Origin of the sequence: Pelomonas caseinilytica, from assembly GCF_021353235.1 — a bacterium.
Classification (GTDB): domain Bacteria; phylum Pseudomonadota; class Gammaproteobacteria; order Burkholderiales; family Burkholderiaceae_C; genus Pelomonas; species Pelomonas caseinilytica.
The window spans coordinates 1-55,343 of the sequence record NZ_JAJTWT010000010.1; the positions used below are offsets into that span (position 1 = coordinate 1).

General features: G+C 69.1%; 56 protein-coding genes (1 of these 56 running past the window's edge). 36 read left to right on the top strand and 20 right to left on the bottom strand.

Annotation, left to right across the window (positions count from 1 at the left end; all coding sequences use genetic code 11):
* The first annotated feature begins 629 nt into the window (after positions 1-629).
* Positions 630-785, top strand: coding sequence for a hypothetical protein (locus LXT12_RS20520; RefSeq protein WP_233394163.1), 156 nt, complete (start codon positions 630-632; stop codon positions 783-785).
* A gap of 195 nt (positions 786-980) precedes the next feature.
* Positions 981-1,274 (top strand): helix-turn-helix domain-containing protein, encoded by a 294-nt coding sequence (locus tag LXT12_RS20525; RefSeq protein ID WP_233394164.1) that lies wholly within the window; start codon positions 981-983, stop codon positions 1,272-1,274.
* Between the two features lie 16 nt (positions 1,275-1,290).
* Here LXT12_RS20525 and LXT12_RS20530 read toward each other — a convergent pair whose 3' ends face one another.
* The gene (locus LXT12_RS20530; protein WP_233394165.1) at positions 1,291-1,695 is read right to left on the bottom strand and encodes a helix-turn-helix domain-containing protein; all 405 of its coding nucleotides are present in this window, start codon (positions 1,693-1,695) and stop codon (positions 1,291-1,293) included.
* Between the two features lie 86 nt (positions 1,696-1,781).
* The gene (locus LXT12_RS20535; RefSeq protein WP_233394166.1) at positions 1,782-2,531 is read right to left on the bottom strand and encodes a hypothetical protein; all 750 of its coding nucleotides are present in this window, start codon (positions 2,529-2,531) and stop codon (positions 1,782-1,784) included.
* 359 nt (positions 2,532-2,890) lie between these two features.
* Between LXT12_RS20535 and LXT12_RS20540 the strand changes: the two genes are divergently transcribed.
* Positions 2,891-3,979: a hypothetical protein gene (locus LXT12_RS20540; RefSeq protein ID WP_233394167.1), complete on the top strand. Its 1,089-nt coding sequence runs from the start codon at positions 2,891-2,893 to the stop codon at positions 3,977-3,979.
* Here LXT12_RS20540 and LXT12_RS20545 read toward each other — a convergent pair.
* Complete coding sequence (locus LXT12_RS20545) at positions 3,976-4,230, bottom strand: translation initiation factor 1 (RefSeq protein ID WP_233394168.1); 255 nt, start codon at positions 4,228-4,230, stop codon at positions 3,976-3,978. The genes LXT12_RS20540 and LXT12_RS20545 overlap by 4 nt on opposite strands.
* Before the next feature lie 188 nt (positions 4,231-4,418).
* On the opposite strand from LXT12_RS20545, the gene LXT12_RS20550 reads away from it, so the two are divergent.
* From LXT12_RS20550 to LXT12_RS20585, 8 genes are all read left to right on the top strand, one after another.
* Positions 4,419-5,132, top strand: a complete 714-nt coding sequence (locus LXT12_RS20550; protein ID WP_233394169.1) for a hypothetical protein — start codon at positions 4,419-4,421, stop codon at positions 5,130-5,132.
* A 5-nt stretch (positions 5,133-5,137) separates the two neighbouring features.
* A complete protein-coding gene (locus LXT12_RS20555; RefSeq protein ID WP_233394170.1) occupies positions 5,138-6,154 on the top strand; it encodes a hypothetical protein in 1,017 nt (338 codons plus the stop codon).
* A 299-nt stretch (positions 6,155-6,453) separates the two neighbouring features.
* Positions 6,454-6,627 (top strand): hypothetical protein, encoded by a 174-nt coding sequence (locus tag LXT12_RS20560; RefSeq protein WP_233394171.1) that lies wholly within the window; start codon positions 6,454-6,456, stop codon positions 6,625-6,627.
* Between the two features lie 481 nt (positions 6,628-7,108).
* Positions 7,109-7,912, top strand: a complete 804-nt coding sequence (locus LXT12_RS20565; RefSeq protein ID WP_233394172.1) for a hypothetical protein — start codon at positions 7,109-7,111, stop codon at positions 7,910-7,912.
* The gene (locus LXT12_RS20570) at positions 7,909-9,867 is read left to right on the top strand and encodes a Mu transposase C-terminal domain-containing protein (protein WP_233394173.1); all 1,959 of its coding nucleotides are present in this window, start codon (positions 7,909-7,911) and stop codon (positions 9,865-9,867) included. The genes LXT12_RS20565 and LXT12_RS20570 overlap by 4 nt, the downstream gene beginning before the upstream one ends.
* A gap of 78 nt (positions 9,868-9,945) precedes the next feature.
* Positions 9,946-10,980, top strand: a complete 1,035-nt coding sequence (locus tag LXT12_RS20575; protein WP_233394174.1) for an AAA family ATPase — start codon at positions 9,946-9,948, stop codon at positions 10,978-10,980.
* A 95-nt stretch (positions 10,981-11,075) separates the two neighbouring features.
* Positions 11,076-12,395: a hypothetical protein gene (locus LXT12_RS20580; protein WP_233394175.1), complete on the top strand. Its 1,320-nt coding sequence runs from the start codon at positions 11,076-11,078 to the stop codon at positions 12,393-12,395.
* A 1-nt stretch (position 12,396) separates the two neighbouring features.
* Positions 12,397-13,647 carry a hypothetical protein gene (locus LXT12_RS20585; RefSeq protein ID WP_233394176.1) on the top strand — a complete coding sequence of 417 codons (1,251 nt, stop codon included), beginning with the start codon at positions 12,397-12,399 and terminating at the stop codon, positions 13,645-13,647.
* Positions 13,648-14,227: 580 nt separating this feature from the next.
* On the opposite strand, the gene LXT12_RS20590 is transcribed toward LXT12_RS20585, so the two are convergent.
* From LXT12_RS20590 to LXT12_RS20625, 8 genes are all read right to left on the bottom strand, one after another.
* Positions 14,228-14,905 (bottom strand): lectin, encoded by a 678-nt coding sequence (locus LXT12_RS20590; RefSeq protein ID WP_233394177.1) that lies wholly within the window; start codon positions 14,903-14,905, stop codon positions 14,228-14,230.
* A gap of 8 nt (positions 14,906-14,913) precedes the next feature.
* The gene (locus LXT12_RS20595) at positions 14,914-15,369 is read right to left on the bottom strand and encodes a c-type cytochrome (RefSeq protein ID WP_233394178.1); all 456 of its coding nucleotides are present in this window, start codon (positions 15,367-15,369) and stop codon (positions 14,914-14,916) included.
* Positions 15,370-15,394: 25 nt separating this feature from the next.
* The gene (locus LXT12_RS20600; RefSeq protein WP_233394179.1) at positions 15,395-16,840 is read right to left on the bottom strand and encodes an SMP-30/gluconolactonase/LRE family protein; all 1,446 of its coding nucleotides are present in this window, start codon (positions 16,838-16,840) and stop codon (positions 15,395-15,397) included.
* Positions 16,841-16,848: 8 nt separating this feature from the next.
* Positions 16,849-17,229 (bottom strand): hypothetical protein, encoded by a 381-nt coding sequence (locus LXT12_RS20605; protein ID WP_233394180.1) that lies wholly within the window; start codon positions 17,227-17,229, stop codon positions 16,849-16,851.
* Positions 17,226-17,576, bottom strand: coding sequence for a cytochrome c (locus tag LXT12_RS20610; RefSeq protein ID WP_233394181.1), 351 nt, complete (start codon positions 17,574-17,576; stop codon positions 17,226-17,228). The genes LXT12_RS20605 and LXT12_RS20610 overlap by 4 nt, the downstream gene beginning before the upstream one ends.
* Before the next feature lie 23 nt (positions 17,577-17,599).
* On the bottom strand, positions 17,600-19,036 hold the full coding sequence (locus LXT12_RS20615) for a DUF1501 domain-containing protein (protein WP_233394182.1): 1,437 nt from the start codon (positions 19,034-19,036) through the stop codon (positions 17,600-17,602).
* Positions 19,037-19,047: 11 nt separating this feature from the next.
* The gene (locus LXT12_RS20620) at positions 19,048-21,519 is read right to left on the bottom strand and encodes a DUF1553 domain-containing protein (RefSeq protein WP_233394183.1); all 2,472 of its coding nucleotides are present in this window, start codon (positions 21,517-21,519) and stop codon (positions 19,048-19,050) included.
* Positions 21,520-21,661: 142 nt separating this feature from the next.
* Positions 21,662-24,253 (bottom strand): TonB-dependent receptor, encoded by a 2,592-nt coding sequence (locus LXT12_RS20625; protein WP_233394184.1) that lies wholly within the window; start codon positions 24,251-24,253, stop codon positions 21,662-21,664.
* Between the two features lie 312 nt (positions 24,254-24,565).
* Between LXT12_RS20625 and LXT12_RS20630 the strand changes: the two genes are divergently transcribed.
* The 16 genes from LXT12_RS20630 to LXT12_RS20705 all read left to right on the top strand — a co-directional run bounded on the left by LXT12_RS20630 (position 24,566) and on the right by LXT12_RS20705 (position 38,967).
* Positions 24,566-25,051: a rhodanese-like domain-containing protein gene (locus tag LXT12_RS20630; protein ID WP_233394185.1), complete on the top strand. Its 486-nt coding sequence runs from the start codon at positions 24,566-24,568 to the stop codon at positions 25,049-25,051.
* Entirely contained in the window at positions 25,029-25,703 is a 675-nt protein-coding gene (locus LXT12_RS20635; protein WP_233394186.1) for a cytochrome b/b6 domain-containing protein, read from the top strand. The genes LXT12_RS20630 and LXT12_RS20635 overlap by 23 nt, the downstream gene beginning before the upstream one ends.
* Positions 25,704-25,793: 90 nt before the next feature.
* On the top strand, positions 25,794-26,267 hold the full coding sequence (locus LXT12_RS20640) for a rhodanese-like domain-containing protein (RefSeq protein ID WP_233394187.1): 474 nt from the start codon (positions 25,794-25,796) through the stop codon (positions 26,265-26,267).
* On the top strand, positions 26,267-27,202 hold the full coding sequence (gene epsC / locus LXT12_RS20645; RefSeq protein WP_233394188.1) for a serine O-acetyltransferase EpsC: 936 nt from the start codon (positions 26,267-26,269) through the stop codon (positions 27,200-27,202). The genes LXT12_RS20640 and epsC overlap by 1 nt, the downstream gene beginning before the upstream one ends.
* Positions 27,203-27,243: 41 nt before the next feature.
* On the top strand, positions 27,244-28,167 hold the full coding sequence (locus LXT12_RS20650) for a family 2A encapsulin nanocompartment shell protein (RefSeq protein WP_233394189.1): 924 nt from the start codon (positions 27,244-27,246) through the stop codon (positions 28,165-28,167).
* A complete protein-coding gene (locus tag LXT12_RS20655) occupies positions 28,142-29,944 on the top strand; it encodes a family 2A encapsulin nanocompartment cargo protein cysteine desulfurase (protein WP_233394190.1) in 1,803 nt (600 codons plus the stop codon). Before LXT12_RS20650 ends, LXT12_RS20655 begins: the two co-directional genes overlap by 26 nt.
* Before the next feature lie 25 nt (positions 29,945-29,969).
* Complete coding sequence (locus LXT12_RS20660) at positions 29,970-30,941, top strand: AraC family transcriptional regulator (RefSeq protein WP_233394191.1); 972 nt, start codon at positions 29,970-29,972, stop codon at positions 30,939-30,941.
* Between the two features lie 69 nt (positions 30,942-31,010).
* Positions 31,011-31,580, top strand: coding sequence for a carboxymuconolactone decarboxylase family protein (locus LXT12_RS20665; protein WP_233394192.1), 570 nt, complete (start codon positions 31,011-31,013; stop codon positions 31,578-31,580).
* Complete coding sequence (locus tag LXT12_RS20670) at positions 31,577-32,626, top strand: acyl-CoA dehydrogenase family protein (RefSeq protein WP_233394193.1); 1,050 nt, start codon at positions 31,577-31,579, stop codon at positions 32,624-32,626. The genes LXT12_RS20665 and LXT12_RS20670 overlap by 4 nt, the downstream gene beginning before the upstream one ends.
* Positions 32,623-33,396 carry an ABC transporter ATP-binding protein gene (locus LXT12_RS20675; RefSeq protein ID WP_233394194.1) on the top strand — a complete coding sequence of 258 codons (774 nt, stop codon included), beginning with the start codon at positions 32,623-32,625 and terminating at the stop codon, positions 33,394-33,396. The genes LXT12_RS20670 and LXT12_RS20675 overlap by 4 nt, the downstream gene beginning before the upstream one ends.
* On the top strand, positions 33,393-34,637 hold the full coding sequence (locus LXT12_RS20680) for an ABC transporter substrate-binding protein (RefSeq protein ID WP_233394195.1): 1,245 nt from the start codon (positions 33,393-33,395) through the stop codon (positions 34,635-34,637). The genes LXT12_RS20675 and LXT12_RS20680 overlap by 4 nt, the downstream gene beginning before the upstream one ends.
* Positions 34,634-35,389 (top strand): ABC transporter permease, encoded by a 756-nt coding sequence (locus LXT12_RS20685; RefSeq protein ID WP_419964786.1) that lies wholly within the window; start codon positions 34,634-34,636, stop codon positions 35,387-35,389. The genes LXT12_RS20680 and LXT12_RS20685 overlap by 4 nt, the downstream gene beginning before the upstream one ends.
* A gap of 143 nt (positions 35,390-35,532) precedes the next feature.
* A complete protein-coding gene (locus LXT12_RS20690) occupies positions 35,533-36,849 on the top strand; it encodes an O-acetylhomoserine aminocarboxypropyltransferase/cysteine synthase family protein (RefSeq protein WP_233394196.1) in 1,317 nt (438 codons plus the stop codon).
* Positions 36,846-38,117 carry an OmpP1/FadL family transporter gene (locus LXT12_RS20695; RefSeq protein ID WP_233394197.1) on the top strand — a complete coding sequence of 424 codons (1,272 nt, stop codon included), beginning with the start codon at positions 36,846-36,848 and terminating at the stop codon, positions 38,115-38,117. The genes LXT12_RS20690 and LXT12_RS20695 overlap by 4 nt, the downstream gene beginning before the upstream one ends.
* Entirely contained in the window at positions 38,105-38,542 is a 438-nt protein-coding gene (locus LXT12_RS20700; protein ID WP_233394198.1) for a YeeE/YedE family protein, read from the top strand. Before LXT12_RS20695 ends, LXT12_RS20700 begins: the two co-directional genes overlap by 13 nt.
* A complete protein-coding gene (locus LXT12_RS20705; protein ID WP_233394199.1) occupies positions 38,539-38,967 on the top strand; it encodes a DUF6691 family protein in 429 nt (142 codons plus the stop codon). Before LXT12_RS20700 ends, LXT12_RS20705 begins: the two co-directional genes overlap by 4 nt.
* Positions 38,968-38,970: 3 nt before the next feature.
* Here LXT12_RS20705 and LXT12_RS20710 read toward each other — a convergent pair whose 3' ends face one another.
* The 3 genes from LXT12_RS20710 to LXT12_RS20720 form a co-directional block, all read right to left on the bottom strand.
* Positions 38,971-39,642, bottom strand: coding sequence for an amino acid ABC transporter permease (locus tag LXT12_RS20710; protein ID WP_233394200.1), 672 nt, complete (start codon positions 39,640-39,642; stop codon positions 38,971-38,973).
* A 145-nt stretch (positions 39,643-39,787) separates the two neighbouring features.
* Positions 39,788-40,489, bottom strand: a complete 702-nt coding sequence (locus tag LXT12_RS20715; RefSeq protein ID WP_233394201.1) for an amino acid ABC transporter permease — start codon at positions 40,487-40,489, stop codon at positions 39,788-39,790.
* Positions 40,490-40,572: 83 nt separating this feature from the next.
* Positions 40,573-41,415 (bottom strand): ABC transporter substrate-binding protein, encoded by an 843-nt coding sequence (locus tag LXT12_RS20720; RefSeq protein ID WP_233394202.1) that lies wholly within the window; start codon positions 41,413-41,415, stop codon positions 40,573-40,575.
* A 145-nt stretch (positions 41,416-41,560) separates the two neighbouring features.
* Between LXT12_RS20720 and LXT12_RS27155 the strand changes: the two genes are divergently transcribed.
* Positions 41,561-41,749 carry a PLP-dependent transferase gene (locus LXT12_RS27155; RefSeq protein ID WP_419964787.1) on the top strand — a complete coding sequence of 63 codons (189 nt, stop codon included), beginning with the start codon at positions 41,561-41,563 and terminating at the stop codon, positions 41,747-41,749.
* Positions 41,750-41,812: 63 nt separating this feature from the next.
* Here the strand turns inward: LXT12_RS27155 and LXT12_RS20730 are convergent, their stop codons facing one another.
* The gene (locus LXT12_RS20730) at positions 41,813-42,457 is read right to left on the bottom strand and encodes a peroxiredoxin (RefSeq protein ID WP_233394203.1); all 645 of its coding nucleotides are present in this window, start codon (positions 42,455-42,457) and stop codon (positions 41,813-41,815) included.
* A 70-nt stretch (positions 42,458-42,527) separates the two neighbouring features.
* On the bottom strand, positions 42,528-43,520 hold the full coding sequence (locus LXT12_RS20735) for a sulfate ABC transporter substrate-binding protein (protein WP_233394204.1): 993 nt from the start codon (positions 43,518-43,520) through the stop codon (positions 42,528-42,530).
* Positions 43,521-43,710: 190 nt separating this feature from the next.
* Here LXT12_RS20735 and LXT12_RS20740 point away from each other — a divergent pair, with 190 nt between their 5' ends.
* The 8 genes from LXT12_RS20740 (at position 43,711) to LXT12_RS20780 (ending at position 52,169) form a co-directional block, all read left to right on the top strand.
* Positions 43,711-44,841: a sigma-54 interaction domain-containing protein gene (locus LXT12_RS20740; protein ID WP_304622778.1), complete on the top strand. Its 1,131-nt coding sequence runs from the start codon at positions 43,711-43,713 to the stop codon at positions 44,839-44,841.
* 71 nt (positions 44,842-44,912) lie between these two features.
* The gene (locus tag LXT12_RS20745) at positions 44,913-45,710 is read left to right on the top strand and encodes a MotA/TolQ/ExbB proton channel family protein (RefSeq protein WP_233394205.1); all 798 of its coding nucleotides are present in this window, start codon (positions 44,913-44,915) and stop codon (positions 45,708-45,710) included.
* 10 nt (positions 45,711-45,720) lie between these two features.
* On the top strand, positions 45,721-46,143 hold the full coding sequence (locus tag LXT12_RS20750) for an ExbD/TolR family protein (RefSeq protein ID WP_233394206.1): 423 nt from the start codon (positions 45,721-45,723) through the stop codon (positions 46,141-46,143).
* A complete protein-coding gene (locus tag LXT12_RS20755) occupies positions 46,140-46,598 on the top strand; it encodes an ExbD/TolR family protein (protein WP_233394207.1) in 459 nt (152 codons plus the stop codon). The genes LXT12_RS20750 and LXT12_RS20755 overlap by 4 nt, the downstream gene beginning before the upstream one ends.
* Positions 46,599-46,611: 13 nt before the next feature.
* Positions 46,612-47,367, top strand: a complete 756-nt coding sequence (locus LXT12_RS20760; RefSeq protein ID WP_233394208.1) for an energy transducer TonB — start codon at positions 46,612-46,614, stop codon at positions 47,365-47,367.
* On the top strand, positions 47,367-48,749 hold the full coding sequence (locus tag LXT12_RS20765) for a sulfatase family protein (RefSeq protein WP_233394209.1): 1,383 nt from the start codon (positions 47,367-47,369) through the stop codon (positions 48,747-48,749). The genes LXT12_RS20760 and LXT12_RS20765 overlap by 1 nt, the downstream gene beginning before the upstream one ends.
* 259 nt (positions 48,750-49,008) lie before the next feature.
* The gene (locus tag LXT12_RS26960) at positions 49,009-50,559 is read left to right on the top strand and encodes a methyl-accepting chemotaxis protein (RefSeq protein ID WP_304622779.1); all 1,551 of its coding nucleotides are present in this window, start codon (positions 49,009-49,011) and stop codon (positions 50,557-50,559) included.
* A 179-nt stretch (positions 50,560-50,738) separates the two neighbouring features.
* The gene (locus tag LXT12_RS20780) at positions 50,739-52,169 is read left to right on the top strand and encodes a hypothetical protein (protein ID WP_233394210.1); all 1,431 of its coding nucleotides are present in this window, start codon (positions 50,739-50,741) and stop codon (positions 52,167-52,169) included.
* Positions 52,170-52,445: 276 nt separating this feature from the next.
* Here the strand turns inward: LXT12_RS20780 and LXT12_RS20785 are convergent, their stop codons facing one another.
* The 4 genes from LXT12_RS20785 to LXT12_RS20800 all read right to left on the bottom strand — a co-directional run.
* Positions 52,446-53,804, bottom strand: coding sequence for a TAXI family TRAP transporter solute-binding subunit (locus LXT12_RS20785; protein ID WP_233394211.1), 1,359 nt, complete (start codon positions 53,802-53,804; stop codon positions 52,446-52,448).
* Positions 53,805-54,035: 231 nt separating this feature from the next.
* Positions 54,036-54,677 (bottom strand): tetratricopeptide repeat protein, encoded by a 642-nt coding sequence (locus LXT12_RS20790; protein WP_233394212.1) that lies wholly within the window; start codon positions 54,675-54,677, stop codon positions 54,036-54,038.
* Complete coding sequence (locus LXT12_RS20795) at positions 54,674-55,051, bottom strand: cytochrome c-type biogenesis protein (protein WP_233394213.1); 378 nt, start codon at positions 55,049-55,051, stop codon at positions 54,674-54,676. The genes LXT12_RS20790 and LXT12_RS20795 overlap by 4 nt, the downstream gene beginning before the upstream one ends.
* A protein-coding gene (locus LXT12_RS20800; protein ID WP_233394214.1) for a DsbE family thiol:disulfide interchange protein crosses the window boundary here: on the bottom strand, positions 55,044-55,343 show its 3' portion. 222 nt of this gene lie beyond the right edge of the window; only the last 300 of its 522 coding nucleotides appear in the window; its start codon lies beyond the right edge, outside the window — the gene reads right to left on this strand; it ends in the stop codon at positions 55,044-55,046. The genes LXT12_RS20795 and LXT12_RS20800 overlap by 8 nt, the downstream gene beginning before the upstream one ends.

Genomic DNA, 55,343 nt, shown 5'->3' on the forward strand with positions numbered 1-55,343 from the left:
GCCAGCCCTCCAGAACTCCCAGAAATCAATTGCCATTGAATTTGATTCTGGGAGTTCTGACCATCGGCATTCACCCCGCATCACCAGTGTTCATGCGGGTTGCGGGCGTTTTGCAGGGCCGACGAACTAGAAGAGCAAGTTTTACGCACACACAAATAGCGCAACTCGTAATCAACATCCAAAGCATGCGCATCAAACCACTTCGCAGACATACGAGGATGCAAACAAGATGTTGAACATCAATGCATAGATAACAGCAGCGCTAATATTAAAGAACTCGTTAAATCGAGCTGAATCAATGACTTAGCGAAAACAAGCGCCAACGATGCCAGCCGAGCCCGATACTCCCTTGACGCGGACCCGGCGACCGCCATACCATACTCGAACTTCACCGGTATTGCGAATTGCATCGCTTGGTGACGGCCCCTCGGCGATCCGGGGGGTGGCAGGGCGCCGCACCCCGAGAAAGGAGCGTTCGGACGGGCCCTAAACGAACAAAGCCGCCAGCTTTTCAGTGGCGGCTTGGTTCAGGTGGGTGGGGCATGCGCCTCCAACGACACCTCTCTTGGCGGAGAACCACAGTCTATGGGCTGTGGGGGTGTTGGACAAGGCGTGCCCCGTGTTTCAACGTGAACCTGGGAGATGCCATGCGCCACTGCATGTATCCGCAGGCTGTCCACGTGCGCGAGTACGTTCGCTTCCGCCTCGGGCGGATCGAGAACGTCTGCGAGCACTGCCGCAGCCACCCCGGTCAGATGGACCTGTTCCATCCGGCCAATCGCTAACCAACCCGCCCCGGCCTCGCGCCGGGGCTTCTTTTTGCCCAGCCAGGGCGACAGCTGGTGCCGCAGGCGGGTCGATGGGCCGCTGGTCGCCGCACTCCCAGCCATCAGCCAGGGCCTGCGTCTGGGAAATATGGCGTTTTCCCATAATTTGCCATCGCTCTGATCCTGCGCGGTTGCACATGCGATCGCCGCAGGATGAAGAGTTCGATTCACACCGAGAAGTACGCGCTGTTTCTGGAGGAGCTGAAGGATCTGCGGGCCCAGGCCGGTCTGAGCCAGACCGAGCTGGCAACACGGCTCGACGTCGGCCAGGACCTGATCAGCCGCAGCGAGGCCGGCAGTCGGCGGGTGGACGTGTTCGAACTCGCGCTGTGGGCCCATGCGTGCGGCACCACGCTGGAGGCCTTCGTCCAACGGCTGGACGAGCGCATCCGCAGCAACCAGTTGCCCGGCCTGCTGGGCGAGGCAGGGCAGGGCGCGGGGCACTGAAGGCGCCCACCGGCGGTCACGCGTCGGCGACCGCAGGATTCGATTTCGCTGGCTTCGGTTTCGCCTGCTCCATCAGTTCGCCGACAGCGGCAATGACCCGCAGCGCATCCTGCCGACTGGATCGGTGAGGGCGGCGTTTGGGCTTGGCCTTCGCGATGTCCAGCGGCGTGGCGGCCTGCTCGCGCAGCTCTTCATCGAGCTGGCGGACGAACCGCAAGAAGTCCACCCCCAACGCCTGCAGCCACCGGTGCAGTTCCATGACGTCCAGACGGCGCTCTCCCCGCTCCACGTTGCTGACCATCGCCTGGCTGTGGCCCAGCCGATCGGCCAGGTCTTGCTGGCGCAGGCCCCGTGCCTCGCGCAGCTCCCGCAGGCGGGAGGGCAACAGGTCGCTGTGGGGGCTGTGCAGGGTCTTGGGCATGAAGGCGCTTTCAACCTCTCACCGTACCTCAGCCGGCTGGATATACAAAAACCGAATTCGGCCGGTGCTGGCAGGCCCGCGGCCCTTCAAGGCCAGGCCGTCTTCAGCTCCAGCAATGTGCCGTTGAGGTTGCGCAGCACGAGCACGCGCGCAAACCGTGTCTTGAAGACGGCCGCGCGGACCTGGTCGGGGTCGTCGAACCAGGTGGACATCCGGTGGCCGTCGATCGCGATGACCAGCCAGGCCTCGTCGCAGCTGCGGCGGTAGGCGTCGAAGTTGCCTTCCTTTGCGTCCAGCGCGCGCTGGACGTCGCTGAGGGCCAGTGGCTGCAGCCAGGTGTGGCCGGCGCCGCCAAAGAAGCTCTCGGTCAGGCCGTCGTAGCGGGCGACGCGCACGTAGTCGACCTCGGCGGGGAAGCCCGCGACCGTGCGCCAGGTCGGCTCGACGAAGCGGACCAGCTCGCCGTCCGTCGGGATATTGGCCGCCACGATCTCCGCGATGGCGGCCGCCAGCGGCTGGACACGGTCGCGATGCATCGTCACGTCCTTGAGGTGCACCTGGCAGTCGACCGGCGGGTGGCCCGCGCGGTCATGCAGCGCCTTGGCCGCGTCGATGACGTCGTCGCGCCGCGCCTCGCGGGCCTGCAGCGGCAGGAGCTGGCCGTCTGGATCGCGGTGCAACTCGGTGATCTCGATGCCGAGCACCCGGCCGCCCAGGTCGACCAGGAAGTCGGGCTCTTCATGGGGCAGGAGGGTGCCGCCGGGGAAGCCCGGCAGCATGGCTTTGACCCGGTCCAGGTAGTGGCGTTCGAGGTCCTTCTTGGCGGTGCGGGTCATGGGGCGGGGGAGGGCGGCGATTTCGTGGCGATTTTGAGGGTCGGGACGACGTAAACAGCTAAATACAAGGTCTGGCCAAAACGGACAGACGAAAGGAGGAGATGAACATGATCATTGTTTTGCGTCATTACGGCTTGCCGTTTCTGAACAGCACTGACGCCGTGCTTGTGGCAACGGGTTCGTTGCATCACATCGTGCTGCTCAAGGTGTAAACGGCAGGGCAGTGCCATTGGCACTGCCAGCGCCGGCGGCCCAGCCGCCCGGCGCTCCATCGCCGGCTCGGCGTGCAGGCGGCGCGCGTTGGTCTGGCGCAATTGAGCCGCAGTGCTTGATGGCCGTCGTGACGGTAGCCTGACGGCATGAGATTCTTTCGCTACGCCGAAACCGCACCGGACGGGAACCCGACCGGCCGAGAAGTCGTCGTCCAGGGACGCGAGCTGGCGCCCATGGGGTTCGCCGCGCTGGCTGAGCGGACGTTGGGCCGGGCTTCGCCGCTGACGCTGACACTGCTGGGCGCCGAGGTTGTCGAAAGCTCGATGGGCGATGTGCCCAAGGGCGGCACTGGCACGTGGGATACGACGGTCAACACGGACCTCACGGTGCGGCACATTGGCTTGGTCAGGGGAGGCTGGCTGCCCGCCGGGCTGGCATTGGAGGCAGGCAGCGTCATCATGATCGACCGTTGCACGCTGACGGACTTGAAGGGCCGGTTCAAGCAGGGCGGCTGCGGCCAGACTGGCCGGGATTTCGTGGACTGGCTCAATGATCCAGATGCGCGGCTGAACCCGGTCTTGCTGGCGCTGGAAGGCAACCAGCGCGAGTTCCCGTCGAGGGCCGACATCCACGCGCAGATGGAGGAACACATCGCCCACCTGCGCCAGCTCTTGCCCAAGGCCACGGTTATCGGCGACGCCCCCGACGTGATGGAAGCCATCACCACGTTCGCGCAGGAGCAGCAGGCGCCCTCGGAGCGCACCATCCAGTTCCTGCTCGCCTCGGCGCCGCTGTTGCGTCATCAGGTCGGCCGGGACCGCTTGCCGTGGGTGCTCAGGGAGATCGCCTGCACGGCGCTGCGCTGCGGGCTGTCTCTCACCGACATGGTGGTGGTCTGCGCGATCAGCGCCGCGGCGGTGAACAAGGGGCGCAATTCAGCCAAGCATGCCTTGAAGTTCACCCAGCCCAACTACACCCGCCAGGATGCATTCAATGCCATGGCCGACCTGCGCGGGCTGAAGTCCTTTGCGAGCTTGTTGGGGCTTGTGCCCAACGAGCGCCCCATGCTTTGCACGAGCGACAAGGACCTAGCCCTGGTGTGGGTCGGGCTGAACCTGTCGCAGTTCGAGTTCGGCAGCGGTCCACCCGCTGTCAAGGCGCAGCCTGTCGAAGCGTTCCTTCCGCGCGCAGCGGGTCTCGTCTTTCAACAGCTCGTGGCCGAAATGGCACGCTAGAGGCGCTGCGGGCACGGGCCGAACTTGGCGGTCAAGGCCTGGATGGCGGCCTTGTCGGTCGAGCGCCAGATCTCGTCAAGGCCGCGCTCGGGCTTGGCGTACGTGCTTGAGAGGTGCTCGCGCCACCGGCAGGTGCAGACCGCGTCCGCCGGGCGCTCACGCAACTTGTCCCCGAAATCGGTGCTCTCGGTGCCCTTCACCCAACCCGCTGGGGTCAGGTGCCAATCGGTCCATTCATTGCTCGCAGACATGGTGCCTCCTCGGTTGAGCGGGAAGGGTAGCCAACGTCGGGTCCACCTACCTAATTGCGCCGCGGTGCAATCGCGCGGGCGCTTCCGGTGGTAGCGCCCGCGCCCCCCGGGTGGCCACTGCAGTGCGTCAGTCGAGGGGGTGCCGCGGCCCTGGCTACAGTGGCCATTCCCACACTCAACCCCTGCGCATGACCCAAGCACTGCGACCCGTTTTGCCCGTCGACATCCCGCTGGAGGAGGGCAGGCCGGCGCCCGACGGCACGGTCTTCATCACGCTCCCAACGTTGGACGCGCTGGAGCAGTTCTGGCAGCAGCACCGGGATCGGCTCCCTTTCGCGTGCGAGGGCACGCCGAACAGGGAGCCGACGTTCCTGAGGCCCTACCAGTGGATCTTCGGCCCGTCCAAGGCGGCGGTCGCCGCCGCGGCCATGCGCTGGGGCAGCTCGGGCATCGGCTGCGAGTTCTACGAGTGGGCTGCGCTCGAACCCGACGACCATGAGGCCTGGTTCGCGGGGCTTGAAGACCACCGCACCACGGCGACGGCCGCGGGCGCCTGGACCGAGGACGACGAGGCGGACTTCCAGCGCCGCACGCGACAGACCTACCGGGGCTGGTGGCGGTTTTGCAATCTGCCGAACGGGCAGGACCCGGGCGAGTGGTTTTCCCCGGGGTCAGACCATGTCGAGCTGATCGATCCGCACCTGCCGCGCGCGGCCGTCGAGGCACAGCTGCTGTGGGAGACCTTCGACAGCTGGGTCGACGCCTACCCGTCCGACATCCAAGCCCACGACGCCGCCGGCGTGGACCAGACCATCGCGTACTGGCGCGCTGAACAGGCGGCCGGGCGGGGCTACTACGGCGACGAGAACGAGCAGGCGCCGGCGCTGGACGCGAGGCACTGAGCGACATGGGCAAGGTGATCTATGCGGACTTTTCGGCGGTCCCGACGCTTGAAGGCCTGACGGTGTTGCGCGACCAGACGATCCGACGCCTCCAAAGCCTCGTCAAAGGCCTGGCGTTCACCGATCCGGCGGGCCGGCGGGTCGCGATCGAGGTCAAGGTCGACATCGCCAATCCCCAGCGTCCCGACGTGTTCTACAACGCCAGCGCCAAGCGACAGCCTTGGGGCGGCTACGAGGTCAACCTGGGCGGTGGGATGCTGCATCGCCTGGACATGATGGCGCAGACGCTGGCCGCGGACCCCACCGTGTTGCGCGGGAACCGCCGGTCCAGGCTACTGGACAGCCAGGCCAGGGCGGGGGGCCGCAGGCAGGTGATGGCCAGCTTTGCCTATTCCTTCCTGGTGGACTTCGTGTTCTGGCACGAGGTCGCGCACATCACCCGCGGCCACACGGACTGGATCTCCCGGCGCGGGCGCGGCGAAGGCCTGGCGGAGTTGCACATGACCCCGAGGGACGAGGCCGAGGCCGCGGACCTGCGCGCGCTTGAAGGCGATGCGGACCGCCAGGCCGTGGGATGGGCGGCGGCGAGCTTCGACGTGTCGATCCAGCACAACCCATACCTTCGCTACCAGTCGGCGGTCGATGCTTTCCACGACTTCGGGTATCTGACCGTGGCCTTGTTCATGCTCTTCGACGCGTTCCAGAACCATGCGTCAGAGGCGCTGCGCACCCACCCGGACAATCACCACCGCCTGGCGTTGATGGTCTCGCACGTCGACCAATACCTCAGCAAGCACCGAGGGGATGCCAGTCGCGCGCTGCACGAAGCCGCGGCAGAGGGCGGACGGCGTGCGCTGAATCAACTGCTGCATGGCAACCGACGCGAGATTGACGCGTGGGCGCTGCTGCGTTTCCTGGGCGAACTTGAGCCCACCATCCAGCGGCTGGGAGTCAGGGAGCTGCGGCTCAGCCCCGACGTCGTTCCCGGCGTCACCTCGTTCGAGCTGCCCTGGGTGGCCTGAAGCCAAGCACCTGCGCCAGGCACCTGCCGCGAGTGCCTGCTGCGGATTCCTACTTCGCGAATGCGCGGTTCAGGATGTAGGCGATGCGGGCCCCGGCCTTTGCCAGCTGCACCGGCACGGTCTCAATCGCCTTGTTCACGTAGACCGAGTTCAGGGTGAACTTCTCGGTGCCGAAGTCGTCGTTGTTGCACTGCCAGTTGGGTAGGCCGCCATCCGCAATTCAGGCGTATTCGAATTTTGTATACGGCGGCACGGGCGCTACCGTCAGGGCGTCGTTGAACCGAGGGGCAGCCTCAGCCATGACGGACTCGCAGGTGTTGGCCGCCGTGCCCTGGGTTTCGGCCCTGGGCAGTTGGCTGCTGGTGGGCTCGCTTTATACCTCTGGCCCTGTCGCGCAGGCGCTCACAGCATTGAGCCTGGTCTTGCTGCTGGCCTGCCTCGGCGCGCTGCTGACGCGCTTTCCGAGGCGATGAGTTCGAAAGAATCGGGCGCACTGCAAGCAGGTGGGGCCATCTTATTTCGCCAACCGTTCAGCGCAGTTCGTCGCCAGCAAAGGGTTTACGCCGCGGCCGAAAGGCGCAAAGTCGCTAACTAAACGGTTGACGGTAAACCGTTGCGGCCGTGCGCCTGCAGCGGGAGCGTTCGGTGGACACGAAGGAGAGTTGCTGACTGCTTGGAAAAAGCGGCCGTGCTCATCTAAATCGAAGGGTCCATCAACTCGTGAGAGGAGCGCTATGAAAAAGGCGAAGCCGAGGTCCGTCACCACACGTTCCTCGGCTTCTATTCGTACTGACTCGTCGACCGATCCGTAGCGGGATTTTTCGACTGCCTGAACAGTAGGCCGTGCGCGGTGCACTGTCAAGGCAGCGGGGCGGCTCACGCCCAAAATTTCGGTCCGACGAGTTCCTCCTGCCGATGGCAGGCATGCCTCTGACAACTCCCAAGGAGATGTCCATGAAGAACCGTCAAGCCACCGCGGCCGCAACTCCGGCCGCCCCCCAAGTCCCCACCCGGTCCGCAACGCGGACTCCACCTGCCAAGCCGAAAAAGCGGCATCCCCGCCCCGGCGTCCTCATGCGCGGCGCGCTGACCGAGGCTTATGACCTCAGAGGCAATTCGCGCGGCAAGCTCTGGCTCCAGTACAGCGCCCATGCCCGAAAGGACATGGCCTTCACCACGGAGCTGGCCTACACGCACTTCCTCTACACCGAGTCCTCATTCGACGTCACGCAGGTGAACTACGCGCCGGCCGATGAGGTCACACGCGCCGTCGGCGCTGCCTTCGTCGACTACGTCGACGTCAAGCTCGTGCTCGCCAACGGAGAGACAGTCTGGCGCCACATTGGCGCCGACGAACCCTCTCAGTCAGACCAGGACAGGCTTCGCGAACTCATGCTGGTGTTGCACACGGTCAAGATGCCCGACGGGGCGCTCACGCCGCGGCTTCAAACGATCACCCCGCGGCAGATCGTCGAGTCGGAGCATCGCATCCGCAACTGGCACCGCATCGCCAGTTGGCTGGCCGCGGCGCGCTACTGGAACCTGCATGACCACGAACTCGCGGTCGCGGCATTGCTGCGCAGGCGAGGGCGGGTCGAGTTCCAGGACGTTCTTGCTCTTGGCGAAGGCGGCGAGCACAGCGGCCTGTATGGCGCGGCGCTGTTCAAGCAGCTGCAGCGCGGGGCCTACCGCAGCAACCTGTTCGACGCGACGTTCACGCTGCGCTCGACGTTCTCCGAACTGCAGGAGGCGTCATGAGCCGCAAACGCCTCACCTTCAAAGTCATCCCAGCCGAGCATCGCGACACGTCCCGTTGGCCGAAGATCGACACCTCCGCGCTCTCGCAAGAGGACCAGCAGCGCGTGGAGCGGCTGATGCCCGCGGTGCAGAGCTATCTCGACACGGGCAGGCTGACGGCGGCGGCGGCTTCGGCCGGCATCTGCAACAGCGCCTTGCTGGAACAGGTCGGCCGCTGCCTGACGCCCTTGGCGGATGGCAGCGTGCTGGGCTGGGCCGGCCTGGTGGCCCAACTGCGCGTCAGTCCCTACCTGCGCTCCGCTGACCTGCCCGCCGGCGCCAAGGCGAGCCAGGAGGGCGCCGCAGGGGCATTCAAGCGGTTCCTGGCCGAGCATCCCAAGATCAAGGACGCGTTGGACAACGCCATCCGCAAAGGCCTGGGCAAGGGCAACGCGCGTGCGGCGCACACCCCGGCCAAGGCCGTCTGGCGCCTGTTCAAGCGCAAGGTCGAGGAGGTGATCACCGACGAGACCGAGTACCCGCGCAACCAGATCAACTGTGGTCGCCGTTCGGTCGAGCGCTACGTCAAGGACATGATCGCCAGCGACGCGCGGGCACGCCGCACGGCGGTCGGCGCGGCGACCGCCCAGGCTTTGGGCAGCGTCGGGTCGGGCGAGCATTCCTTCGACCTGGTCGGCATGGATCAGGACCTGATGGGCATCGACGCCCACCACATGGACTTCTTCGGCAGCATCGAGATCGAAGGGCCGGCAGGTCCCCAATCGATCGCCGTTGAACGCATCTGGGTCTATGTGGTGATCTGCATGAAGACCCGGGCCGTTCATGGCTACTCCGTCTCCATCCGCACCGAGCCGGTGGCCGAGCAGATCGAGCTGGCGCTGGACATGGCCAGCCGGCCGTGGGCGCCGCGCGAGATCAAGATGCGCGGGGTCAGCTACTGCGAGGGCGCAGGGTTCCCGATGGGCTGCGTCGACGGCTTGACGGTGTTCGCACCGGCGGCGCTACGCATGGACTCCGCCATGCAGAGCTTCGCCAACAACGTGCTGCAGCGTTCACGCCGGCGTCTGGGCTGCGCGGTGAGTTACAGCGCGATCGGCGCCTGGTATCACAACGACACGGTGGAGCGGCTGTTTGGCACGCTGGAGCGCCGCTGGTTCCACCAGCTGCCGACCTCGGTGGGCACCGGGCCCAAGGACCCCAAGAAAACGGACGGCGCCGCCGAAGCCGTGCGGCTGCGGGTGAGCTGGGACGAGCTGCTGGACGTCGTCGAGATCGCGATCGCCAACTACAACGCTACATCCCAGCCCGGCCTGGGCTACCGATCGCCCCTGGAGGTGCTGCGTGCCAACTACGAGGTCGAGCGACAGCGCTTTGTGCCCCGCCCCGTGATGCCGGCGACCATGCTGACGCCCCGTCTGGGCGTCGCCATCGAGCGGGCGGTGGTGCGCGGCTCCTGTCGGCCGGGACGCATGCGCCGGCCCTACATCCAGGTCGACAAGGCGACCTATGCCAATCCGCAACTCGCCGCCGCGTTCGACAAGATCGGCGAGGGCGTCATCGTGCATGTCCACATCGAGGACATGCGCACGGTGGAGGTCTACCTGGAGAACGGCACCTACCTCGGCTGGATGACCGTGCAGCACAAGGGCTGGCGCCAGACCAAACACTCGCGTGACGTGCGCAAGCAGATCAACCGCCTGCGCGATGCCCGGGAGATGGCCGACACGTCGGACGACTTCGTCGCCGATTTCCTCAACTACCTGGCGGACAAGGCGGCCGTCGAGGCGCGCGAACGACCCCAGCGGGTGTCGGAAACCGCCACGCGCCTGGCCGACACCCTGCGCAGCTCCGGCGCGCAGCTGTCAGACCTGCGCCAGCGCAAGCCGACCGAGGTTCATGTGCCGCTGCGCCCGGTGCCGGCGCTGTCGCACCTGCCCGCTCCCAACTGGGACTGAACAACGCCATTGACTGCTTTTTCATTCACCGACGGGCGACCGGCGCAGGGCGCCGGCGCCCGTCTCAAGGAGATTTTCATGACCACGACTGCCCCCACTTTCATGCCCACACCCGATGACGAATCGGGCCGCCGCCACAACCTGCGTTGCGCCGCGTTGAGCGACCCGGCCGTCCGCCAGGAGCTGTATCACCGCCACCCCGTCGTCTGCAACTCGCTGATGGTGATCACCGATCCCGTGCGCCAGGTCTATGAGGCCATCGCGCAATCGGTCGTGCATCGCACGCCCGGGTCGCCTTTCATCGGGGACTTCCGCATGGGCAAGACGCGAACCATTGGCGCCGTGCGCCGCCAGTTGCAGAAGACCTTCCCCAACGTGCCCGTGGCGCTGCTGATCGCCAAGCAGCACGACAACCCGTCTGAGCGCGCCTTCTTCGGCGACGTGCTCAACGACTTCCGCCACAGCGCGGCGTTGTCGGGGTCGGCCGCGGAGCGGCGGCTGCGCCTGCTGACCATCATCACCAGCGCGGCGATGTCGATGGGCAGCGATCGCTACGTCATCTTCATCGACGAGGGCCAGAACTGGGACCTGCAGGAGTACGTCTGGCTGCGCGACCTGACCAACGACCTGGTCGAGCGGGGCGTGGTCTGCATCGTCATCGTGTTTGGGCATTCCGAGCTGAACGCGCTGCGTGACCGAGTGATCAGCTCGGGCCGCACCGACCTGCTGGGCCGCTTTTTCCTGACGCCCCGGCCCTTCCGGGGCTTGTCCAACGTGGCTGAGCTGCGCAAGACCCTGGAAGCGTTCGACCGCCGCGAGCGTCACGAGTTCCCCGAGGGCAGTGGCGTGTGCATGGCGGAGTTCTTCATGCCGGTGGCTTTTGAGGACGGCTGGCGCATGGCGGCGGAGGCCGACGACCTGTGGGCGGCGTTCCAGCGCGTGGCCTCCCGCCGCGGCCGCACGGCCGGCAACATCGGCATGCAGTGGGTGATGTCCACCATCCGCTCGATGCTGTTCAGCGGCATGGATGCGGACGCGCCGGGCTTCAAGTTCGGCGTCGAAACGCTCGTGCAGTGCGTGGAGTCCAGCGAATACGAAAGCTCGCTGCAGTGATGGCGGCCGCCCCCAGCGGCCTGGGGGCCCTTCGGCTGGTCGATGGATGGGCTGTCGCTGACAGTTGGTTCGCACCTCAGGAGGGCCCCTTCACCATGGTCGCCAAGTTGCTGCTGGCCAACCAGACTGCGCCGCGGGCGATGCTGCGGCAGTTCGGATTGGCAGGCCAGCAGCATCCCACGGTCGGCTCGCGCAGCCTGCTGGATCCTGCGTGGCTGCAGCGCTGCACCATGGCGCCGGATCTTGCCGCGCTGATTGGGGCGCGGTCGTTTTCGGCGCTCAGCCCGCAATGGTGCCGGTCGCTGGCCGACGACCAGACGTTCCGGTACTGCCCGACTTGTCTGGGCCAGGGCTACCAGTCGGTGCTGTGCCAGATGAGCGGCCTGCAGCGTTGCCCCATCCACGACGAGCCGCTCATCGCGCACTGCCAGGCCTGCGGCGCGGCCACGCCGCCCTATGCCGTCACGGTGGAAGCCTTCGAGCAGCCGATGGTCTGCTGCGAGTGCAACGAGCACTTTGCGCCCATCTGGCGCGTCGAGCCCGGCGCCGGCTTCACCTGGAGCGCGGTGCAGGAGGAGGGCGCCTATGCCCGCCTCGCCGGGTGGGTCCAGGGCGTCGACGGCCTGCAGGTGAAATGGCCCGACCATCTCAACTGGCTCGGAGATCCGCGCGGCGGCAGGGCGCTGGTGCAGGAGCACCGTCGCAGCGCGACCGCGGCCGCCTTTGCGCATGCGGTTCGCGCGCCTCGACGGCTGGGCGACGTCGCCGTCAGGGTCTTGGACTTCATCAACCCACCGACCATTGCACCGATGAACCCGCCGACCGGCCAGCAGGAGAGGGCAGTCGAGCCTGCGCAAGGAGGGCGCCTCGCCAGGACGTCGATCTACAAGTCGATCCGGCGGCATGTCCGCCGGATCGCACGCATGCCCGGGGAGCTTCAGATTCCACGAGACCATGGCGAGCTGGTGTGGAGCAGCGACTTTGCGCTGCTGATGCCGCGCAACGCGCGCGTGAACCCGGTGCTGCACGGGTTGCAGACCTGGCGGCTTCGCTTCGAGGAACACCTGAACCTGGAGGCGCCGCTGCGCTCATTGGCGCTGCGCCCGGCGCTGCTGGACTGGCCCGTTGAATGGCAGGCCAGCGATACCGCCTGGGGGCACTTCGTGTACGAGTGCCTGCGGCTGGACATCGGCATGGCGCGAGCGCTGCACCGGGCGATCGGACCGCTGGACTATGGCCGGCCCGGCGACCGCGCCGCGTGGCTGGAGCTGATGGGCCTTTGGTATCACCGCTTCAATCCGGCCGCCCGGCTGACGCCCGACGGCTTGACCGCGTTCAGGCGCCCTGCCGGCTCTGGCGCGGACATCACCCATCTGGTCGCGGCCGAGTCGGCCGTGTGCGCTCATGACACTTGATGTGCTCGAGCCCGTGGTTTGCCAAGCCGAGCACTTCGTGGCGCCGGCGGGGCTGGACGGCGCGCGGGGGGCGCGCCGCATGGATCCACAGCAAAAGCGCACCGGTGCCAACACGGATGCCGAGGCGATCCTCGAATGGCTGTGGATCAATCCGAACAAGCGCCATTCAACGATGCAGCAGCAGCGACGGGCCGCCGAGCGGTTGTTGAACTGGGCCTGCCTCGTGCGGCGCAAGGCGCTGTCGTCGCTCGACGAAGACGATCTTGCGGCCTGCCGGCTCTTCGCGGCAAATCCGACGCCGCCGGCCGACTGGATCTGCCGCCCGGGGACCCGACGGCTGTCCCCAAAATGGCGGCCGTTCAACAGTCCGCTGGCCAGGGTCACGATAGACGGCGAACTGCTGGTGCTGCGGTCGCTGTTCGCCTGGATGGAGGCCGTGGGCTACGCGCGCATGCCGACGGTCAGCGTCGCCTACAAGTCCAGCCCCGGGCAGCTGAGTGCCGTGGCGACGTTCGTGACAGAAATGCCGGTCATGCCGTTGAGCAAGCCCGGGTGGGACTGGGTGGCCCAGGGCCTGGCGACCTTGAGCCTGCAGAGCCGGATGGCCGTGGAGTTGATGTACTTCACCAACCTCGGGAGAAGCGATGTCATGCGCCTGGGCATCGGCGATTGCATGGAGCCAGTGGAGGCTGGTCCGTGGCGGCTCGTCGTCACGGGCTGCACGGGTCAAAGACGCACCGTTGAAGTTCCAGCGCCGTTGGGTTGCACGCTGCGGGCCTTCTGTGACCAGCTCGGCGTAGCCCCTGGCCAGCTCGCCAACCACGCGCGGGAGTTCCCGGGCATCGTCCTGGCGCCGCCGTGGGTCATGCGCCTAGTCTCAGTGAGTGCCTTCCGCCTGGCTGCCGGCCTGGCCCGGCGAGCCAAGGACTTCGATGTCGCCATGGAGCTGGCCTCGGCGGGCTGCAGGAATCTGAAGGATGCATTTGCGCTGCACAGCAAAGGCACCGTGCTCCGCGACAAGTTCAAGCCCAAGCGCAAGCGCAAGCGCAAGCGTCGAACCCCAGAACAAATGCAGGAAGCTCGGCTGGCAAAACCTCAAGTGCATGCCGCGCCTAAATTGCCGGCTGCCAAAGTCGTTGAAAAGCGTGTGAGTTTGAGCGATTTGAGGCAGCAGTATTCGCCCGCGCTGGACGGTCAGCTGAGCCTGCCGTTCACGTCCAACCAGGGCCGGCGAAGCCGCCGGCTTGCATAGCTGGCGAGACCTTCTATGCTTGGTCGTCAACTCTCGCCAGCAGCCGATTGCAGCGGCGATTTGCGACACAAAACACCGACTCGGCGGTGCCACATTCCAGTCGGTATTTGTTGTCGCAGAACCCCGCCAAATCACATCGCAGTAGGTACTTGTCGTCGCAAACGACTGCGACACAAAACACCGACTGGGATGCGAATCAAGGCCAGTCGGTGTTTGTTGTCGCTAGAAGGGCTGTTCGTTAGGGCACTTGTTGTCGGACAGCTTTTTTGAGTGCCGTCGGCAGCGTGTTGCCGCATCTGTGTGATTTAACATAATGCACATTGTCGTCAAATTGACTGCCGTCCGAGCAGCCGCCTTTCCCGCGCCCCTCGCGGCCCTCATGGCTGCTGCAAGCGTCGATGGCCCAGACCACAGTCGGGCTGAGATGCGCACGCCTCTCAACGACCACCATCGATCGCTTCGCCGCATCGCGATAGCACGGCTCTGGCGCTCTAAGGCTAAGGCGGCAAACAGCCGTGACTTTGCGCTTGCGGAGTGAGGGCATCGCAGGCAATCACACGCCTCCGGTTGTCGCGTCGGCTCAATTCGCCGCGAAGCAGTACAACAAGCCCGCCCCGCCCGTGCTGACCAGCTTGGGCTGGCTGCAGCCGCGGCTGCCGTGGGCGGCGTTCCAGCTGGCATTGCCGCCGCCCGTGCGGTCGAAGTGGCCGAGTTGCACCGAACCGTCCTCGGCGCCGCTGGTGTAGTTGCGGCAGGTCTTGTCCGCGCCGTCCGGGAAGGCACGGCCGTCGGGCGTGGAGCCGGTGATGATGTCGTGCTCGTTGGGCGTGTCGCCGGCCGCCTTCGGGCGCTCGCCCTTCTCGGTCAGCGCGGTGTTGCGCGTGAGGTTGCTGCCGAGCTGGGCCTGCTCCAGTGTGTCGCCGTGCAGATGAGCCACGTCGCGGGCGATGACCTGGCCGCGCACGTTCGTCCACGGGCCCTTGCCGATTCGGTCGCGGGCATTGACGGCGTTGGGGCCTTGCGTGCTCAGGTAGGCGCGCCAGGACTTGTAGGGCGTACCGATGCTGTCGGCCAGCTTCTGGCAATGGGCGTCGGCGCCCGCGAGTCCGCCGTAGTTGGCGCCCTGCCCTGCGCCAACGCTGGTCACGAAGAAAGTGGCCGGCGGTGGCGGCGGCGCGCTGGCCGCAGCAGCCGGCGGAGTCTGGGCCTGAGCGGCCCCGGCCGCCAGCAGGGCCGCCGCGATGCATGCGTTCTTCATGGGCAGGCTCAGTTGTTCCGGTAGTCGTCGTGGCAGGCCTTGCAGGTCTTCTGCAGGGCGGCGAGTTGCGCTTTCACGGCGGCCACGTCGCCGCCCTGGGTCACGCGGGCCAGCTCGTTGGCTTCCTTGCTGAAGGCGGCCGCAGCGGCGCCCACGCCGGCGCCGTCGGTGAACAGACTGGCCTTGACCGTGGTGTCGCGCCAGCCCTTGCCGGTCTCGGTGCCGGCCGGGAAGAGCACGCCCAGGTTGCTGTTGGCCAGCGCAGCAATGACACCCGCGGCGCGGGCGGCGTCGTCCTTGTTGTAGCTGCCATCCACATTGGCCTTCACGCGGGCCGTGCTCCACGCGATGGTCTGGTAGGCGGACTGGCGCCACTTGATGAGCTGCTCGGGCTTGGGCGCCTGCTGGGCTTGGGCGGTGGCGGCCAGCGTGAGCGCGGCCAGGGCGATGAGCTTGGTTTTCATGGTCTTGGGTGGTTGACGAAAGGGACTACTTGGCACGCCCGGTGAAGCCCTGGGCCAGGGTATCGATGCGCCAGGCCGCGCCGCGGCCGACGACAAAGAGCTGATGCTTGTCCGGCCCGGCGAAGGCCAGGTTCTGTGGCTGCTTCGGCAGCGAAATGACGCCCAGGGCCTGCCCCTTGGCATCGAAGACCTCGATGCCCGCGCTGCTCGCGACGTAGAGGCGGCCTTGCGCGTCGACGGCCAATCCGTCAGCGCCGCTGCTCGGGCCGTTGGGTGCGTCGATGCGCCAGCCGGCCAGCCGGGCGAAATCGCGGCGGGGGCCCAGGCTGCCGTCGGCGCGGATCTCATAGGCCAGCACGTGCTCGCCCGCGGTGTTCGCCACGTAGAGCGTCTTCTCGTCGGGGCTCAGCTGGATGCCGTTGGGGCGGGTGATGTCGGCCGCCAGGCGCTCCAGCAGCCCCGGCTTGACCCGGTACACCGCCGGTGGTGCCACCTCGCCCACTGGCGCGGGCTGGTTGGCGTTGCGGCCCGAGTCGGTGAAGTACACGCTGCCGTCGCGCGCGACGACCAGGTCGTTCGGCCGCCCGAAGGCCTTGCCGCCCCAGCCGCTGGCCAGCGTCGCCGCCTTCGCGCCCAGTGTGCCGACGCGGGTGTCGTTGACCTGCACCGCGACGATCTCGCCCGCCGCGTTCAGCCCCAGGCCGTTGGCACCGTTGGTGTCGCGCAGGTGGGTGCTGAGCTGGCCATCGGGCGCGATGCGGGTGATGCGGGCGTCCTGCGTCTCCGTGAAGACGAGGCTGCCGTCAGGCAGCGCCAGCGGGCCCTCGGTGCCCTTGAAGCCGTCGCCCAGCACGACGATGGGCGTGCCGGCCGCCACCACGCCCGGGATGGCGCTCGTGCGCGTCGGTGCCGGCGCCAGGGCCTGAACGGCCTTCAGCGCCGCGTCCACATTGGCTTCGGGCGCCAGGCCGCCGACGGTCGCCACGACGCGGCCGTCGCGGCCGACGACGAAGCTGGTGCGCTCGGCGCGCGCATGGGTGATGTCCTGGCCCTTGGTGGTCTTGCGGCCGGCGGGTGTCTCGCTGAGCTGGATGTCGAAGCCCTTGGCGATGCGCCCGTCGGCATCGGACGCCACGGTCAGGCGGCCGGCGCAGGTCTCGGGGTCGGCCGAGAACTCGCGCAGCCGCTCGATGCCGTCACCCGACACGCCGATGATGGTGGCGCCCGCAGCCGTGAAGCGCGGCAGGTTCTCGGCGAAGGCATGGGCCTGCAGGTTGCAGCCGCCGGTGAAGGCCGCCGGGTAGAAGTAGACGACGACGGGCCCCTTGGCGAGCGCCGTCTGGAGCTGCACGTCTACCGTCTTGCCGGCCAGCGCCGCGGTGGCGCGGAAGTCGGGGGCGCTGTCGCCGGGCTTGAGCGCGGCTTGCGCGGCGCCGGCCAGCAGCAGCAGGGCGAAGGCGAAGGTCTTCATGGAAGGGCTCACGGGAAGGGTTTGTAGGGGTCGTGACACTCGTTGCAGGCCAGCGCAATGGCCCGCGCCGCCTGCGCGGCCGCTGCGGCATTGCCCTGGGCGAGGTGGGTGGGAATGGCCGCGGCCTGGCGCTCGCCGTCGCGCGAGAGGGCGACCGCATCGGCCGCCGGATAGTCGCGCTCGAAGTAGCTGGCCATGTCGGCGTAGAGCGTCTGCAGCGCCTTGGCATCGGCCACGGCCTCGGTGTGGCGGCCAGCGGCGAGGTGCTTCTGCACGCTGACGCTCTTGTTGTCGATGGCGCGCATCCACACGCTGAAGTCCAGCCGGGTGGCGGCCTGCGTGAGTGGCGCCGACAGCAGGGCCGCGGTGACGAGGAGTCGGACCTTCATTTCTTCTTGTAGACCTCGTGGCAGGTCTTGCAGCTGCGCGTGAGATCTCCCAGGCGGTCCTGCGCCGTGTCGTAGTCGCCCGTCTCGATGGCCGCGACGATGGCCGCCGCGTGCTCGCGCGACTTGCGCGAGAACTCCACGCCGCGGGCAGCGTCGGCCTTGGCGCTGAAGTGGCCTTCCACCTGCTGGAAGTAGCTGGCCAGCTCCTTGGCGTCATCCAGGGCCTTGCGGTCCTGCAGGCTGATGCGGGAGTCCAGGTTGTGCAGGGTGTCCTCGGCCTCGCGCATGTCGTCGGCGCTGAGGTCGACCGCGGCGAAGACCGTGCCGGCCACCAGCAAGGGCAGCAAGGCCGTAGCAGTCGCACGCCATATCAAGCGAGGATCTCCTTGACGACGTCGCCAAACACGGTCGTCGCCTTCTCCGCACGCCCCTGATGCGCGAACACCAGCTTCTTGTGGTTGAGGCCAAGCTGCCACAGCAGCGTGGCCTGCAGGTCATACGTGTCGACGATGCCGCTTTCGGCACGCAACCCGATCTCATCGGTCGAGCCATACGTCCCCGGCTTGATGCCACCCCCGGCGATCCACTGCGTGTAGCCCCACGGGTTGTGGTCGCGCCCGTCGCCGCTCTGGCCGTAGGGCGTGCGGCCGAACTCGGAGGCCCACACCACCAGCGTCGTGTCCAGCAGGCCGCGGGCCTTCAGGTCGGCCAGCAGCGCACCCACCGGCTGGTCCACCTGCTTGCACATCACCGCATGGTTCTTCTCCAGGCCGTTGTGGGCATCCCAGCTGTCCACGCTGTTGTCCGGCGCGCCGGAGATCACGTGCACGAAGCGCACGCCGCGCTCCACCAGCCGGCGGGCGCGCAGCAGCGCGGTGCCGTACTCGTCGGTCTCCTTGGTACCGATGCCGTAGGCCGTGCGAGTTGCGGCGGTCTCCTTGCTCAGGTCCACGGCCTCGGGCGCGGACACCTGCATGCGGTAGGCCAGGTCGTAGCTCTTGGCGCGCGCCAGCAGCTCGGTGTCGCCGGGGTAGCGGGCGGCGTGGTCGCCGTTGAGTTGGCGCAGCAGGTCGAGCTGGGCCTGCTGTTCCTTCTCGGTGATGCCTTCGGGCCGCGCGAGGTGCAGGATGGGCGAGTCGCCCTTGCGGAAGGGTGTGCCCTGCAGGGCCGCCGGCAGGAAGCCGCTGCTCCAGATCACCGCGCCTCGGCCGCCGCCGGCCGCGCCCACGCCGGTGGGCAGCACGACGAAGGCCGGCAGGTCGGGGTTGGCCGAGCCCAGGCCGTACTGCACCCAGGCGCCCAGCGCCGGGCGGCCCGGCACCAGGCCGGCGGTGTGCAGCTTCAGCGACGCGATGACGTGGGTGCTGCCCTCGGTCTTGCTGCCCTTCAGGAAGGCGATGTCGTCGACCTGCTTGGCGATGTTGGGCAGCAGGTCGGACACCCAGGCGCCGCTCTCGCCGTGCTGCTTCCAGGTGCGCTTGCTGGCGTAGAGGTTGCCGACGCCGCCGTCGGTGGCGGTCTTCAGGTCCTTGCCGAAGCTGTCGGGCAGCGGCGTGCCGGCCAGCTTGATCAGCTCGGGCTTGTAGTCGAACAGGTCCAGCGTGCTGGGCGCGCCGGCCATGTGCAGCCAGATGACGGCCTTGGCCTTGGGCGTGTGGTGCGGCTGGCGCGGGGTGGTGGGGTCAAACAGCTCGCTGGCGAAGGCGGCATTCAGGCCACCGAAGCTGCCGAAGCCGAAGGCCCCTGCGGCGGCGGCACCGGCGGCGGTGCCCAGGAAGTGACGGCGGGAATGATGGTGATGGCTCATGGCGTCAGGCTTCAGAAGCGATAGGTGAATTCATTGGTGTTGACCAGTGTGTGCACGAGGTCGACGAAGGCGGCGGCGCGGGCCTTGCTCGGTCCCTTGGTGGGAGATGCACTGGCAACCGTAGCTGGCGTGCCACCACCGTCATCGGGCGACTCGCCCGGCGCTGCGCTCTTGCGCTTGGCGGCCTGCGCATCCAGGTGGGCCAGCAGGGCCTGGCGCTCGTAGCGGTCAGGCTCGCGCTGGTAGGCCGCCTTGTAGAAACCGTCGATCTGCTTGGCGAGCTTGGGGTCCACACCCCAGCCGTCGGGCAGGTGCGCCTTCTTGACCGAGGCCAGTTGCTCCGCCTGCAGCTTCTCCTGCGCATTCAGGAAAGCCACCAGCTTCTCCTTCTCGCCGGCCGTGGGCTTGCGCGAGAACAGGATCTCGTAGGCCCGGTCGATCTGCGCGCTCTCGCTCGGGCCAGCTTCCTGGATGACGCGGCCCGCCAGCGCCTGGCTCCAGCCCAGCACGAGGTCGCTGTTGACCAGGGCGAGGGCCTGGGGCGCGGTCGTCGTCACGTCACGCTTGAAGTGCGGCGACTGCGGGTTGGCCCAGTCGAAGGTCTCCAGCAGCGGATAGGGCGAGTTGCGCAGCACGAAGACGTAGAGGCTGCGACGGTGGTGGTCGCGCGGGTCCTCGGACGTCTGCCAGCGGTTGCGCTGGCCGCCGATGTCGAAATTGGGCGGAATGGGCGGGTAGACCGCCGGGCCGCCGCGCTTTTCCTCCAGCAGGCCGGAGGCGGCCAGCAGCGAGTCGCGCAGCTGCTCGGCCTCCAGGCGCTGGCGCGGGAAGGCCCAGAGCAGCTTGTTGTCCGGGTCCTCCTTCACCTCGCGGGCCTGGCTGGCCTGGCGGTAGGTGCTGGACAGCAGGATCTGCCTGTGCAGGGTCTTCACGCTCCAGCCGTTCCTGACGAAGTCGGCCGCCAGCTTGTCGAGCAGTTCGGGGTTGACCGGCTTGGCGCCCGTCTTGCCGAAATCGGCCACCGTGTCGACGATGCCGCGGCCGAAGAACTGGCCCCATTGGCGGTTGACGAAGACTCGTGCAGTCAGGCCGTTGTCCGGGCTCACCAGCCAGTTGGCCAGCGCCGTGCGGCGGCCCGAGGACGTGGCGGTCGGCTGGATGGGCAGCGTCGTGTTGTCGGTCAGCAGCGCGGGCAGGCCCGGTTGCACCTCCTGCAGCGGCCGGTCGTAGATGCCCTTGAACAGCACCTTGGTGGGCGGCGCATCCGGCCCCAGCTCCACGATCGTCGAGATGGCACCCGGGTCCTTGGGCTTGAGGTGGTCGAACTTCTTCAGCTGCTCGCCCAGGGCCTGGTACTTGGCGTAGGCCTCCTTGTCCTTGGTCTTGAGCTGGTTCTCCGCATTGCGCGTGCGGCCCTGCATGGTCCACAGGTTGCGGTGGTAGATCCAGCGGTCGTAGGCATTGCGCTCGGAGGCCGGCTTGTTGATGGACTCGCGCGTGGCGGGCACGAAGCCGGACAGCCGGTCGCTCTCCAGCTTGTCGATGGTGGGCTTGAGGATGGCGTCGCGTTGCGCGCGGATGTCCTGGGTCGCCGCCTCCCACTTGGCGAGCTGGGCGTCGTACTCGGCCTTGTCCTTGCCGGTCAGCGGCGAGACGTCGTCCTTCCAGCTGGTGTTCGAAAAGAAGGCCTGGAACTGGTAGTACTCCTGCTGCGTGATCTTCTCGGTCTTGTGGTCGTGGCACTGGGCGCAGCCCAGCGTCGTGCCCAGGAACACGGAGGCGACCGTGTCGGTCAGGTCGTTGGCGACCTCCTGCTTCTTGAGGTTCAGGTCGCGGGCATTGATCTCGTCGGGCAGGTTGCGCAGGAAGCCGGTGGCGATCAGCGCCTCGGGCTGGCCGGGCCAGAGCTCGTCGCCGGCGATCTGCTCCTTCACGAAGCGGTCAAAGGGCTTGTCGCTGTTGAACGCGTTGACCACGTAGTCGCGGTAGCGCCAGATGTTGGGCCGCGTACCGTCGGTGTTGTAGCCGTCGCTGTCGGCGTAGCGGCTCACGTCCAGCCAGCGACGGGCTTGGCGCTCGCCGTAGCGGGGCGAGGCCAGCAGGCGGTCCACCAGCTTCTCGTGCGCCTTGGGCGACTTGTCGTTGACGAAGGCGTTCACCTCCTCGGGCGTGGGCAGGATGCCCCAGGCGTCGAGCGTGGCGCGGCGGATGTAGGCGCGGCGGTCGGCCTCGGGCGACGGGGCGATGCCCTTGGCCTCCAGCTTGGCGAGCACGAAGGCATCGAGCGGCTGACGCACCCAGGCCTTGGCCTTGACGGCGGGCGTGGGCAGGTCGGCCTTGAGCGGCGTGTACGACCACGGGCGCTCGCTGCCCTTGACGAAGCCGCCGGGGGGCGCGTAGTCCTCGGCGGGGCTGAGGGTGGCGAAGCCGGCCAGCAGCGCGGCCAGCGCGAGGGGGGCAAACCGGAAATTGAGTTGAGGCACGGGGGTCTCCGGGGAGATGAACTGATGGGGTCAGCGCAAAAAGCGCGCCAGCGAAAAGGGGCGGTTCCAGGGCAAAGGCAGCCCAGGCCTGGCCGCGGGGCAACAGCGCTGCTGCGGCGCTGTTGCCCCGGCAACAGTGGCCTTACAACTTCGCGCTGAACTGGATGCCCACGCTGCGCGGGATGGCCGGCGTGTAGCTGGTGCTGCTGATCGAGCGCACCGTGTTGTCGTCGAAGAGGTTCTTCACGAGCAGCGTCACGTTGAAGCTCTTGTTGCGCGTGCCGATGCCGATGCCCGCATCCACCGTCGTGCTCTTGGGCACGACCGAGTAGCGCGACAGGTTCACGTCGGAGTAGTAGGACGACGAGAACGCCACATTGCCGGTGTAGTTGATCTCCAGGTCACCCCAGGCCGGCTGCCGGTAGTCCAGGCCGACATTGCCCGTGTACTTGGCCGCACCCGCCAGCGGCTGGCCGCTGATGTCCACGTAGGGCGCCGAGCCGGCGAAGCCGTCTTCGACCCGCTGCGCGGCATTGGGGAAGGACTTGTACTTGGCGTCGTTGTAGGCCGCGGAGAAGCGCACGGTGAGGTTGCGGATGCCGCCGTAGACGCCGTCGATCTCCAGGCCCTTGACCTCCACCTTGGGCGCGTTGCCCGTGGCGCTGGTGTAGTAGCGGGTGCCGTCGTTGGTCTGCGTGGTCGTGTAGACGTCCACCAGGCGCACGCTCTGTTGGTAGTCCTTGATGCGGGTCAGGAAGACGTCGGCGTTCAGGATCAGCGTCTTGCTGAAGAGGGCCGACTTGACGCCCAGCTCGAACGAGTCAGTCTTCTCGGGCTTCACCGGCGACGACACACCGTTGACGAACTGCGCGATGCCGGCCTTCTCCCCGTGCTGGTAGGAGGCGTAGCCCGTGACGTCGCGGTCGAACTTGTAGCTCGGGCTCAACACGAGCGCGGGCTGGGTCTTCTTGAAGGGCTCAGCCTCGGTCGTGGGGAAGAGCACGCCGAGGTTGGCCTGGCGGATGGCCTTCGCATCGGCCACCTGGCGGCGCTGCGCGGTGGTGAGCGCGGCGTAGGTGGCGACGTTGAAGTACTTCTGGGCCGTGGCGTTGGCCAGGGCAATCTGCGCGGCACTGTTGGTCGCCAGCAGGTCGCCGGTCGCACTGGTCGCGAAGCCGCCCAGCGGCACGCCGTTAACGCTGACCGGGTTCAGCTCAGGCGCGCTGCCGTTGCTGGTGATGCGGCTGGTGCCGGTGTTGCGGCGGTCCTCGTGCGTGAAGCGTGCGCCGGTCGTCAGCGTGAGTTCGGGGCTGAAGTGCCAGTTGGCCTGGGCGAAGATGGCCGCGCTCTTGTTGCGGATGTCCTGCACGCCGGTCGGGCTGTTGTAGGAGGCCTTCACATTGGCCAGGCTGTTGCGCAGCAGGTCGCGACCGGCGCCGTCGGCGTCCAGGCGGCCGTACTGCGCGTTGCTCGCGAACCAGGCGCCGGCGTCGTTGCCCCACCAGCGGCGGTAGTCCACCTGGTTGTCCACGGCGATGAAGTAGAGCCCGGCCTGGTAGTCCACGAAGCCGCCCGGCGCCGAGGTCAGGCGCAGCTCCTGCGAGGCCTGACGGTAGTCGTTCCAGAAGCCGCCGGCATTGCGGTAGACGTCGAACGGCGTCGCGTCGTCGTTCACCGCATTGAAGTGGTAGTTCTTGAAGGCCGTGATGGAGGTGACCGTGTGGCCCGCGACCTGCCAGCTCAGGTCGGCCGTCGCGCCCGCGCTGCCGGTGACGAGGCCGCGCACGGAATCGGTCGTCAACGTGCTCTTGTAGTCGTCCAGCGTGTAGCCGGTGTTGTCCTTGAACCAGCGGCGCTGCAGGCGCTGCTCGTTGGTCAGGCTCGTGATCGGTGTGCCGTTCGAGTAGGTGGTCAGCGGGTTGGCCAGGGGCAGCGAGCGGCCGTTGGTCGTCTCTGCGGCGCGCGGCTGCAGGTCGAAGGCGAAGCGCGCCTTGAAGTCGGGCGACGGCGTCAGCAGGAACTGCACGCGGCCGGAGATGCGGTCGGTGTTGGTGTAGCTGATGTCGCGGTTGTAGGGGTTCTTGATGTCGCCCTCGCCGCGGTTGGCGCTGAAGGTGCCGCGCCAGGCCAGCAGCCCGTCGACGATCGGGCCACCGATGGCCGCCGTGGCGTACACGCCGCCGCGCTGACGGAAGGCCAGCGTGAAGTCGGCGGTGGGCGTGAAGCTCGGGCGCTTGGTCGTGAAGATGAGGTTGCCCACGCTCGCGTTCTTGCCCAGCAGCGTGCCCTGCGGGCCGCGGGTGACCTCGATGGTGTCGATGTCGACGAAGTCGAAGCTGGAGGTCAGCGCGTTGTAGGCATATGAGACGCCGTCCACGATGATGCCTACGCTCGGGTCCTGGGCCTCGGTCTGGCCGATCTTGCCGATGCCGCGGATGGAGATGGAGCTGGTGCGCTGGTTGCCCAGGTTCCAGCTGACGTTGGCGGCGCGCTTGGTGATGTCGTCGATGCCGACGGCGCCCAGGCGGTCGATCTCGGCGCCCTGGATGACCGAGATCGACAGCGGCACGTCCTGCAGCTTCTCGATGCGGTTGCGGCTGCGCACGGTCACGGCGCCGAGTTCCTGGGTCTCGGCGGGAGGCGGGGTCACCTCTTGCGCGAAGGTGCTGCCGGCAGCGAGCGTGGCGATGAGGGCGGTCAGCGGTTTGAGGCGATGGCGAGGAGTAGTCGTCATGAAATGAAGTGATCGGGGATGGGAGGGTTCGGTCACTTCTTTGCAGGGAGCGTGCCCAATGCGCAGGGCTTCTAAGCTGATTCGGTTCTCGTTGGCAGGCCTGTTTTTTGCGGGGTTTCCGAGGCTGGAACGCCCATCACGACCCCGCCGCCCCGACGGGCCGGTGGAGCGCTGTTGCCGCAGCAACAGGCAGTCAGCAACACGCTGTTGCCGGGCGCACAGCGAAGCCTCGGCAAGCGCGGTTTTCGTCGCACTTTCGCTGGCACGGAAGCTGCGCACGGGTGGGTGTCCGTCACTTCACCGCACGCCCTCATGAAGCACCTCCCCGCCCTCGCCTTCGCCACCCTGCTCGGCCTGAACACCCTGGCCCTTGCCCAGACCTCGGCCGCGCCGGCCGCAGCCGCCGAGTGGAAGTACAAGACCCAGCGCCTGAAGGCGGCCGAGGTCGACGCCCTGCTGGCCCAGCCCGAGAAGCTGCTGGTGCTGGACCTGCGCCGCCCCGACGAGCTCATCAAGTACGGCAGCTTCCCGGTCTACCTGAACATCCAGAACAACCAACTGGACAAGCAGCTCGCCTACCTGCCGAAGGACCGTGTCATCCTGACTGTGTCCAACCACGCACAGCGTGCCGGCCGCGCCGGAGACCTGCTGACCGAGAAGGGCTTCAAGGTCGTCGGCGCCACCGGCAGCGAAGACTACGAGCAGGAAGGCGGCAAGGCCGTCGCCCACATCCAGCCGCCGGCACCGCGCGCGCAATCCGCCTCCGAGGGGACGAATGTCGCAGCCCGCCAGCCCTGACGCTACCGAGATCCCCGTGTGGGACGGCCTGCTGCGAGCCTTCCACTGGGCCCTCGTCGCGCTCGTCGGCGCGGCCATCGCCACGGCCTTGGCCGGTGGCGACTGGATGGCCTGGCATGCCCGCGCGGGCCAGGCCATCGGCGCGCTGCTGGTGCTGCGGCTGAGCTGGGGCCTGTGGGGCAGCCGCTATGCGCGCTTCACGCAGTTCTGGCCCACGCCGGCGCGCCTGATCGGCTACCTGCGCGGGCGCTCGCAGGGGCTGGGGCACAACCCGCTCGGCGCGCTGTCGGTGCTGGCGGTGCTCGGCCTGCTGCTGTTCCAGGTGGGCAGCGGCCTGGTCGGCAACGACGAGATCGCCTTCACCGGGCCCTGGGCCGGCGCCATCGACGAGGACCTGAGCCTCAAGCTCACGAGCTGGCATCGCCTGGGCGCCAAGGTGCTCTACGGCTGGATCGCGCTGCACCTGGCGGCGATTGCGCTGCACGGCGTCGTCAGGCGCCACCCGCTGCTGCGCGCGATGTGGACGGGCCGCCGGCCCGGCGACCCCGCCGCCGCCGCGTCCCGCGTTCCGTTCTGGCGCGTCGGTCTGTCTGTGCTGTTGGCCGCTGCCGCCGGCGTCGTGGCGGCCTCGCCGGGGCTGCTCGGGTTCTGAAGCACAAACCGCATAAACGTCCGCGTTTTGCTTCGTTTGCTGAGAAAGGACGGGGCCCTAGCCTTGCTCGGTTTTCGCATGAGAGCCGACATGAGCAGCCCTGTTCTCGATGAACCCACTCCCCTCACCCAGGCCCGCGAGGCCGCCCACGCCGCCGGCCTGCCCTATGCCGGCTCCCTGAGCCCGCGCGACGCCTGGAACCTCGTGCAGGCCGGCCGCGCCGTGCTCGTGGACGTGCGCAGCAACGAGGAGCGCCACTTCGTGGGCCATGTGCCCGGCAGCCTGCACGTGGCCTGGGCCACCGGCACGTCCCTGAACCGCAACCCGCGCTTCGTCAAGGAGCTGGAGGCCAAGGTCGGCCCCAAGTCCGGCAACGAGCTGCCGGTGCTGCTGCTTTGCCGCAGCGGCAAGCGCTCGGCCCTGGCTGCCGAAGCCGCCGCCAAGGCGGGCCTCGCCAACGTCTTCAACATCCAGGAAGGCTTCGAGGGCGACAGCGACGACCACCGGCAGCGCGGCCACTTCAACGGCTGGCGCTTCCACGGCCTGCCCTGGGTCCAGGACTGATGGCCACGGCCGACGACTTGAGCGACATCGTCGACGGGCTGCGCGCCGCGCGCCGCCGCTGGCGCGACGCCCACCGCCGCTGGGACACCAGCGGCCGTGAGCTGCCGTCGCGCGAGCTGCTCGCAGGCGTGATGGAGCAACTGGCCGGCGCCCTCTTCCCGATGCGCCTGGGCCCGCCCGACCTGCAGCCCGAGGGCGAGGACCACTACGTCGGCCACACCCTCGGCGTGGCCCTCGCGCGGCTGCGCCAGCAGGTGCAGCTGGAGCTCGGCCACGAGGCCCGCCTGCGCGGCGCCGAGCCGCCGGCCGAAGGCACCGCCGCCGAGCTGGTGGGCCACTTCGCGCGCCGCCTGCCCGCCGTGCGCGAGCTGCTCGACAGCGACGTGACGGCCGCCTTCCAGGGCGACCCCGCCGCGCGCAGCGTGGACGAGGTGCTGCTCTGCTACCCCGGCCTGCATGCCCTCATCAGCCACCGCCTCGCGCATGAGCTCTACCGCCTGGGCGTGCCGCTGATCGCGCGCGTCATCGCGGAGCTGGCCCATGCCGACACCGGCATCGACATCCACCCCGGCGCGCAGATCGGCCCGGGCTGCTTCATCGACCACGGCACCGGCGTCGTCATCGGGGAGACGGCCGTCCTCGGGCGCGGCGTGCGGCTGTACCAGAACGTCACGTTGGGAGCCAAGAGCTTCCCGACCGACGGCGACGGTCATCTCATCAAGGGCCAGCCGCGCCACCCGGTCGTCGAGGACGAGGTCGTCATCTACGCCGGCGCCACCGTGCTCGGCCGCATCACGCTGGGCCGCGGCTCGGTCATCGGCGGCAACGTCTGGCTCACGCGCAGCGTGCCGCCGGGCAGCCGCATCTCGCAGGCCGATTCGCAAGCCCATTCCCCCGGCGACCCGCCTTCGGCCTTCCAGCCGCTGGCCGCCTGATTCACCTGACCCCTTCCCCACCACCCCGGAGCCCCTTCCCCATGGCTGACACCCAACAGCTTGCGCTCGGCGACGCCGCCGCGCGGCAGCTTGCCAACGCGACCAAGACCGTCCCGCAGCTCTCCACCATCACGCCGCGCTGGCTGACCCACCTGCTGCAATGGATCCCGGTCGAGGCCGGCATCTACCGCCTCAACAAGGTCGCCGACCCCGAGGCCGTCAAGGTCGCCTGCGCCAAGCGCGACGAGGCCGAGCTGCCCGTCACCTTCGCCGACTACGACGCCGCCCCGCGCGAGTACTTCCTGAACGCCGTGGCCACGGTGCTGGACGTGCACACCCGCGTGTCCGACCTCTACAGCAGCCCGCACGACCAGATCAAGGAACAGCTGCGCCTGGTCATCGAGACCATCAAGGAGCGCCAGGAGTCTGAGCTCATCAACAATCCCGACTACGGCCTGCTGGCCAACGTCGCGGACGAGCAGCGCATCTCCACCCTCACCGGCGCGCCCACGCCCGATGACCTGGACGACCTGCTGAGCAAGGTCTGGAAGGAGCCGGCCTTCTTCCTGACCCACCCGCTGGGCATCGCCGCCTTCGGCCGCGAGTGCACCCGCCGCGGCGTGCCGCCACCCACCATCAGCCTGTTCGGCAGCCAGTTCCTGACCTGGCGTGGCATTCCACTCATCCCGAGCGACAAGGTGCCCGTCAACGACGGCAAGACCAGCATCCTGCTGCTGCGCGTGGGCGACAAGCGCCAGGGCGTCGTCGGCCTCTATCAACCCGGCCTGCCGGGCGAACAGGGGCCGGGCCTGTCGGTGCGCTTCATGGGCATCAACCGCAACGCCATCGCGAGTTATCTCATCAGTCTGTACTGCTCGCTGGCGGTGCACAGCGACGATGCGCTGGCCGTGCTCGAAGACGTGGAAGTGGGCAAATACCATGAGTACCCTGACACCTACCGTTGACGTGGTGGAGAGCCCGTTCGACGTCGCGTCGCTCGCGCGCCTGGCCAACGAGATCTTCGGCAGCCTGAACACGGGCAGCGCCCCATCGCTGCAACCGGCGCAGTCCGCCGGCGGCCTCAACGTGCCCGCCAACCCGCTGCCCGCCGGCGTTCCCGGCGGCCCGCTGCCCCAGCCGACGACGACGCAGTTCGCCGGCCTGGGCGCCGCGGCGCCGGGCCTCAACCTCGCCCCCACCGGCCCCGACCAGGCCGCGGCCCTCGCCCGCCCGTCACCCGCCCGCGCCCCGCATGCGCAGGCCGGCAACGGCGTGCCCGACGTGCTGCTGACCAGCGTCCCCGGCCTCGACGGGCGTGCGGGCAGCCAGCTGCTCGGCGTGCCGCAGGCGATCACGCCCCCGGCGCGTGAAGCCGCGGCACCGGCGGGTTACTACTTCCTCGAGCCCGCCCCGGGTAGCGCGCCGGCGCAGACCTCGCTCTACGTGCTGGAACTGAACCGCCACCCCGGCGTGAACGGCCACCACGCCGGCGAGCTGCCGAACAAGCACCAGTTGCAGGGGCAGCGCCAGCCCTTCGACGTGAACGCCATCCGGCGCGACTTCCCCATCCTGGCGGAGCGCGTCAACGGCAAGCCCCTGGTCTGGTTCGACAACGCCGCCACCACGCAGAAGCCGCGGGCCGTCATCGACCGCCTCACGCACTTCTACGAGCACGAGAACAGCAACATCCACCGCGCCGCCCACACCCTGGCCGCGCGTGCGACGGACGCCTACGAGAACGCCCGCAAGACGGTCGCCGGCTTCGTCAACGCCCGCTCGGCCGACGAGGTGATCTTCGTGCGCGGCGCCACAGAGGCCATCAACCTCGTGGCCAACACCTGGGGCGAGCAGAACGTCGGCGCCGGGGACGAGATCGTCGTGTCGCACCTGGAGCACCACGCCAACATCGTGCCCTGGCAGCAGCTCGCGGCCCGCAAGGGCGCGCACCTGCGCGTGATCCCGGTGGACGACACCGGCCAGGTCATCCTGAGCGAGGCCCAGCGGCTCATCGGCCCGAAGACCAAGCTGCTCGCCGTCACCCAGGTCAGCAATGCGCTGGGCACCGTGGTGCCGGTGCAGGAGCTGGTGGGCATCGCCCAACGCCAGGGCGTGACGACGCTGGTGGACGGTGCCCAGTCGGTGTCGCACCTGGCGGTGGACGTGCAAGCCATCGGCTGCGACTTCTTCATCTTCAGCGGCCACAAGATCTTCGGCCCCACCGGCATCGGCGCCGTCGTCGGCCGCAAGGAGGTGCTGGACGCCATCCCGCCCTGGCAGGGCGGCGGCAACATGATTGCTGACGTGACCTTCGAGCGCACGGTGTTCCAGCCTGCGCCGGCCAAGTTCGAGGCCGGCACCGGCAACATCGCCGACGCGGCGGGCCTCGCCGCGGCGCTGGACTACGTGAGCCGCATCGGCCTGGCACCCATCGCCCGCTACGAGCACGACCTGCTGGCCTATGCCACCGAGGCGCTGCGCCCCATCCCCGGCGTGCGCCTCGTGGGCACGGCGGCCGACAAGGCCAGCGTGCTGAGCTTCGTGCTCGCGGGACACGAGACGGCCGCCGTGGGCCGGGCGCTCGCCGAAGAAGGCATCGCCGTGCGCGCCGGCCACCACTGCGCCCAGCCCATCCTGCGCCGCTTCGGCCTGGAGGCGACCGTGCGGCCGTCCTTCGCGTTCTACAACACCTGCGACGAGGTCGACCACTTCATCTCGGTCGTGCGCCGCCTCGCCCGGGCGTGAGCGCCCATCCCTGCCCTTGCCGGCCATGCCCTGCTCCTCCCCCCACCAGCCCGTCACCACCGAAAGAGTCGATGCGCTGACCGACCGCCTGCTGTCCCTGCTGCAATGGCGCAGCCGCATCTTCCACGCAGGCCAGTACTGCGGGCACTGGCAGGCCTCCACGGCGGGCCACCAGATGGCCAGCTTCCACTGGGTGCTCGAGGGCCGGTGCTGGCTGCACCGCCCCGGCCAGCCTGCGCTGCAGCTGCAAGCGGGCGACGGAGTGTGCCTGCTGCGCGACGAGCCTCACCACCTCAGCCCCTGGCCCGACGCCACGTCGACGGACAGCGGCCCGCTGCAGCCCATGCTGGCGGCCCACTGCGAGGTGGGCGAAGGCGAAGCCCGCTGCGTGCTGGTCTGCGGCTTCGTGCACTTCGACGGCCCGCAGACCGCCGTGCTGACGGCTTCCCTGCCCCCTTTGCTGCAACTGCGCGGCGGCAACGACGGCCAGTCCGCCCTGCTGCCGCTGCTGCTCGCCGAGACCCGGCGCATGCCCGACCCCGACAGTCCCGGCCCCTTGCTGCAGCGCCTGTCGGACCTGCTGCTCATGCTGGCCTTGCGCGAGCCGCTGCGCCAGGCCCTGCAACCCCGCACCAACGGCGGCGGCGCAAGGGGCCTGCTGGCCCTGGCCGGCGAGCCCTTGCTGGCGCCACTGCTGCAGGCCATCCTCGCCGATCCCGCTGCCGACTGGAGCGCGGAACGCATGGCGGGCGAGCTTCACCTCTCGCGTGCCAGCTTCTTCCGGCTCTTCACCCAGGCCATCGGCCAGCCGCCCGCGCAATTCCTGCTGGCGCTGCGCATGCAACTGGCCGCGCAGCGCCTGCGCGAAGGCCTCAGCATCGCGCGCACGGCCGAGCAGGTGGGCTACCAGAGCGAGTCGGCCTTCGCCCGCGCTTTCCAGCGGGTCAATGGTGCCCAGCCCGGTCAGTTCCGCCGCCTGCACATATCGACCCACTGAGACGCGCGGGCAGAAAGCTGAGACGCCCGGCGCTGGCGGCCGGCTGGCGACACCGACAACATCATGGCCATGACGACCCCACACCCTCGCCTGCCCCGGCTCGATGCCGCCACCGCCCCCGCCGCCGCCCAGCCCCTGGTGGCCAAGGTGATCGCCAACAACGGCTTCCTGCCCCACCTCATCGGCACGCTGGCCAACGCCCCCGCCGCGCTGGAGACCTATCTCACCGTCTCCGAGATCAACAGCCGCGCGTCGCTCGACGTGGCCGCGCGCGAGGTGGTGCAGATCACGGCGGCCCATCTCAATGGCTGCGACTTCTGCGTGGCCGGGCACTCGGCGCTGGCGCTCAAGAAGGCGCAACTGCCCGTCGAGACCGTGCAGCGCCTGCAAGCCGTGGCGCCGACCGGTGATGCCCGGCTGGATGCGCTCCAGGCCTTCACGCGGGCTGTCATCGAGCATCGCGGCGCCGTGCCCGACGCTGCCTTGCAGGCCTTTCTCGGCGCCGGCTTCGGGCCGCAGCAGGTGCTGGAGGTCGTGCTGGGCGTGAGCCTGGCCACGTTGTGCAACTACGCCAACGTGCTGGCCGGTAACGAGATCAACCCTGAGCTGAAGCCCTACGCGGCCGGCGCCCTGCAATGACGGAACTCCGGACCTGGCTGGACCGCCACGCACTGGCCCTGGATGAAGGCGATGCCGCCGCCAGCCAGGCGCTGCTCGGCCAACTGGGCCGCAGCGGGGTGCTGCGCGTCGGCGTGCCTGCCGCGCAAGGCGGTGCCGGCGGCAGCCTGGGCGATGCCGTGGACGCCATCACCGAAGTGGCACGCCGCTCGCTGACCGCCGCCTTCGTGTTCTGGGGCCAGCGCGCCTTCATCGAGTACCTGTTGCTGAGCCCGAACGCAGGGTTGCGCGAGCGTGCACTGCCCGGCCTGCTGGCGGGCCGGGAGGCCGGCGCGACCGGCCTGTCCAATGCCATGAAGTTCCTCAGCGGTCTGGAGCAGCTGAACGTGCGCGCCGACGGCAGCGGCCCGTGGACGCTGCAGGGCCGCGTGCCGTGGGCGACCAACCTGGGCGCCGGCTTTCGGGTCGCGCTGGCCGTGGCCCGCGACGACGGCGGGCCGCCGCTCATCGCTGCCGTGCCGCAGGACCGCGCCGGCGTCACCCGCAGCGGCGACCTGGACCTGATCGCGCTGCGCGGCAGCCAGACCGCGGCACTGACCCTGGCCCATGTCGGCATCGACGAGAGCGACCTCATCCACCCGCTGGCGCGCGAGTTCCTGCCGCGCGCGCGGCCGGCCTTCCTGGGCCTGCAGTGCGGCCTGTCCCTCGGTCTCGCGCAGGCGGCGCTGGACGCCGCGCGGGAGCACCTGGGGCCGGCTCGCGCGGTGCTGGGCGCGCCGCTCGCCGAAGCCGAGTCCGCACTCTCCTCGCACCGCGCCGCCGTGCTGGACGGTTTGGCCGACGGCCGCTTCTTCGGCGACGCGCCCGCCCTCTTTCGCCTGCGCATCGCGCTGGCGCAGGATGTCCAGGCGGCCCTGCAGCTGGAGCTGCTCGCCAGCGGCGGCCGGGCCTACCACCGCGACCAGCCCCTCGGCTTCGCGCGGCGCTGGCGCGAGTCCGCCTTCATTCCCATCGTCACGCCCAGCCTCAGCCAGTTGCAAAGCGAGCTAGCCCGGGCCGGGGCATGACAGCACCGGTGCTGGCGGTCCAGGGGCTGCGCGTGGGCCACGCGGGCAGCGCGCAGCCGCTCATCGACGGGTTGGACCTGCGGCTGCAGCCTGGCGAGATCGTCGCCCTGCTCGGCGCCAGCGGCTGCGGCAAGTCCAGCCTGCTGCGCGTGCTGGCCGGGCTGGAGCGCCCCTGGGCCGGCGAGATCCGCTACCAGGGCGAGCCGCTGGTGCGGCCCCACCCGCGAGCCGGCCTGCTGTTCCAGCGGCCCGGCCTGCTGCCCTGGCTGCACTGTGCAGCCAACGTCGGCTTCGGCCTCGGCTTCAAGCGCCAACCCGCCCTGACGCGCGCCGAACGCCAGGTGCGCGTGGCCCGCGCCCTGGCCCATGTGGGCCTGACCGACGCCGCCCATCGTTTCCCCGCCCAGCTGTCCGGCGGCATGGCGCAGCGGGTGGCGCTGGCGCGGGCACTGGCCCGCGAGCCGCTGCTGCTGTTGGCCGACGAACCCTTTTCCGCCCTCGACGCCATCACGCGCGAAGAGATGCAGGCCCTGCTGCGCCGCCTCGTGCATGCCTCCAACACCGCCACGCTGATCGTCACCCACGACGTGGACGAAGCCCTGGCCCTGGCCGACCGCATCCTGCTGCTGGGCCGCCCCAGCCTGACCGCGCCGGCCCGGCTGCTGCAGGCCTGGGGCCCCAAGGCCCCGGCACTGCGCGAACCCATCCTCCAGGCGCTACGGGCCGCCACCCCATCCACCGCTGGCCTTCCAGCCACAGCTCTCACATGACCATCGACGCCTCACGCCCTCCGTCCTACCGGCACCTCTGCAGCAGCCCCGGCTGCGACTGCGGCTTCACCCGCCGCGACTGGCTGCGCCTCACCGCGCTGAGCGCTGCGGCCGCGGCTCCGCTGCTGCGCACCGGCGACATCGCCGCCCAGGCGTTCAAGGGCGATGACCAGCCGGTGCGCATCGGCTACCTGCCCATCACGGACGCCACGCCGCTGCTGGTGGCGCACGGGCGAGGGCTGTTCGAGGTCGAAGGGCTCAGGGTGGAGCCGCCACGGCTCTTTCGCAGCTGGGCCCAGATCGTCGAAGCCTTCGTGGCCGGGCAGATCAACGTCATCCATCTGCTCTCTCCCGCGGCCCTGTGGGTACGCTACGGCTCCCGGTTCCCGGCCAAGATCGTCGCCTGGAACCACGTCAACGGCTCGGCGCTGACGGTCGCACCGCAGGTCAGGAATCTCGCCGATCTGGGCGGCAAGACCGTCGCCGTGCCCTTCTGGTATTCCATCCACAACATCCTGCTGCAAGGCCTGCTGCGCAAGGAAGGCCTGGTGCCCGTGACCCGCCCGCGTGAAGCGGCCTTGAAAGCCAACGAGGTCAATCTCGTCGTGCTGCCGCCGGCCGAGATGGTGTCGGCCCTGGCGTCGCGCAGCATCGCGGGCTTCATCGTGGCCGAGCCTTTCAATGCGGCGGCCGAGATCGCCGGTGTGGGCCGGGTACTCCGCTTCTCGGGCGATGTCTGGAAAGACCACGCCTGCTGCGTCACCTTCCTGGCCGAGCGCGACCTGGCACAGCGGCCCGAATGGACGCAGCGCGTGACGAACGCACTGGTCAAGGCCCAGCTCTGGACGCGCGACAACCTGCTGGAAGGCTCCAAGCTGCTGTCCAGCGGCGGCGAGCGCCGCTACACGCCGCACAGCGTGCAGGCACTGTCCAAGGTGCTGGCCACCACCGACTACGCAAGCTACGAGGCCAGTGGCGTCGTGCAGCACCGGGGCTGGACACAGCGCCGCATCGACTTCCAGCCCTACCCCTTCCCGAGCTACACCGAGCAGCTCGTCAAGCTGCTGCAGCAGACACAGGTGGAAGGGGACAAGCGCTTCCTGGAAGCCCTGGACCCGGCCTTCGTCGCCCGTGACCTGGTGGACGCACGCTTCGTGCGCAAGGCCATCGACGCCGTGGGCGGGCCGACACGCTTCGGCCTGTCGGCCACCTACCAGCGCCAGGAAGTGCTGGCGCTGTGAGCCGCCTCGCCCGCGCGGCCTGGCCGGCGGCCGGGGCTGCCCTGGCCCTGCTGGCCTGGCAGGGCGCCGTGATGCGCATGGCGGCCGACAACCCGATCGCAGCCGGCTTCGGGCCGCTGCCCGCGCTGCAGGCGCTGTGGGCGCTGCTGCCGGGTGCCGACCTCTGGATGCACCTGGCCACCAGCTTGCGCCGCATCGCGATCGGCCTGGGCGCAGCGATTGCGCTCGGCCTGCCGCTGGGCCTGCTGGCCGGCCTGTCGCCCCGCTTCGCCCAGGCCACCACGCCGCTGTTCCAGTTCCTGCGCATGATCTCGCCCCTGTCCTGGATGCCGCTGGCCGTGATGGCGCTCGGCGTGGGCGACGCACCGGTCTACTTCCTGCTCGCCTTTGCCGCCGTGTGGCCGATCGTGCTGAACACCGCGGCCGGCGTGCAGGCCCTCGACCCGCAATGGCTGCAACTGGCCCGCAGCCTGAGTGCCACGCGCACGGAGCTGCTGCTGCAGGTGGTGCTGCCCGGCAGCACCACCCACGTGCTGGCCGGCGTGCGCCTGGCCGTGGGCGTGCTGTGGATCGTGCTGGTGCCTGCCGAGATGCTGGGCGTGTCGGCCGGGCTGGGCTACCTCATCCTGGACGCTCGCGACCGCCTCGCCTACCCCGACCTCATGGCACTGATCCTGGTCATCGGCGCGCTGGGCTGGGCACTGGATGGCGCGGCGCGCGCGCTGCTGCACGCCTGGGGCCGGCAGGCTTAGGTCCCGGCGGCCTGCCCGAGTACGGGAGCCGCCTTCTGCTTCCGGCACGCTGGGGCGTGCAGCGCTGAAGCATCTGCGAAAAGCGCAGTTCACGGCGCCGTACCGACCGCCTAGCCTCGGGCTCCCTTTGACCGGAGACCCCCATGACCGAGCCCAACGTCCGCGACAGCTGGCGCTTCGAAACCCTGTCCGTGCACGGCGGCTACACGCCCGACCCGACCACCAAGTCGGTGGCGGTGCCGATCTACCAGACCGTCGCCTACGCCTTCGACAGCGCCCAACATGGCGCCGACCTCTTCGACCTGAAGGTGGCCGGCAACATCTACAGCCGCATCATGAACCCGACCAACGATGTGCTGGAGAAGCGCCTGGCCGCGCTGGAAGGCGGCATCGGCGCCCTGGCCGTGGCCTCGGGCCAGGCGGCCGTCACCTACGCCATCCTGACCCTGGCCGAGGCGGGCGACAACATCGTCGCCTCCAGCGCGCTTTACGGCGGCACCTACAACCTCTTCGCCCACACCCTGCCGCAGTACGGCATCTCGGCCAGGTTCGCCGACTACCGCCAGCCCGACAGCTTCGCCGCCCTCATCGACGGCAAGACCAAGGCCGTCTTCGTCGAGTCCCTCGGCAACCCGCAGGGCAATGTGACCGACATCGAGAAGATCGCGGCCATCGCCCATGCGCACGGCGTACCCCTCATCGTCGACAACACGGTGCCCTCGCCCTACCTCAGCCGCCCGATCCAGCATGGCGCCGACATCGTCGTGCACTCGCTGACGAAGTATCTGGGCGGACACGGCACCAGCATCGGCGGCGCCATCGTCGACTCCGGCAACTTCCCCTGGGCCCGGCACAAGGACCGCTTCAAGCGCCTGAACGAACCCGACCCCAGCTACCACGGCGTGGTCTACACCGAGGCGCTGGGCCCGGCGGCCTACATCGGCCGCGCACGCGTCGTGCCGCTGCGCAACACGGGCGCGGCGCTGTCGCCCTTCAATGCCTTCCAGATCCTGCAGGGCATCGAGACCCTGGCCCTGCGCCTGGACCGCATCAGCGACAACGCCAAGGCGATTGCCCAGCATCTCAAGACCCACCCCAAGGTCGGCTGGGTGAACTACGCCGGCCTGGAGGATCACCCCGACCATGGCCTGGTGCGCAAATACCTGTCGGGCAAGGCCTCGGGCATCGTCACCTTCGGCGTCAAGGGCGAGCCGGGCCAGGGCCGCGAGCGCGGCGCGCGGTTCCTGGACGCGCTGCAGCTGTTCACGCGCCTGGTCAACATCGGCGACGTGCGCTCCCTCGCCACCCACCCTGCCTCCACCACGCACCGCCAGCTCTCGCCGGCCGAACTGGACAAGGCCGGCGTGGGCGAAGACACGGTGCGCCTGTCCATCGGCATCGAGCACATCGACGACCTCAAGGCCGACCTGGACCAGGCATTGAGCCAGGTGGACGCATGACCGTGCGATTGAGCCCCCGCCTCATCGGCCTCACCCTGCCCGCGCTGCTGCTGCCCGGCGCGGCGACGGCGACCAACGGGTACTTCTCGCACGGCTATGGCGTGCAGTCGCTCGGCCAGGGCGGCACGGGCATCGCGCTGTCGACCGACGCCCTCGCGCCCGCCACCAACCCGGCCAACACCGGCGCGGGCGGCGACCGCGCGGACCTCGGCCTGACGCTGTTCCTGCCCCGCCGCAGCGCCGACGTCGCCGGCAACGCCTTCGGCGCCGACAGCCATCACGACGGCGATGGCCGCAAGGTCTTCGCCATCCCCGAGGCCGGCTTCTCGCAACGGCTGTCTCCGGTGCTGAGCTGGGGACTGGCTCTCTACGGCAACGGCGGGATGAACACCGAATACGCGTCCAACCCCTACGGCCGCTTCGGCGCCCAGGGGAAGGCCGGCGTCAATCTCGAGCAGCTGTTCATCACCCCTGCCCTGGCCTACCGCCCGAGCCCCGGGCAGTCGCTGGGCCTGGGGGTGAACCTCGCGCTGCAGCGCTTCTCTGCCCGGGGCATCGGGCTGTTCGACGGCTTCTCGGCTGCGCCCGGCCACGTCAGCGACCAGGGCACGGACACCAGCGTCGGCGCCGGCCTGCGCCTGGGCTGGACCGGCACGCTCGCGCCCGGCTTCACGCTCGGCGCGACGTGGTCGCAGAAGATCCGTGGCCGTTTCGACAAATACCGCGGCCTGTTCGCCGACGCCGGGCGCTTCGACGTGCCCGAGAACGCGGGCCTCGGACTGGCCTGGGCCGCCACGCCGGACGTGACGCTGCTGGCCGACGCCCAGCGCATCCGCTACAGCCGCGTCGCGGCGGTGGGCAACCCCGCCGCCAGGCTCTTCAGCGGCACGCCGCTGGGCGCGGCGGGTGGGCCGGGCTTCGGCTGGCGCGACGTCACGGTGCTGAAGCTGGGCCTGCAGTGGCGCGTGCAGGGCGACCTGACACTCCGGGCGGGCTACAGCCACACCGGCCAGCCGGTGCCGGCGTCGGAGACCTTCTTCAACATCCTCGCGCCCGGCGTCGTGCAAAGCCACCTGACCGCCGGCGCCACCTGGGCGCTGAGCCCGCACAGCGAGGTCAGCAGCTACGTGGCTCATGCGCCGGGCAAGACCGTGCAGGGCCGGCAAAGCATCCCGCCGGGATCGCCGCCGGCCGGGCTCGGCGGCGGCGAGGCCAGCGTGCGCCTGAAGGAAACGCTGCTCGGCGCGAGCTACGCATGGACCTGGTGACGCCGTTCACGCCGCTGCCCGCGGCGCTGGGCGGGGCGCTGATCGGCACCGCCGCCGTGCTGTTGCTGGGCCTGAACGGCCGGGTCGCCGGCGTCAGCGGCATCTACGGCGGCCTGCTGCCGGGCCGCGCCGGCGACATCGCCTGGCGGCTGGCCTTCCTGGCCGGCCTTCCCGCGGGCGCCGCGCTGGCGAACGGGTGGCTGGGCGGGGCACCGACGCCCCTGCCCACGAGCCCCGCGCTGCTCGTCGCCAGCGGCGCGCTGGTGGGCTATGGCACCACGCTGGCCCGCGGCTGCACCAGCGGCCACGGCGTGTGCGGCCTGGCCCGCCTGTCGGGCCGCTCCCTGGCGGCCGTGGCGACCTTCCTGGCCACCGGCGTGCTGACCGTCACGCTGATGAGGCATGCGCTGGGAGCGGCGCCATGACGCGCGCCGCCCTGCAGCGCGTGGCGGCCGCGGCGCTGGCCGGCACGGTCTTCGGTGCCGGGCTGGCCATCGCCCAGATGACCGATCCCCGCAAGGTGCTGAACTTCCTGGACCCGCTCGGTCATTGGGACGCCAGCCTAGCCTTCGTGCTGGGCGCCGCCCTGGCCGTGGCCGCCCTGGGTACGGCCAGGCTGCGAAGAGCCCCCCGCCCGCTGCTGGACAAGGCCTTCCACCTGCCACCGCAAGCCGCGGTGGACCGCGAGCTGCTGTTCGGTTCGGCCCTCTTCGGCATCGGCTGGGGCCTCGCCGGCTACTGCCCGGGGCCGGCCTTCGCCGCCCTGAGCCTCGGCCAGCCGGGCGCGTGGTGGCTCATCGCCGGCCTCACGGCCGGCACGGCGCTGGCGCGCTGGCAGCGGCGCCGGTAGCCGTCAGGCCAGCCGGCGCTCGGCGGCCCGCCCCAGCAGCGTGAGGCCGTAGCACATCGCGAAGTAGCTGCCGGCGAGCGTCAGGTAGACCTCGACCGGCTTCACCAGCACCTGGGCGTTGATTTGGTTGGCGATGTAGCTCAGCTCCGACAGGCCGATGATGGTGCCCAGCGACGTCTCCTTGATGGTGGCGACGAACTGGTTCACGAGCGACGGCAGCATGTGGCGCGTGGCCTGCGGCAGCAGCACCAGGCGCAAGGCCTGCGGGCGGGTCATGCCGAGCGACAGCGCCGCGCTGAGCTGCCCGCGCGGCAGCGCCTGCAGGCCCGCGTGGACGATCTCGGCCAGGTAGGCCGCATCGAACACCACCAGCGCGATCAGCATGGTGTTGAACTGGTCGGTCTTGTGGCCCGTCACCACGGGCAGGAAGAAATAGGCCCAGAACACCACCATCAACAGCGGCGTGCCGCGGATGACCCAGACCCAGGCGGTCACCGGCCGGCGCAGCCAAGGCCGCGGGCTGAAGCGCGCCACGCCGAGCGCCACGCCCAGCGGCAACGCCAGCACCAGGCCGAGCGAGGCCAGCAGCACCGTGAGCGCCAGGCCGCCCAAGGGGCCGTGCGGGTACTGGCCGACGAGGAAGTAGACCCAGTAGGTGTCGACCAATTCCCTCATTGAGGCACCCTTCGGCCTGCGGCCTTGCCTGGCCGACAGCGCGGCCAGGCGTTCGCCAGGCACGGGATGCCCTCAGGGCATCCCATGTACGGGCTCACTCCCGCCGAGCGGGAGCGAGCTTGCTTGGGGCGGCCCGGCGCGGCGCTCATCGCCGCGCCCCGCTCGGCGACAGCCGCGCCTGCGCCCAGTGCGCCAGCGCCGTCAGCAGCAACGACACCGACAGGTAGGCCACCGTGACGAGCGCGAACGTCTCGAACCCACGGAAGGTGGCGGACTCGACGCGCTGCGCCTGGTACATCAGCTCGGCCGTGCCGATGACGGTGGCGATGCTGGTGTTCTTCCAGAGATTGAGCGCCTGCGACAGCAGCGGCGGCAGCGTGATGCGCAGCGCCTGCGGCAGCACCACGAGCCGCATGGCCGCGAGGTAGCTGAAGCCCAGCGCCATCGCCGCGCTCAACTGCGCGCCCGGCACGGCGCGCACGCCGGAGCGGATGTCCTCCGACATGTAGGCCGCCGTGTAGAGGGTGAGCGCGGCCCAGGCGCTGACGACCTCGATCTGCCCGGCATAGATCGTTTCCTTGATGCCATCGGGCAGCAGCTCCGGCACGCCGAAATACCAGAACAGCATGTGCACCAGCAGCGGCACGCAGCGCACGGCCTCCACGTAGGCCTCGCCCACGAGCCGCAGCGGACGCAGCGGCGACAGGCGCAGCAGCGCGATGGCGATGGCCAGCGGCAGCGCCGTCAGCAGCGTGAGGCCGGTCAGCAGCAGCGACAGGCGCAGCCCGGCGAGCAGCCAGGCGAAGTAGTCGCCCTGCAGCAGCGGCGCGAAGGAAAGTTCAGGCATGGGGTCGGCGCTCCACAAGCAAGACAGCCGCCGTCCCTTGTGAGGCCGGCGGCTGCGATCGGATCAGGACGGTCGGCGGCGGATCAGCCTTCGACCTTGTCGCTGTTGATCTTGAACGTGCGCTTGGGGAACTTCAGGCGCGTCTCGGGGCCGTACCACTTCAGGAAGAGCTTGTCGGCCTCGCCGCTCTTCTCCAGGCCGGCCAGCGCCCCGTCCACCTCGGTCTTCAGGCGCTTCTCGCCCTTGCGGATGCCGATGGCCAGGGGCTCGACGCTGATGTTCTGCTCAAGGATGCGGTACTTGTCCTTGGCCGCGCCGAGCTTGGCGTGCTGGTCCAGCAGCGAGACCTCGTCGTTGACGAACGCCACGCCCTTGCCCTGCTGCAGCGCCTGGAAGGCCTGCGGCCCGGTCTCGAAGGTCACCACGTCGACCTGGGGAACCGCCTTGCGGATGTTGGGCTCCTGCGTGCCGCCCTTGATGGTGACGACCTTCTTGCCGGAGAGCTGCTGCAGGGTGTTGATGCCGCTGTCGGCCTTGACCAGCACCTTCTGGCCGGTGACGAAGGTGGTCAGCGAGAAGTCGATGACGGCCTCGCGCTCCTTGTTGTGCGTGAGCGAGGCCGCCAGCAGGTCCACGTGGCCCTGCTGCAGCTCGGGGATGCGCGCGGCCACGGCGAGCTGCTTGATCTGCAGCTTCACGCCCAGCCGGGTGGCGATGGCGTGCGCCAGGTCGACCTCGTAGCCGATGATCTCGCGCGTCTTGGCGTCGATGAAGCTGTTGGGCTCGTCCGTGCCCAGCACGCCGACGACGATCTCGCCCTTCTTCTTGATGTCGTCGAGCTGGTCGGCGTGGGCGGCCTGCAGGGCCAGGAGGCTCAGGCCGAGGGCGGCCAGGGAGTGGGTCAGACGGCGGCGGTTGCGCTGCATGTGAGGCGGGTCCTTGTGAGAGAGGGAGACATCGGCGATGTGCCGAGGACTCGAACTCTAGGAACTGCATAAGCGGTCGCCAACGACGGATTCCGCATGAGCTTGCGCGCTGGCCTCGCGCGAAATCCGCACAAGCTCATGCGCAATGCGTCGTTGGGGCGCGAGGCCTCGCTTCGTAGCCTGCGAGACCTCAAGACTCGGGCCCGCTCGCTGCGGGCCGCTTACTTTCCGCGCGCGACTGGGCATCACCGATGCGCTGGTGCGCCTGTCGGTCGGCATCGAGGACGTGGCCGACCTGCGCCGGGACCTCGCCGCCGCTCTGGCCGCCGTATGACGGACAACGGGGCCTTTCCGGCCCCGCTCTGTCCATCAAGCCTTCCTGGCCTTGGGTGACCCCTCAGCCGCCCTGCTGCAGCCGCGTGTAGCGCAGATAGGGCTTCACCACCTCGAAGCCTTGCGGGAACTTCTGCGCCAGCACCGCCGGGTCCTGGATGGACGGCAGGATGACGACGTCGTCGCCGGGCTTCCAGTTGGCGGGCGTGGCCACGCTGTGCGAATCGGTCAGCTGCAGGGAGTCGATCACGCGCAGGATCTCGTCGAAGTTGCGTCCCGTGCTGGCCGGGTAGGTGATGGTGAGGCGGATCTTCTTGGCCGGGTCGATCACGAACAGCGAGCGCACGGTGGCCGTGGTGCTGGCGTTGGGGTGGATCAGGTCGTAGAGCTCGCTGACGCGCCGGTCGGCATCCGCAAGGATGGGGAAGTCGACCTCGGTGCCCTGGGTCTCGTTGATGTCGCCGATCCAGGCGGTGTGCTTGTCCACCGGGTCGACGCTGAGCGCGATGCCCTTGACGCCGCGCCGCGCGAACTCCTCGGAGAGCTTGGCGGTGCGGCCCAGCTCGGTGGTGCAGACCGGCGTGAAGTCGGCGGGGTGGGAGAACAGCACGCCCCAGCTGTCGCCGAGCCACTCGTGAAAGCGAATGCGGCCGAGCGAGGAGTCTTGTTCGAAGTCGGGGGCGGTGTCGCCGAGGCGAAGGCTGGGCATGGTTCACTCCTGAGAGGGACGAAAACGCGGCGGCCGCGAGCCGGCCGCCGCCGTGGATGGGTCGTCGGGCTTACTTCGCGCCGGGCGTGTAGATCTTGTCGAACACGCCGCCGTCGTCGAAGTGGGCCTTCTGGGCCTGGCGCCAGCCGCCGAAGAGCTCGTCGATGGTGAAGAGCTTCACCGGCGCGAAGGTCTTGGCGTACTTGGCCGCCACCTTGGCATCACGCGGGCGGTAGTAGTTCTGTGCGGCGATCTCCTGGCCCTCGGGGCTGTAGAGGTAGTCGAGGTAGGCCTGGGCCTGCTTGCGGGTGCCGCGCCGGTCCACCACCTTGTCGACGATGGCCACCGGCGGCTCGGCCAGGATGGACAGGCTGGGCGTGACGATCTCGAACTTGTCCGGACCGAGTTCCTTCACGGCCAGGTAGGCCTCGTTCTCCCAGGCGATCAGCACGTCGCCGATGCCGCGCTCCACGAAGGTCGTCGTGGAGCCGCGAGCGCCCGAGTCCAGCACCTTGGTGTTGGCGTAGATCTTCCTGACGAAGTCCTGCGCGGTGGCCGGCGTGCCGCCGGTCTTCAGGTTGTAGCCCCAGGCCGCCAGGTAGTTCCAGCGTGCACCGCCGCTGGTCTTGGGGTTGGGCGTGATGACCTCGACGCCGGGCTTGATCAGGTCCGGCCAGTCCTTGATGCCCTTGGGGTTGCCCTTGCGCACCAGGAACACGATGGTCGAGGTGTAGGGGCTGGCGTTGTTGGGCAGCTTCTTCTGCCAGTCCAGCGGCAGCAGCTTGTGGTCGGCCAGCGCGTCGATGTCGTAGGCCAGCGCCAGCGTCACCACGTCGGCCTCCAGGCCGTCGATGACGGAGCGGGCCTGCTTGCCCGAGCCGCCGTGCGAGGCCTTGATGCTCAAGGTCTCGCCGGTCTTGGCCTTCCACTGCGCGGCGAAGGCCTTGTTGAAGTCCTGGTAGAGCTCGCGCGTCGGGTCGTAGGAGACGTTGAGGAGCGAGGTTTGGGCCAGCGCGCCGGTGGCGGCGATGGCGAGCGAAAGAGCGGTAAGCAGGCGGCGCATGGGCGTGTCGTCAGTGGATGGAGCGGTTCACTCTAGGGAGCCCGACCCGCCCCGACAAAGAACAAGTTCTCACAAGCTCATGCGCCGCGCTGTTGATCCGATGTTGATTTCCGTTCAGCGGGTGCCGCGCATATCCATCTGCGCAAAGAGGCGTTCACGCGGGGCGTGGCGCTGCCTAGAGTGCCGCCGCATGACGCGCTTGCTCACCTTCCCCGATTCGCAGCACCAGGTCCTGTCCATCCGGGCCAAGGCCCTGGTGTTCGACGACCCGGCCTCGCGCGCCCTGCTGGCCCAGGCCGAGCGTGTGGCGGCGAGCGATGCCACCGTCCTCATCATCGGCGAGACCGGCACCGGCAAGGAGCTGATCGCCCGCCACATCCACCATTGCAGCGGCCGGCGCGGTCCCTTCCTGGCCGTCAACTGCGGCGCCTTCACCGAGCAGCTCGTCGAAGCCGAGCTCTTCGGCCACGAGGCCGGTGCCTACACCGGCGCCAGCAGCGCCCGCGCAGGCTGGTTCGAGGCCGCGGCCGACGGCACGCTCTTCCTCGACGAAGTCGGCGACCTGCCGCCCGCCGTGCAGGTGAAGCTGCTGCGCGTGCTGCAGGAGCGCCAGGTCGTGCGCATCGGCTCGCGCAAGCCCATCGACGTGCGCGTGCGGCTCGTGGCCGCCACCAACGTGCGGCTGGAGCAGGCCGTGGCGGCGGGGCACTTCCGCGCCGACCTCTACTACCGCCTCAGCGTCGCCACGCTGCAGCTCGCACCGCTGGCCCAGCGGCCCGGCGACATCCTGGCCCTGGCCGAGCATTTCATCGGCGTCTACGGCCGCCGGCTCAACCTGCAGGGCATCCAGCTCTCGCCCGAGGCGCGCTCCGCGCTGCTGGCCTATGCCTGGCCCGGCAACATCCGCGAGCTGGAAAACGTCATCCACTACGCCCTCATCATCTGCCGCGACGGGCGCATCGCCCGCGAGGACCTGCAGCTGCATGCGGTGGCACGCCCAGGCCTCGCATCCACCGCCGTGGCGGCGGATCCGCTGGCCGCCAGCAGCACCGACGACGCGCTGCAGTGCGTCTTCGAGCGCCTGTTCGAGGAGCCGCCCCAGGCCCTGCAGGCGCGCGTGGAGGAGGTGCTCATCCGCAGCGCCTTCGCGCACTGCCACCACAACCAGGTGCACACCGCCGCCCTGCTCGGCATCACGCGCAACGTGCTGCGCACCCAGCTCAAGCGGCTGGGCCTGTTGACCCCGCCGCGTGCCGCCCAGCCGCAGCCCAGCACGGCATCCGCCGCCAGCAGCCACGCGGCGCTGCGGGCCGCGGCCTGAATACACCCGACCGCCTCCGTCCCCGGCGCCCCGCGCTGCGCCGCCCCATTCACATGATCCCGCCCACTGCCATGACGACCTCCCGCCTCCTCCGCCGCCACCTCGCCCCGCTGGGCCTGCTGTTGATCGCCTCCGCCGCCCAGGCCCAGGGCTCAGGCGACAACCCCTACGGCATCGCCTCCGTCTGGAGCAACAGCGACGCCGTGACCAAGGCCGTGCTTTTCACCCTCATCGCGATGAGCGCCGGCAGCTGGTACGTCATCATCACCAAGCTGCTGCAGCAGGCACGGCTGTCAGCCCAGGCCCGCTCAGCGCAGAAGGACTTCTGGAGCGCCGGCACCGTCAAGGCCGGCGCCGAGAAGCTCTCGCCCAAGAGCCCCTACCGCTACATCGCCGAGGCCAGCCTCGAGGCGACCGAGCGCCACGTGGGCCTGCGCGCCAAGGTGGACTTCGCCGACTGGGTGGACCTGTCGCTGCACCGCGCCACCGAGCGCGTGCAGCGCCAGCTCACCACGGGCCTGAGCCTGCTGGCGACGGTGGGCTCCACCTCGCCCTTCGTCGGGCTGCTGGGCACGGTCTGGGGCATCTACCACGCCCTCACCAACATCGGCATCGCCGGCCAGGCCTCCATCGACAAGGTCGCCGGCCCGGTCGGCGAGGCGCTGATCATGACGGCCATCGGCCTCTTCGTCGCCGTGCCGGCGGTGCTGGGCTACAACGCCCTGCTGCGCCGCAATGCCCTGGTGCTGGACGACGTGCGCGACTTCTCCGGCGAACTGCATTCCGTGCTGCTGGGCTCGGGCCACGACGCGCCCGCCGAGGCCGACGCGAAGCAGCAAGCCGCAGGCCTCACGCCCGCCCTCGCCTGAGGCCCACGCCATGGCCATCCAGCTTGCGCAAGGCGCCGACGAGGCCGTCTCGTCCATCAACACGACGCCGCTCGTCGACGTCATGCTGGTGCTGCTCATCATCTTCCTCATCACCATCCCGGTGGTGAACTTTTCGGTGCCCGTGGAGCTGCCCAAGCAGCGCAACGAGGTGCGCGAGAGCGAACCCAGGGACGTCGTCATCACCGTCGCGCGCGACGGCAGGCTCTACTGGTTCGACGCCCCGGTGGCCGGCAAGGACGCCCTCTTCGAGCGGCTCAAGGGCATCGCCCGGCAGCAGCCCCAGCCCGAGGTGCACGTGCGCGGCGACGCCGGCAGCGACTACGCCCCCGTGGGCCGCGTGCTGCTGGCCGCCCAGCGCGCCGGCATCGCCAAGGTGGGCTTCATCACCGAACCGCCGGCGAGGCCGCTGTGAGCGCGGGACCTTTGCGGAAGGCGGCCCGCGCCCGCCGCCAGCTCGACGCCGCGCTGCCCGTGCCCGACATCAACACCACGCCGCTGATCGACGTGATGCTGGTGCTGCTGGTGATGCTCATCATCACCATCCCCGTGCAGCTGCACAGCGTCAAGCTCAACCTGCCGATCGCGCCGCCGAGCGCGCCACCGCCCACGCCGCCTGAAGTCGTGCGCCTGGACATCCCGCCTGGCGGCACCGTGCTGTGGAACGGCGAGGCCCTGGCCGACGAGGCCACGCTGCGCGAGCGGCTGGCCGCCGCCGGCCGGCAGGCCGTGCAGCCCGAGGTCCACGTGCGGCCCCAGCCCGGCGCCAAGTACGACACCTTCGCCACCGTCATGACGGCCGTGCACCAGGCGGGCCTCGCCAAGCTCGGCGTGACCGGCAGCGAACAGTTCCTCGACGACCAGCCTTGACCCTGGAGCCCCCATGAGCGCAGTCCTGACCCCGGGCGCCCTGCCCTTAGCCGACAGCCGCCCCGCGCCCCGCCGCCTCGCCGCGCCCACGCCGCCCGCGCTGGCCGCGGCAGCCCCGCTGCGCTCGCAGCTGCAGCCGCCGGCCCCCACCAACCGCGGCACCGGCATCGCGGTCGTCGTGGGCCTGCACATCGTGCTTGGCTGGGGCCTGACCACGGGCCTGGCCACCAGGGCGGTCGAGGCCATCAAGAAGCCCATCGAGCTGGCCCTGCTGCCCGAAGTGCAGCCACCCCCGCCGCCGCCGCCCAAGGTCGTGAAGATCGAGCCGGTGCAGAAGGTGGTGCCGCCGCCGGCCTACGTGCCGCCGCCCGAGGTGGCGCCCGTGGTCACGCCGCCGCCCGCGCCCATCCAGGTCGTGCAGGCCACGCCGCCCAAGGAGCCGGTCGTCGTCGCGGCGGCCCCCGCGCCCGTCGTCGCGCCGCCTGCGCCCCCCGCGGCGCCCCCCGTCGTGAAACGCGAGATCAGCCTCGCCTGCCCCGGCTACGAGGCCGTGCTGGCCTCGGTGCTGGAGGAAGCCATCGACCGCGTCGGCATCAAGGGCACGGTGCAGACGCAGTTCAAGATCCGCGGCAACCAGGTCGTGGACGTGACCCTGCTGTCCGGCCCCAAGGAGTACCACAAGTACGTCCAGTCCGCCCTCAAGCGAATGCGCTGCACGGCGGGCGGCGCCGACGAGGTCCAGGTCTCTCTTCCCGTCATCTTTTCCTGATGTCTGCTTCGTCCCGACGCGGCCTGCTGCAAGGCCTGGGCGCCCTCGCCCTGCTCCCGTCCGCGGCCCGCGCCGCCGAGGCGCCGCCCAACATCGTCTTCATCCTGGCCGACGACATGGGCTATGCCGACCTCGGCGTCTACGGCCAGCGCGACTTCGCCACGCCCAACCTCGACAGGCTGGCGGCCCAGGGCGTCCGCTTCACGCAGGGTTATGCGAACTCGGCCGTGTGCTCGGCCACGCGCTTCGGCCTCATCACCGGCCGCTACCAGTACCGGCTGCGCGGCGGGCTGGAGGAGCCCATCGCCGGCGCCAACGACCAGATCGGCCTGCCGCCCGAGCACCCCACCCTGCCCTCGCTGCTGAAGGCGCGCGGCTACCGCACGGCCCTGTTCGGCAAATGGCACCTCGGCGCGCTCCCCAAGTTCGGCCCGCTGAAGAGCGGCTACGACGAGTTCTTCGGCAACACCGGCGGCGCCGTGGACTACTTCACCCACAAGGCCGGCGTGGGTGAGCAGCTGCCCTCGGACCTGTTCGAGGGCGAGGTGCGCGTGGACAAGGCCGGCTATTACACCGACCTCATCGCCGAGTACGGCCAGGCCTTCCTGCGCCGGCAGACGGCTGCCCAGCCCTTCCTGCTGAGCCTGCACTTCACCGCCCCGCACTGGCCCTGGGAGGGGCCCGGCGACGAGGGCGTGTCGCGCCAGCTCAAGACCCTGGGCCACACCGACGGCGGCAACCTCAGGACCTACGGCGAGATCGTCGGCGCGCTGGACGCCGCCGTCGGCCGCCTGCTGGCCACGCTGGAGGCGCAGGGCCTGGCGCAGAACACCATCGTCGTCTTCACCAGCGACAACGGCGGCGAGCGCTTTTCCAACACCTGGCCCTTCAGCGGGCAGAAGACCGAGCTGCTGGAGGGTGGCATCCGCGTGCCCACGCTGCTGCGCTGGCCCGCGCGCGTCAAGCCCGGCCAGGTGAGCGAGCAGGTGCTCATCAGCATGGACTGGCTGCCCACGCTGCTGGCCGCTGCCGGCGGCGCGCCCCACCCCGACTACCCGAGCGACGGCCGCAACCTGCTGCCGCAGATCCTCGGCCAGGCCGCGCCCGTGGAGCGCCAGCTCTTCTGGCGCTACAAGGCCAACGCCCAGCGCGCCGTGCGCCAGGGCGACTGGAAATACCTGCAGATCAACGGCAACGAATTCCTCTTCAACCTGGCGCTGGACGCCCGCGAACGCGCCAACCTCGCGGAGCTCCAGCCGGCGCGGCTGCAGCAGCTGCGCAACGACTGGTTGGCCTGGAATGCGCAGATGCTGCCGATCACGGACGAGGTGCGAACGCACAAGATCAGCGGCAAGGTGCAGGCGGACAGGCCGGGGAACTGAGGCGAGGCAGGCCGACCTGCGATTTGGCGCTTAGGTCGATCCGCCCCCTGAACCGTCGCACCTCGTCCGCAGCCGGCAGCGACGTTCGGAACCCTCGCCCACCGGCCCGCGCCCCACCACGGGGCAGCCAGTCGTGGCGCAGGACCGTGCACGATGTCGCGCCCAACCCACTGGCCGAAACGCCTGCGCCGTCCTAAAGTCGGCAAGGCCTGCATCAAGAACGTTATGTCGCGTCGACAGGCACTTCAGGGAGGAAAGCATGCGTCTGTCGGATCTGCGTGTGGGAGCCCGCCTGGGCGGAGCGTTCGGGCTGCTGTTGCTGCTGATGCTGGGCATGGGGCTGTATGCCCTGCACAAGGTCGAGCAGGTGCAGGCCAGCGTGGTGGACCTGTCGGACAACTGGCTGCCCAGCACCCAGCAGCTGGCCGCCGTGAACGAGGCGCTCAACCAGATGCGCCGTGGCGAGCTGCAGATGATGCTGGGCGGCGACGCCGCCGCCATCAAGGACGAGGGCGACCGCATCGCCAAGCAGTGGACGGTGCTGCCGCCGCTGCTCAAGGCCTATGAAGCGACGCTGGCCGCCGGCGAGGAAGCGCAGGCCTTCCAGCGGCTCACCACCGCCATCGAGCAGTACAAGGGCACCCAGCCCCGCCTCCTGGCCCTGCTGTCCGACGGACAGGCCGAGGAGGCGCGCAAATGGCTGCGGGGCGACTCGCGCAAGGCCTTCCGCGCCACGACCGAGGCGCTGGCCAAGCTGACCGAGATCAACACCCAGGGCGCCGCCGCCGCCCAGCAGCGCAGCAGCGCGAGCTATGCCGCCGTGCGCCTGGGCCAATGGCTGATGATGGGCCTGGCCCTCGTGCTGGGCGGGCTGACGGCCTGGCTGATGACACAGTCCATCACCGTGCCGCTGCGCGCCGCCGCCCGTACCGCCGACCTGGTGGCCGACGGCGATCTGAGCGAGCGGCTCGAGGTGCGCCGGCAAGACGAGTTCGGCGACCTGCAGCGCGCCCTGCAGCGCATGCAGGCCGGCCTGAACACGGCGGTGCGCGCGGTGCGCGAAGGCGCCGACGCCGTGGCCACGGCGGCGAGCGAAGTCTCCAGCGGCGGGCACGACCTCTCGGCCCGCACCGAGGAAGCGGCGGCCAGCATCGAGCAGACCTCGGCCGCCATGCAGCAGGTGGCGGAGGTGGTGCGCCAGAGCGCGGCGTCGGCCGAGCAGGCCCGCCGGCTGTCCGAAGCGGCGGCCGAAGTGGCCGGCCAGGGCGGCGAGGTGGTGGCGCGGGTGGTGAGCACGATGGAGGGTATCCAGGGCAGCTCGCGCAAGATCGGCGACATCATCGGCGTCATCGACGGCATCGCCTTCCAGACCAACATCCTGGCGCTCAACGCCGCCGTGGAAGCCGCCCGCGCCGGCGAACAGGGCCGCGGCTTCGCGGTGGTGGCCGGCGAAGTGCGCACCCTGGCCCAACGCTCGGCCCAGGCGGCGCGCGAGATCAAGACGCTGATCGCCAACTCCGTGGAACAGGTGGAAGCCGGCGGGCGCCTGGTGAGCGAGGCCGGCGCCACGATGGAACGCGTCGTGCAGTCCGTCCACGAGGTGCGCGACCTCATCGGCCACATCGACGGCGCCATCCACTCCCAGAGCGACAGCGTCGGCGAGGTCAACACCGCCATCGTGCAACTCGACGGCATGACCCAGCAGAACGCCGCACTGGTGGAGGAAAGCGCAGCGGCGGCGGAGTCACTCAAGCAGCAGGCGGGGTGGCTGCAGGGGGCGGTGGCGCATTTCAGGTTGGGGGCTGGGTGAGGCGAAGCTAGGCTCGTAAGTTGATATTGCGTGCAGCACACCTTCAAGCTTGCCGAGCCAAAATATGGGCAAATCTGATCTCGGATAAGAACTTATCACGCCATGGATTATGGTTGTTAAATAGCGATCCAGCGTATTATTTTACACACCACTGCCGGCAGACAAGTAAACATCAAACAATGTCAAAATCAATTCTCACCGTTGGCCTTAGCCTAGCCTCGCCGGATACAAAGTACGAAAACTTCCGTTCTCGGGTCTCGCTACTTGACTGGGATATTGTTCTCTTCAGGCCGCTGATTAATGAGTTCTGGGGGGCGTATGTTGATCATTACCAGGGCAAGCCCAGCCTAGACGATTCCTCGTCCTTCCAGCTGAAGGAAGCTTGCGAACACTGGCGGAGGGAGATCAAGCAGGCAATTGAAACCGGCAAGACAGTCGTTGTTTACCTTTCTGCAGTTCAAGAGGTATACATCGACACGGGTGAGCGACAGTACTCCGGCACAGGGCGCAATCAGAAAACGACTAGAATCGTTGCACCGTACACGAACTATGCCGCCATCCCAGCAGATCTAAAACCCGTCAATGCCACCGGCACTGCGATGAAGCTCGCCCCGCTCGGCGCGGAGGTGCTGGCACCGTATTGGGCAGAGTTCTCACCTTCCTCGGAGTATAAGGTCCTACTCGCTGCGACCACTATTCGCCCGTTTATCTTCACCAAGAACGGCGACAAGCCAGTGGCAACCATCTTACGGAGCAAGGGCTCTACTGGCGCACTGGTACTTCTTCCCGATATTGATTTCTATCCCGACTCCTTCTTCAAACAGCAGGCCAAGGAGCAAGTCTGGACCACTGCTGCAAAGCAGTTTGCCGCGAAGCTAGTTAGCTGCATCGTTGCGCTGGACAAAGCGCTCCATGCGGCTGCAGACGTAACCCCTGAACCGGACTGGGCGACAGACTCGATTTTCATACTGGAACCCGAGCGGAGGCTAAGATCCGAGCTGCTTGAAGCCGAAGGGCGACTCGAAGCGGCGCAGCGTGAAATGGAATCCAAGCAAACCGCACTACGCTCAGCCGGGCAACTCCGCGCCTTGCTCTATGAGAAGGGTAAGCCACTGGAATGCGCAATCGTCGAGGCGCTGATCAAACTTGGATTCTCGGCAGCACCCTATAAAGATTCGCAGTCGGAGTTTGACGTGGTGTTTCAGTCATCCGAGGGGCGGCTGTTGGGCGAGGCGGAAGGGAAAGACAGTAAGGCAATCAACGTTGACAAATTACGCCAACTCGCAATGAACATTCATGAGGATCTTCAGCGCGACGAAGTAGCGAAGCCGGCCAAGGGCGTTCTATTTGGAAATGGATTTCGACTAACCAGACCTTCGGAGCGAGAGCCTCAGTTCACCGAAAAGTGCATCAGTGCCGCCGTCTCATCCTCGACGGCGTTGGTATCCACCAGCGACTTGTTCAAGGTCGCGCAGTTTCTCGCCGAACAACCTGACGAGGCATTTGCATCGTCCTGTAGGCAAGCCATGCTCAACGGAGTTGGGCTCATCGTCTTACCAATGGTTCCGGCGCGGGAGATGCCCGCCCCGGAGGCAGTAGCGAAAGGATGATCTATTCACCGGTGCAATACAGCCAATTGCCAAATACTCATCGATTTATCTGAGAGCCTGCCGCACTATGCGGTCCACTCGAACGCGGAGCGGCATCTCCGGTGCGACGAGGGCGATGAAGCGAAAGATCGCTGTCACTGCAACGCCCCATCTCACCAAGCGGGCTCTAAGTCACACAAAAACTATCCCGGCTCGAGGGGCAACATTTGCAGCCCTGAAACCTGCATGCGGATAGCAAGCAACGACACACCTGTAAATCAATCGGGCAGCGTGCCTTTACACCCCCCGCTGCGCCAACAGCCGCCTCCGCACCGCCTCGATGTTGTTGCGCAAGGCATAAAGCTCCTCCGCATACGACAACGGCACCGCGATCCGGTGCGTCACGCGGTCCAGTTCGTCCAGCTCGTCCAGCAAGGCGTCGCGCTCGCGGGTGCCGGCTTCCAGCCTGGCTTCCACCTCGCGCAGCCGTGCGTACCAGCGGAACACGCGCGAGCGCACGCGGAAGGTGTAGAGCGGCGGCACCACGCGTGACAGCGGCAGCATCAGCACCAGCAGGCCGCCCACCACCAGCCACATGCGTTCCAGCAGGTTGCCGGCCCAGAAGGGCAGGTAGCGCGCCCAGGCCGGCGGGGTGCCGTTGATGGCGCGGTCGCCCTCGGCGCTGACGGGCAGCTCGCTGGTGCGGGTGTTGGGGAAGTCGCGCGCGCCGTTGAACCAGCCGGCCTCGCCGTGCAGGCCCAGGGCCGCCTGGGCGAACAGCTGGCGCAGCGCCGGGTGCGTCTGCTCGCGCGCCAAGAGCGCGGTCGTGGTGGCCAGCAGTGGCACGTCCTGAGGCGGCACATCGGCCGCCAGGTCCACCACGCCGCGCGGCAGCCTCACGGTCGAAAGGAACGGCAGGTGGCGCGAATAGGCCTCGTTCTGCTCGAAGGCCATGAGTGCGATGGCGGGGTCGCGTAGCAGGGCGCGGATCAGGCTGGCCTGCGGGGCGGAGATCAGCACGGCGGCATCCAGCTGGCCCTGGCGCAGGGCCGTGCCGGCGGCGTCGGGCGCCAGGTTGGACAGCCGCAGGTCGGTCGGCTTCAGCTGGTTCAGGGCCAGCAGCTTCTCCATGATCTGCGGCACACCGCTGCCGTCCTGATCGACATTGACACGCAGGCCGCGCAGCTGCGCCAGGCGCTGCAGTTCGCCGCCGGGCTGGCGGCGTGCGATGGCGAGGTCGCGGCGGTAGAAGATCCAGATCGGCTCGTAGAACAGGCTGCCCAGTGAGACGATGCCGGCCTCGGTATCGGCCGCGGGGTCGGCCATGCCACCGCGCACGAAGCCCACGTCGGCCTCGCCCGCGCGCAGCAGGGCCAGGTCGTCCTGCGCACCCTCGGTGGCCCTGAGCTGCACCTGGATGCGTTCGCGCGCCAGCGCCTTGGCATAGCCCTCGCCGAAGGCGGCGTAGGCGCTTCCCGCCGGGCCGGTGGCCAGCCTCACCTGGCGCGGGGGCTGCGGGTCCAGCCATGCATACGCTGCGACCAGCAGGCCGCCGCCGAGCAGCAGCAGCGGACCCATCGAGACCATCATGTCGCGCAGCGTCTGCAGCAGCAGGCGCAGGCGGCGGGTGGCATGCCCTGGCTGGATCGGGGTCATGGCTTGCCGTGGTGCGCGGGCAAGTTGTGGGTGTGTGGCGTGCAGAGCCGCGCGCACGCGGGCGTGCCGGTCGCAAGGGGGCGTAGGGTCGTGATGCCGAGGCGTCGCACGGGCGGGGCCTTTACCGATGGAGGACCGGTCCATCGTATGCGAGGCATGCGGTCCCCACCGTTACGGCTTCCTTCGCCCTGCCGGGCGAGCGCACCCCAGGCCCTCCGGCCCCAGCCGCGACTACGGCGCGTCGCGCAACGACCGCAAGCTCTCCCTCGCCTGCCCCGCCACCTCACTCCCCTCAGGCGCCTCCGCCAGCACCCGCGCCCAGAGCTTGCGCGCCGCCGCCGCATCCCCGCGCTCCTGCGCCGCGGCCGCCAGCAGGGCCAGCGCCGGCACGTGCCTGGGGTCCAGGGCCAGCGCGCGCTTGAGCAGCGCCTCGGGCTCGCCGGCCAGCCCCTCGCCCTTCACCAACGCCAGCGTCACTGCATGCTGGCTCCACACCTGGGCGTCATCGGGCCGCAGGCGCTCCAGTTGGGCGTAGGCGGGCAGCGCGTCCCGAGGGCGGCCGAGTTGCTCGTAGGCGCGGGCGAGCAAGGCCCAGCCGTCGGCATCGTCAGGGGTGCGCTGCAGGCGGTCAGCCAGGCGTTGCACCATCTGCTGCACGGGGTTGGGCGCCGTAGCCTCCGGCAGCGGTGGGGCGAGGGCTTCGGGGCGGCCAAGGTGGGCGTAGAGCCCGGCTGCGGCCAGGGGCAGGCCAATGGCCAGCGTGAGGGCGGTGCGCCAGGCGCGTGGCGCCGGGCCGGCAGCGAGCAGCGTGCGGGACAGGGGCAGCAGCGCGGCCAGAGCGAGCGCGGCGGCGGCCAGCAGGAAGGCGGTCATGCGGGGTCCTCCTGCCCCTGCGCCTCGCGGCGGGCCTGGCGCCAGTAGACGAGCCCGCCCAGGCCGAGCAGCACCGGTGGCCCGAACCACAGCGCCGCCGTGCCGGCATGCAGCCCGGGGCGGAAGAGCACCTGCTCTCCATAACGCTTCACCAGCTCGGCGCGCAGTTCGTTTTCGCTGCGGCCGGCGGCCAGGCCCTCGCGCAGCTCGGCCTTCATGTCCACCGCCAGCGGCGCGTTGGACTCGGCCACGCTCTGGCCTTGGCAGACGACGCAGCGCAGCTCGCGCGCGAGGCGCTCGACGCGGTCGTCCAGGTCGGCGGCGTGGGCCGCCATGCTGGCGCCCATCAGCGTGGCGACGAGCAGGCTACGCACGCTTGAGCCTTTCGATCAGCGGCAGCAGCCGCTGCTGCAGGTCCTCGGCTGTCACCGGCCCCGTGTGCCGCAGCCGCACCACGCCGCGCCTGTCGATGACGAAGGTCTCGGGCACGCCGGTCACGCCCCAGGCGAGGCTGCCGCGGCCCTGGGGGTCGAGCAGCGTCAGGGCATAAGGGTTGCCGTGGCGCTGCAGGAAGGCGGCGCCGAGGTCGGGCGTGTCTCGGTAGTCCAGCCCCACGACGCGCACGCCGCCCTGGCGGGCCAGCTCGCCCAGAAGGGGCAGCTCGGC

Coding starts and splice junctions, on each gene's coding strand:
- LXT12_RS20525 (WP_233394164.1), top strand. CDS start 981: ATGAAGAGTTCGATTCACACCGAGAAGTACGCGCTGTTTCTGGAGGAG.
- LXT12_RS20530 (WP_233394165.1), bottom strand. CDS start 1,695: ATGCCCAAGACCCTGCACAGCCCCCACAGCGACCTGTTGCCCTCCCGC.
- LXT12_RS20535 (WP_233394166.1), bottom strand. CDS start 2,531: ATGACCCGCACCGCCAAGAAGGACCTCGAACGCCACTACCTGGACCGG.
- LXT12_RS20540 (WP_233394167.1), top strand. CDS start 2,891: ATGAGATTCTTTCGCTACGCCGAAACCGCACCGGACGGGAACCCGACC.
- LXT12_RS20545 (WP_233394168.1), bottom strand. CDS start 4,230: ATGTCTGCGAGCAATGAATGGACCGATTGGCACCTGACCCCAGCGGGT.
- LXT12_RS20550 (WP_233394169.1), top strand. CDS start 4,419: ATGACCCAAGCACTGCGACCCGTTTTGCCCGTCGACATCCCGCTGGAG.
- LXT12_RS20555 (WP_233394170.1), top strand. CDS start 5,138: ATGGGCAAGGTGATCTATGCGGACTTTTCGGCGGTCCCGACGCTTGAA.
- LXT12_RS20560 (WP_233394171.1), top strand. CDS start 6,454: ATGACGGACTCGCAGGTGTTGGCCGCCGTGCCCTGGGTTTCGGCCCTG.
- LXT12_RS20565 (WP_233394172.1), top strand. CDS start 7,109: ATGAAGAACCGTCAAGCCACCGCGGCCGCAACTCCGGCCGCCCCCCAA.
- LXT12_RS20570 (WP_233394173.1), top strand. CDS start 7,909: ATGAGCCGCAAACGCCTCACCTTCAAAGTCATCCCAGCCGAGCATCGC.
- LXT12_RS20575 (WP_233394174.1), top strand. CDS start 9,946: ATGACCACGACTGCCCCCACTTTCATGCCCACACCCGATGACGAATCG.
- LXT12_RS20580 (WP_233394175.1), top strand. CDS start 11,076: ATGGTCGCCAAGTTGCTGCTGGCCAACCAGACTGCGCCGCGGGCGATG.
- LXT12_RS20590 (WP_233394177.1), bottom strand. CDS start 14,905: ATGAAGAACGCATGCATCGCGGCGGCCCTGCTGGCGGCCGGGGCCGCT.
- LXT12_RS20595 (WP_233394178.1), bottom strand. CDS start 15,369: ATGAAAACCAAGCTCATCGCCCTGGCCGCGCTCACGCTGGCCGCCACC.
- LXT12_RS20600 (WP_233394179.1), bottom strand. CDS start 16,840: ATGAAGACCTTCGCCTTCGCCCTGCTGCTGCTGGCCGGCGCCGCGCAA.
- LXT12_RS20605 (WP_233394180.1), bottom strand. CDS start 17,229: ATGAAGGTCCGACTCCTCGTCACCGCGGCCCTGCTGTCGGCGCCACTC.
- LXT12_RS20615 (WP_233394182.1), bottom strand. CDS start 19,036: ATGAGCCATCACCATCATTCCCGCCGTCACTTCCTGGGCACCGCCGCC.
- LXT12_RS20625 (WP_233394184.1), bottom strand. CDS start 24,253: ATGACGACTACTCCTCGCCATCGCCTCAAACCGCTGACCGCCCTCATC.
- LXT12_RS20630 (WP_233394185.1), top strand. CDS start 24,566: ATGAAGCACCTCCCCGCCCTCGCCTTCGCCACCCTGCTCGGCCTGAAC.
- LXT12_RS20635 (WP_233394186.1), top strand. CDS start 25,029: ATGTCGCAGCCCGCCAGCCCTGACGCTACCGAGATCCCCGTGTGGGAC.
- LXT12_RS20640 (WP_233394187.1), top strand. CDS start 25,794: ATGAGCAGCCCTGTTCTCGATGAACCCACTCCCCTCACCCAGGCCCGC.
- epsC (WP_233394188.1), top strand. CDS start 26,267: ATGGCCACGGCCGACGACTTGAGCGACATCGTCGACGGGCTGCGCGCC.
- LXT12_RS20650 (WP_233394189.1), top strand. CDS start 27,244: ATGGCTGACACCCAACAGCTTGCGCTCGGCGACGCCGCCGCGCGGCAG.
- LXT12_RS20655 (WP_233394190.1), top strand. CDS start 28,142: ATGAGTACCCTGACACCTACCGTTGACGTGGTGGAGAGCCCGTTCGAC.
- LXT12_RS20660 (WP_233394191.1), top strand. CDS start 29,970: ATGCCCTGCTCCTCCCCCCACCAGCCCGTCACCACCGAAAGAGTCGAT.
- LXT12_RS20665 (WP_233394192.1), top strand. CDS start 31,011: ATGACGACCCCACACCCTCGCCTGCCCCGGCTCGATGCCGCCACCGCC.
- LXT12_RS20670 (WP_233394193.1), top strand. CDS start 31,577: ATGACGGAACTCCGGACCTGGCTGGACCGCCACGCACTGGCCCTGGAT.
- LXT12_RS20675 (WP_233394194.1), top strand. CDS start 32,623: ATGACAGCACCGGTGCTGGCGGTCCAGGGGCTGCGCGTGGGCCACGCG.
- LXT12_RS20680 (WP_233394195.1), top strand. CDS start 33,393: ATGACCATCGACGCCTCACGCCCTCCGTCCTACCGGCACCTCTGCAGC.
- LXT12_RS20690 (WP_233394196.1), top strand. CDS start 35,533: ATGACCGAGCCCAACGTCCGCGACAGCTGGCGCTTCGAAACCCTGTCC.
- LXT12_RS20695 (WP_233394197.1), top strand. CDS start 36,846: ATGACCGTGCGATTGAGCCCCCGCCTCATCGGCCTCACCCTGCCCGCG.
- LXT12_RS20700 (WP_233394198.1), top strand. CDS start 38,105: ATGGACCTGGTGACGCCGTTCACGCCGCTGCCCGCGGCGCTGGGCGGG.
- LXT12_RS20705 (WP_233394199.1), top strand. CDS start 38,539: ATGACGCGCGCCGCCCTGCAGCGCGTGGCGGCCGCGGCGCTGGCCGGC.
- LXT12_RS20710 (WP_233394200.1), bottom strand. CDS start 39,642: ATGAGGGAATTGGTCGACACCTACTGGGTCTACTTCCTCGTCGGCCAG.
- LXT12_RS20715 (WP_233394201.1), bottom strand. CDS start 40,489: ATGCCTGAACTTTCCTTCGCGCCGCTGCTGCAGGGCGACTACTTCGCC.
- LXT12_RS20720 (WP_233394202.1), bottom strand. CDS start 41,415: ATGCAGCGCAACCGCCGCCGTCTGACCCACTCCCTGGCCGCCCTCGGC.
- LXT12_RS27155 (WP_419964787.1), top strand. CDS start 41,561: ATGCGTCGTTGGGGCGCGAGGCCTCGCTTCGTAGCCTGCGAGACCTCA.
- LXT12_RS20730 (WP_233394203.1), bottom strand. CDS start 42,457: ATGCCCAGCCTTCGCCTCGGCGACACCGCCCCCGACTTCGAACAAGAC.
- LXT12_RS20735 (WP_233394204.1), bottom strand. CDS start 43,520: ATGCGCCGCCTGCTTACCGCTCTTTCGCTCGCCATCGCCGCCACCGGC.
- LXT12_RS20740 (WP_304622778.1), top strand. CDS start 43,711: ATGACGCGCTTGCTCACCTTCCCCGATTCGCAGCACCAGGTCCTGTCC.
- LXT12_RS20745 (WP_233394205.1), top strand. CDS start 44,913: ATGACGACCTCCCGCCTCCTCCGCCGCCACCTCGCCCCGCTGGGCCTG.
- LXT12_RS20750 (WP_233394206.1), top strand. CDS start 45,721: ATGGCCATCCAGCTTGCGCAAGGCGCCGACGAGGCCGTCTCGTCCATC.
- LXT12_RS20760 (WP_233394208.1), top strand. CDS start 46,612: ATGAGCGCAGTCCTGACCCCGGGCGCCCTGCCCTTAGCCGACAGCCGC.
- LXT12_RS20765 (WP_233394209.1), top strand. CDS start 47,367: ATGTCTGCTTCGTCCCGACGCGGCCTGCTGCAAGGCCTGGGCGCCCTC.
- LXT12_RS26960 (WP_304622779.1), top strand. CDS start 49,009: ATGCGTCTGTCGGATCTGCGTGTGGGAGCCCGCCTGGGCGGAGCGTTC.
- LXT12_RS20780 (WP_233394210.1), top strand. CDS start 50,739: ATGTCAAAATCAATTCTCACCGTTGGCCTTAGCCTAGCCTCGCCGGAT.
- LXT12_RS20785 (WP_233394211.1), bottom strand. CDS start 53,804: ATGACCCCGATCCAGCCAGGGCATGCCACCCGCCGCCTGCGCCTGCTG.
- LXT12_RS20790 (WP_233394212.1), bottom strand. CDS start 54,677: ATGACCGCCTTCCTGCTGGCCGCCGCCGCGCTCGCTCTGGCCGCGCTG.